Raw genomic sequence first — 56,770 nt, 5'->3', positions numbered from 1 at the left:
CCGTGCTACTGGCCGCAGCCACTGATCCCAACCAGACGGTGTTCAGCGGAGCCCTGCTGCTCGCGCTGCCGGTCGCCGTGCTCGGCGGCCTCGTCTCCTTCTTCTCCCCGTGCGTCCTGCCGCTCGTGCCCGGCTACCTGTCGTACGTGACCGGCGTCACCGGCACCGACCTGGCCGAGGCGCGGCGCGGGCGGATGGCCGTCGGCGCCTCGCTCTTCGTGCTCGGCTTCACGGTCGTGTTCGTCTCCGGCGGCGCGCTGTTCGGCTTCTTCGGGCAGACCCTCCAGGACTACAAGGGGACCCTGTCGAAGGTGCTGGGCGTGCTCATGATCCTCATGGGCGTCTTCTTCATGGGGCTGATGCCCTGGCTGACCCAGCGTGAGTTCCGCTTCCACCGGCGGCCGGCCGCGGGCCTGGTGGGCGCGCCCGTCCTCGGCGCCCTGTTCGGCGTCGGCTGGACCCCGTGCATCGGCCCGACCCTCGCCTCCGTGGTGGCGCTGTCCTCCAACGAGGCCAGCGCCGGGCGCGGCGCCCTGCTGACCGTCGCCTACTGCGCCGGGCTCGGCATACCGTTCGTGCTCACCGCCATCGCCTTCCGCAAGGCCCTCGGCGCGTTCGGCTGGGTCAAGCGCCACTACGTCTGGGTGCTGCGCCTCGGCGGAACGATGATGATCGTGACCGGCGTGCTGCTGCTCACCGGCGCCTGGGACCGGCTGGTGCAGGAGATGCAGACCTGGTCGACCGGCTTCACTGTGGGGATCTGATCCATGAGCAAGACGACACCCGGCACGAGCACGGACGCGAAGTCGGCCGCGCCGCCCTCCGGTGAGGACGCCCGCACCGCGCCGCCCTCCGACACCGACGACCGGACCGCTCGGCGCGCCGCCGAGGACGACCTGGGCGCGGCCGGGGCGCAGCTGTCCACGGCGCCCGCCGAGACGGCCGTCCCCGGCTCCTTCGGCGGCAGCCGCGCCCCCGGCCTGGCCGGCCGGCTCGCCTGGACCGGCCGGGAGGTCCTCGGCTGGGTCCGCTGGTTCTGGCGGCAGCTGACCTCCATGCGGGTCGCGCTGCTGCTGCTGTTCCTGCTCTCCCTGGGCGCCATCCCCGGCTCGCTGATCCCGCAGAACGGCAGCGACGCGACGAAGGTCGAGACCTTCCGGCAGACCCACACCACGCTCGCGCCCCTCTACGACAAGCTGGGCCTGTTCCACGTCTACAGCTCGGTGTGGTTCTCCGCCATCTACATCCTGCTGTTCGTCTCCCTCATCGGCTGCATCATCCCGCGCACCTGGCAGTTCACCGGCCAGCTGCGCAGCCGCCCGCCGGGCGCGCCCAAGCGGCTGACCCGGCTGCCCGCGTACGCCACCTGGCGCACGGCGGCCGTGCCCGAGGAGGTCCGCGAGGCCGCGCTCAGGACGCTTCGGCAGCACCGCTTCCGCGCCCACCTGGCCGGGGACGCGGTCGCCGCCGAGAAGGGCTACCTGCGCGAGGCCGGGAACCTGCTCTTCCACATCGCGCTGATCGTGATGCTGATCGCCTTCGGCTGGGGCCAGTTGTACAAGACCGAGGGCAACAAGCTGGTCGTCGAGGGCGACGGCTTCGCCAACACCCTCACCCAGTACGACGACTTCAAGTCCGGGAACCTCTTCGACGACGACAACCTGGTCCCGTTCAGCTTCACCCTGAAGAAGTTCACCGGCACCTACGAGACCACCGGCCCCAACAAGGGCACGCCGCGCACCTACGAGGCGGCCGTCGACTACAGCGTCGGCCCCGACGGCACGGAGCGGCACAAGGTCATCAAGGTCAACGAGCCGCTGGAGATCGACGACGCCAAGGTCTACCTGGTCGCCCACGGCTACGCCCCGACCGTCACCGTGCGCGACGGCAAGGGCGACGTGGTCTACCACCAGGCCGTGCCGCTGCTGCCGCTGGACTCCAACGTCACCTCGCAGGGCGCGATCAAGGTGATGGACGGCTACCGCGACGCGCAGGGCAAGAAGGAGCAGCTCGGCTTCGCGGCGGTCCTGGTGCCGACCTTCGCCGGGGCGGGCAAGGGCACGATGTTCTCCCAGTTCCCCGCGCTTGACTTCCCCGTCCTGTCGGTGGGCGCCTACCACGGCGACCTGGGCGTGGACGCGGGCACCCCGCAGAACGTCTACCAGCTGGACACGAAGAACCCGAACCTGAAGCCGTTCAAGGACGCCCAGGGCAACATCCTGAAGAAGATGCTGCTGCCCGGGGAGAGCCTGACCCTGCCGAACGGAGCCGGCTCCATCACGTTCGACAAGGACATCAAGCAGTGGGCGAGCTTCCAGATCGTCCAGCAGCCCGGCACCGGCTGGGCGCTGACCGGTGCCGTCGCCGCGATCTTCGGACTGGCCGGTTCGCTGTTCATCCAGCGCCGCCGGGTCTGGGTGCGCGCGGTACGGGGCGCCGACGGGACGACGGTCGTCGAGGTGGCCGGTCTGGGCCGCAGCGAGTCGGCGAAGCTCCCCGAGGAGATCGGCGCGCTGGCCGCCCAGGTCCACGACAAGGCACCCACCCAAGCCGACACCGACTCCGACCCGGAGCCGGGCGCCGTCACCCCCGTACCCGCCGAAGGGGCTGAGAAGAAGTGACTCCCGCCGCCACCGAGCTGGCCACCGCCACCAACGAACATCTCGCACACATCAGCAACGCGCTGATCTACTCCTCGATGGCCGTCTACACGCTGGCCTTCTTCGCCTACATCGCGGAGTGGCTCTTCGGCAGCCGCAGCAAGGTGGCCCGCACGGCCGCCGCGCTGACCGCGAAGGAGGAGACGGTCCGCGCCGCGGCCCCGGCCGTGGCGGTGAAGTCCGCCGGCGGCACCGCCGTCCTGGAGCGGCCCGCGGTCGTCGTGCGCTCCGCCTCCGGCTCGCGCGACGTGCCCGACGGGCCCGGCGCGCACGGCGGTGACGAGCAGGGCGACCTGTACGGCAGGATCGCCGTCTCGCTCACCGTGCTCGCCTTCCTGGTGGAGCTGGGCGGCGTCGTCGCCCGCGCGGCCTCCGTCCAGCGGGCGCCGTGGGGCAACATGTACGAGTTCAACATCACCTTCTCCACGGTCGCGGTCGGCGTGTACCTCGCGCTGCTCGCCCTGAAGAAGAACGTCCGCTGGATGGGTCTCTTCCTGACCACCACGGTCCTGCTCGACCTGGGCCTCGCGGTCACCGTCCTGTACACCGCGAGCGACCAGCTGGTCCCGGCGCTGCACTCGTACTGGCTGTACATCCACGTCTCCACCGCGATCCTGTGCGGCGCGATCTTCTACGTCGGCGCGGTCGGCACCCTGCTGTACCTCTTCAAGGACTCCTACGAGAACAAGCTCGTGAACGGTGGCAAGCCCGGCACCTTCGCGAAGTCCGTGCTGGAGCGCCTGCCCTCCGCCGCCTCGCTGGACAAGTTCGCCTACCGGATCAACGCGGCCGTCTTCCCGCTGTGGACGTTCACGATCATCGCGGGCGCCATCTGGGCCGAGTCGGCCTGGGGCCGCTACTGGGGCTGGGACCCCAAGGAGACCTGGGCCTTCATCACCTGGGTCGCCTACGCCTGCTACCTGCACGCCCGCTCCACCGCCGGCTGGAAGGGCCGCAAGGCGGCGTACATCGCGCTGATCGCGTTCGCCTGCTTCCTGTTCAACTACTACGGCGTCAACATCTTCGTCAGCGGCAAGCACTCCTACGCGGGCGTCTGAGGGGCCGCTCGGGGACACTGGTGGCATGACCGGTTCCATCGAACAGGGCAGCAGCCAGACCCACGGCAACACGCACATCCTCGGCTTCCTGGTCCGGCTTCCCCGGCCCATGGGGGCGGTCTGGCCGGCGCTGTCCACCCCGGAGGGGCTCGCGCTCTGGTTCACCGCGGCCGACGAGCTGGAACCCCGGCTCGGCGGCGCGGTCAGCCTGCGCGGCCTCGGCAGCGGACACGTCACCGCCTGGGACGTCGACCGGGTCGCCGAGTACACCGTCGACGGCGGCGGCCGCATCCGCTTCCACCTGGAACGGGACGGGGAGGACGGCTCCGTGCTCCGCCTCACCCACGAGTTCCAGGGCGAGGGGGAGTCGGAGCGGGCCTGGCGGAACAGGTTCGAACGCCTCATCGAAACGCTGGGCGCGGGGGAGCAGGCGGCCGGCCCCGGGTGACGGCCCCCGGGCCCACTACTCGCCGATGTCCTCCCGCCACAGCGCCGGGCGTTCGCGCACGAAGCCGCTCATCAGACGCACGCACTCCGCGTCGTCGAGCAGCACGATCTCCACACCGTGCTCCGCCAGCCAGTCGTGGCCGCCGTGGAAGGTGGCCGCCTCCCCGACGACGACCCGGGAGATCCCGAACTGGCGGACCAGGCCGGAGCAGTACCAGCACGGCGAGAGCGTCGTCACCATCGTCGTCCCGCGGTAGGACCGCTGCCGCCCCGCCGCGCGGAACGCGGCCGTCTCCGCGTGCAGCGACGGGTCGCCGTCCTGCACCCGACGGTTGCGGCCCCGGCCCAGCAGCGTCCCGTCGGCCGCGTAGAGCGCCGCGCCGATCGGGACGCCGCCCTCGGCGAGCCCCGTGCGCGCCTCCGCGAGGGCGGTGGCGAGCCATGTGCGTGCCTGTGCCGGGTCCATACGCCCACTGTGCGGGCACCGGGGCCGTGCGGCAACGCCCCGCGCGGGCTCTCAGGGGGCCGGCGAGCGGCAGATGCGCTCCGGCAGCAGGCGGGCCGCCTCGGCCAGGACGACGTCCTCCACGCCGGACAGCCGGCGCCGCACCCCGCACGACTCCGCGCCGCGCTCCCGCCCGGGGCGGTCGCGGGGTCCGCGGCCCTCTCGGCGATACTGGACCCCATGGCTTACGACGATCTTCGCTCCCTGCTCAGGGCGCTGGAGCGCGAGGGCGACCTCAAGCGCATCAAGGCCGAGGTCGACCCGTACCTGGAGGTCGGTGAGATCGTCGACCGGGTGCAGAAGTCCGGCGGCCCCGCACTGCTCTTCGAGAACGTGAAGGGCTCGGCGATGCCGCTCGCCATGAACGTCTTCGGCACCGACCGCCGGCTGCTCAAGGCGCTCGGCCTGAAGTCGTACGCCGAGATCGGCGAGCGCATCGGCGGGCTGCTGCGGCCCGAGCTGCCGCACGGGTTCGTGGGCGTGCGCGAGGCGTTCGGCAAGCTCGGCGCGATGGCGCACGTACCGCCGCGCAAGGTCAAGGAGGCCCCGGTCCAGGAGGTCGTGCTGCGCGGCGACGACGTCGACCTCGACGCGCTGCCCGCCCTGTTCACCTGGCCGAAGGACGGCGGCTCCTTCTTCAACCTGGGGCTCACCCACACCAAGGACCCGGAGACGGGCGTCCGCAACCTGGGCCTGTACCGCCTGCAGCGCCACGACCGGCGCACCATCGGCATGCACTGGCAGATCCACAAGGACAGCCGCAACCACTACCAGGTGGCGGCCCGGCGGGGCGAGCGGCTGCCGGTGGCGATCGCCTTCGGCTGCCCGCCCGCCGTCACGTACGCCTCCACCGCGCCGCTGCCCGGCGACATCGACGAGTACCTGTTCGCCGGGTTCCTCGCGGGCAGGCGGATCGAGATGGTGGACTGCAAGACCGTCCCGCTCCAGGTCCCGGCGCAGGCCGAGGTCGTCCTGGAGGGCTGGCTGGAGCCCGGGAAGATGCTGCCCGAGGGCCCCTTCGGCGACCACACCGGCTTCTACACCCCGCAGGAGCCCTTCCCGGCGCTCACCATCGACTGCGTGACCATGCGCAGGCGTCCGCTGCTGCAGTCGATCGTCGTCGGACGGCCGCCGACGGAGGACGGCCCGCTCGGCCGCGCCACGGAGCGCTTCTTCCTGCCGCTGCTGAAGATCATCGTCCCGGACATCGTGGACTACCACCTGCCGGAGGCGGGCGGCTTCCACAACTGCGCGATCGTCTCCATCGACAAGAAGTACCCCAAGCACGCCCAGAAGGTGATGCACGCCGTGTGGGGAGCGCACATGATGTCGCTGACCAAGCTGATCGTGGTCGTCGACGCCGACTGCGACGTGCACGACCTGCACGAGGTCGCCTGGCGGGCCCTCGGCAACACGGACTACGCTCGTGATCTTACGGTCGTCGACGGCCCGGTCGACCACCTCGACCACGCCTCCTACCAGCAGTTCTGGGGCGGCAAGGCGGGCATCGACGCCACCAGGAAACTGCCGGAGGAGGGCTACACCCGCGACGGCGGCTGGCCGGAGATGGTGGTCTCCGACCCGGAGACGGCGGCGAGGGTGGACCGCCGCTGGAAGGAGTACGGGCTGTGAGTACCGCGTCCGCGGCGATCCCCGGGCCGGGTCGTACCAAGGCGTTCCTGCGCCTGGTGATGATCGAGCACTCGGTCTTCGCGCTGCCCTTCGCCTACATCGCCTCGCTCACCGCGATGTACGAGTGGGACGAGAACATCCACTGGGGGCGGCTGCTCCTGGTGACCGTCTGCATGGTGGGGCTGCGGACCTTCGCCATGGCGGTGAACCGGATCATCGACCGGGAGATCGACGCCCGCAACCCCCGTACCGCCCACCGCGAGCTGGTCACCGGCGCGATGTCCGTGCGGCACGCCTGGACCGGCGCCCTGATCGCCGTCGTCGTCTTCCTGGGCGCGGCCGCCCTGCTCAACCCGCTCTGCCTGGCCCTCGCCCCCATCGCGGTGATCCCGATGGTGGTCTACCCCTACGGCAAGCGGTTCACGAACTTCCCCCAGGCCATCCTGGGCCTGGCCCAGGCGATGGGCCCGATCGGCGGCTGGCTCGCCATCAGCGGCGAGTGGTCCTGGAAGGCGGTGATCCTGGGTCTGGCCGTGGGCATCTGGATCGGCGGCTTCGACCTGATCTACGCCTGCCAGGACGTCGAGACCGACCGGAAGATCGGCGTCAGGTCGGTCCCGGCCCGCTTCGGCATCCCGGCCGCGATCTGGGGCGCCCGCGCCTGCCACACGGTCACCACCGCCCTGTTCGTCTGGTTCGCCCTGGCCACCGGCGCCGGAGTCTTCTTCTGGCTGGGCCTGGTCGTCGTCGCCGGCGCCTTCGTCTACGAGCACACCATCGTCCGCCCGCACGACCTGTCCCGGCTGAACCGGGCGTTCTTCTCGACGAACGGTTTCATCGGCATCAGCCTCTTCGTCTGCGCGCTGCTCGACCTCCTGGTCCGCGGCCTGCGGCCGTGAACCCGTTCCGGCGGCGCCCGTGACACCGGCCTGTCGTCCGGCCGCCTCACGTCCCGGCCGGGCGGCCGGATAGGCTCGATATGTGAACGCAGGGAAAACGCGGCGCGAGCCTTGGATCGTGGGGGTTTCCGGCGCGTCCGGTACGCCGTACGCGGCTGCTGTGCTGCGCGGACTGCTCGATGCCGGGCAGAGCGTCGACCTGGTGGTCAGCCGGGCCTCGCGGCTCACCCTGCTCGACGAGACCGGCATCTCCTTCAGGGACGCCCACTGGCGCGACGACCTGCGGGAATGGCTCTGCATGGGCGCCGACGGCAAACCCGGCACGTTCGAGGCCGACACCTCGGACGTACGGCACTGGAGCGCCGGTGACCTGGCGGCCGGGCCGTCCTCGGGCTCGTACCCGGCCAAGGGCATGCTGATCGTGCCCGCCTCGACGGCGTGTGTGGCGGGCGTCGCGCTCGGGCTGTCCAAGGACCTGCTGCAGCGGGCGGCGAGCGTGACCCTCAAGGAGCGCAGGCCGCTGGTGGTGGCCGTTCGGGAGACCCCGCTGAACGGTCCGACGCTGCGGCAGCTGGTCGCACTGGACGACGCGGGCGCCACCGTGCTGCCCGCCTCGCCCGCCTTCTACGCCGGCGCGACGCACATCCAGCACCTGGTGGACTTCGTCGCCGGCCGCGTCCTCGACGCGGTGGGCGTGCCCCACCGGCTCTACCACCGCTGGGAGGGCGCACTGGGCGGCGGATCCCGCCCGGCCGGGGCGTCCGGCGGCACCGGCGCACCACAGGGGTGACCGGCGGAACCCGTCACCCGTACCCGTACGGGTGACGGCACCACTCGACAACTTCAGGAACTTCTTTCCAGCGGAAGGCTTCGATCGCATGGACGCGGTGGACAGGCAGCTCATCCAGGCCCTGAGAGAGAACGGCCGGGCCTCCTACGCCGAGCTGGGGCGCCTCGTCGGCCTGTCGGGACCGAGTGTCACCGACCGCATCAACCGGCTGGAGGCCGCCGGGGTCATCACCGGCTACCGGGCCACCGTGGACTCCGCCTCGCTCGGTCTCGGCGTGACCGCCCTCATCGGCATCTCGCTCTCCGACGCCGCCGACCACGAGGATGTCGCGCAGCGCCTGAAGGACCTGCCCGAGATCGAGGACTGCTGGTTCATCGCGGGTGACGACTCCTTCATGCTCAAGGTGCGCGCCACGGACGTCGACGGACTGGAGAGGATCATCCGGCGGCTGTCGGGCACCAAGGGCGTCTCCCGGACCCGGACCACGATCGTGCTGTCCACGAAGTGGGAGAACCGGGTGGGTGAGCTGCCCGAAGAGGTGTGAGGGTCCAGGCGTACGGTTTACGGAGTCTGTCGGAGAAAGAGGTAGGGGTATGGACGCCGGGCTCAAGCGCGAGCTGGAGGAGAAGGTGAGGGCGGGTGTCCGTCTGACCCGCGAGGACGGCATCGCGCTGTACGAGTCGGACGACCTGGCCTGGCTGGGCGGTCTCGCGCACGAGGTGCGGACGCGGAAGAACGGCGACGCCGTCCACTTCAACGTCAACCGCCACCTCAACATGACGAACGTGTGCACCGCGTCGTGCGCGTACTGCTCCTTCCAGCGCAAGCCGGGGGAGAAGGACGCGTACACGATGCGCATCGAGGAGGCCGTGAAGCTGGCCAAGGCGATGGAGGGGGAGAACCTCACCGAGCTGCACATCGTCAACGGCCTGCACCCGAACCTGCCCTGGCGCTACTACCCGCGCTCGCTCAGGGAGCTGAAGGCCGCCCTCCCGGACGTGTCGCTGAAGGCGTTCACCGCCACCGAGATCCACCACTTCGAGACGATCTCCGGGCTGAGCGCCTCCGAGATCCTCGACGAGCTGATCGACGCCGGTCTGGAGTCGCTGACCGGCGGCGGCGCGGAGATCTTCGACTGGGAGGTCCGGCAGCACATCGTGGACCACCGCACCCACTGGGAGGACTGGTCCCGCATCCACCGCCTGGCGCACGAGAAGGGCCTGAAGACCCCGTGCACCATGCTCTACGGGCACATCGAGGAGCCGCGCCACCGCGTGGACCACGTGCTCAGGCTGCGGGAACTGCAGGACGAGACCGGCGGTTTCCAGGTCTTCATCCCGCTGCGCTACCAGCACGACTTCGTCGACGTGAAGGACGGCAAGGTCCGCAACCGCCTCCAGGCCCGGACCACCATGGCGACCGGCGCGGAGGCGCTGCGGACCTTCGCCGTCTCGCGGCTGCTGTTCGACAACGTCCCGCACGTGAAGGTGTTCTGGGTGATGCACGGTGTGCGGACCGCCCAGCTCGCGCTCCAGCACGGTGCGGACGACATGGACGGCTCGGTCGTCGAGTACAAGATCACGCACGACGCGGACGACTTCGGCACGCCGGCCAAGCTGACCCGCGACGACCTGCTGGAGCTGATCCGCGACGCGGGCTTCCGCCCGGTCGAGCGCAACACGCGCTACGAGATCATCCGCGAGTACGACGGCCCGGACGCCGGCCGCCGCGAGTCGCCGCAGCCCATGCGGGTCTGAGCACCCGCGGGCCGGACCGGTCCGGCCCCCGCCGTGAGGCCGGGTCCGGGCCAGCCCCCCGTGAGGCCGCGGGCCGGACGGGTACCCGTCCGGCATGGCCACCACCAAGGCGAAGGCGTCCGGGGCGGCGCCGGAGGACGCCTACACCGCCGAGCCGTTCGTCCCCGCCGGCGCCGATCTCGGGGCGCTGCGCCGCGCGGCCGCCCACTGCCGCGGCTGCCCCCTGCACCGGGACGCCACGCAGACCGTGTTCGGCGAGGGCGCCGCCCGGGCCCGGGTGATGCTCGTCGGCGAGCAGCCCGGCGACCAGGAGGACCGGCAGGGCAGGCCGTTCGTGGGTCCGGCAGGCAAGCTCCTCGACCGGGCGCTGGCCGACGCCGGCATCGACCCGGGCGAGGCCTACGTGACCAACGCGGTCAAACACTTCAAGTTCACCCGGTCCGAGCCCCGCAAGCGCCGCATCCACAAGGCGCCCACCCTGCGGGAGATGACGGCGTGCGGCCCCTGGCTGGCGGCCGAACTGGCCCTCGTCGAACCCGAGCTGATCGTCGTCCTGGGGGCGACCGCGGGCAAGGCCCTGCTCGGCTCGTCGTTCCGGGTGACCGAGGTGCGCGGGACGGTGCTGGAGCGGGAGATCCACGGGCGCCCGGAGCGGCTGGTGCCGACGGTGCACCCGTCGTCCGTGCTGCGCGCCGACGACCGCGAGGCCGCGTACCGGGGGCTGGTGTCCGACCTGAAAGTGGCTGCGGGCGTCCTGGCGTAATGGCTACCATGCCTCCATGCCTCTTACTTTCACGCTGGACCCGTCCGTCGACCGTGCCCTGCGCGACGGCATCCTCGACCTGTGGGCCGACGTGACGGACGCGGGCGGGGCGGTCGGTTTCGTGGCGCCCGCCTCGCGCGAGGCGATACGCCCGGAGCTGGTGAAGCAGTTCGTGGCGATGGCCGAGGGACGCTCCCGGCTGCTGGCCGGCCACGACGAGGAGGGCAGGGTCGCCGCCACGGCCTTCCTCACCCTCAACCGGGACGCCCTGTCGGCCCACTGGCTGTGGCTGTACACGGTGATGGTGCACCCGCGCCACCAGGGCAAGGGGTACGGGCGCGACCTGCTCGCGGCGGCGGCGGACGCGGCCCGCGGCCTCGGCGGCATCGAGGCGATCCGGCTCAGCTGCCGCGGCGGACAGGGCCTGGAGCGGTTCTACGCCTCCTGCGGGTACAAGGAGGTCGGCCGGATCCCCGGCGCGACCCGGGTGGGCCCCGGCGACGACCGGGACGAAGTGATCATGCTGATGCCGCTGACCTGACCTGAGCCTTCGTGCGCCCGCGCGACCCGCGTGCGGCGGGGGGCCCCGTCCGTGCTTCACTGGACGGTGCCCTTTGGCCTTGTTCGGAACGGAAGAGTGGTTTGAGATGCTCCGCTACACGCTGATGCGCCTCGGGATCTTCGTGGGCTGCCTCGTGGTCGTCTGGGGTCTCGTCTACGCCGGAATCGTGCCGAGCGGCCGCAACGGCTCCAACAGCCTGTGGATCCCTCTCCTCGCCCTGGTGATCTCCGCCCCGATCAGCTTCGTCGTCCTGCGCAAGGAGCGCGACCGGGCGTCCGTCCAGGTCGCCGCGCGCGTGGACCGCATGAAGGCGAACATGCAGGCCGCCGGTCTGGCGGAGGAACTGGCCGGGGAAGAGGCGCGCACCGGTTCCAAGGCCTCGGCCAAGGCCTCGCCCTCCCCGTCCCCCTCCCCCTCGGCCTCCTCGTCCTCTTCCTGACGCCGACGGGATCCGGTTCCTGACGGCGGGCGGGATCCGGGCACGGCGCCGGGCGTCGCCGCGCCGGGTGCCCGGCGGCCCGCGCCGCGAACCGTAGGCTTGCGCCCATGGGTGCCGTGAAGACCAAGCGGATGCCGCGGGCGGTTCGCGAACAGCAGATGCTCGACGCCGCCGTGCAGATCTTCGGCCGACGCGGCTACCGGGCCGCCTCCATGGACGAGATCGCCGAACTGGCGGGTGTCTCCAAGCCGTTGGTCTACCTCTACCTGAACTCCAAGGACGACCTCTTCAGCGCCTGCATCCGCCGCGAGGGCGCCGCGCTGACCGCGGCCGTCCGGGCCGGGGCCCGCACGGACCTGCCCGCCGACCGGCAGCTGTGGGAAGGGCTGCGGGCCTTCTTCACGCACACCGCGCGCTGTCCGGACGGCTGGTCGGTCCTGCATCTCCAGGCCCGTACCCACGGCGAGCCGTTCGCGGCCGAGACCGCCGCCCTGCGCACCGAGATCGTCACCTTCGTACGGCAGTTGATCACCGCGGCGGCCCGGGACGCCCGCCGCGCGGGGGACGCCCGCTGCGCCCACGACCTGTCCGAGCAGGAGGCCGCCGGGCTCGCCGAGGCCCTGGTGGGCGCCGCCGAGTCCCTCGCCGCCTGGGCCAACGCCACCCCGGGCGTCACCGCCCGCCAGGCCGCCCTCACGCTGATGAACGTCGCCTGGGCGGGCCTGGGCAACCTCATGGAGGGCCGCCCCTGGAACCCGCCCGCGCCCGGGGACTGACCGGCACCGGGTCCCAGCGACCGCACCGGGTCCCAGCGGCCGCACGGGGTCTCGGCGAGCGGCGCCGGGTTCCGTGACGGGTACCGGGTCTCAGGGACCGGCGCCGCCTCGCGGGCGCGGGCTCTCGGCAACGGCTCTCAGGGGCGCAGCGGCTCCACCTCGCCCACGAGATGGAGCCGCGCCGTCGCGTCCGCCGAGCGCAGCTCGAAGCGCCCGCGTCCGTCGGCGGCGTAGGTGAGCGCGCCCGGCAGCGGCACGGGAGCCCGGAAGGCGGCCCGCACCCGGGCGGCGTCGGGGGTGCCGTGGGCGGCGAGGCAGCGGGCCACGGTCCACATGCCGTGGGCGATGGCCCGGGGGAAGCCGAACAGGCGGGCGGTGAGCGGGTGCAGGTGGATCGGGTTGCGGTCGCCGGAGGCGGCGCCGTAGCGCCGGCCCAGGTCGCCCGCGAGCCGCCACTGCCCGACGGCGGGCAGCGGCGCGCGCCCGTCCCGGAGGGGGTCCGCGCGCCCGTCCCGGAGGGGGTCCGCGCGCCCGTCCCGGAGGGCGGCCGGGCGACTGTCCCCGGCAAGATCCCCGCGCCCGTCCCGGGCGGGATCCGGCCGTCCGTCACCGGCTGCACGCCTGTGGCCGTCCCGGGCGGGATCCGGCCGCCCGTCCCCGACGAGATCCGCGCGCCCGCCCCCGGGATCCCCGTGCCCGTCCCCGGTGGGATCGCCGTACCCGTTCCCCGTGGGACCGGAGCCGCCGGTGGCCGGGGTGTGCGGGCGGTGGCGGGCCAGATAGGTGCTCGCCGACTCCCACACGAGGTCACCGCCCGCGCGCAGCTCGGTGACGACGGTCGCCTGCGTGCCGCGCCGGTGCGCCGCCAGCCCGTCGACGCGCACCGCGAGGTCGTACGCCCCCGCCGCGGGCAGCGCGGTGTGCCGGGTGACGGTGATCGACGTGTGGACGAGGCCGAGCAGCGGCAGCGGGAAGCCGCCGCCGCTCATCAGGCGCATGGCGAGCGGGAAGCCCAGCACGTGCGGATAGGTGACGGGCAGCGTGTCCTCGCCGGTCGCGAAGCCGCACACCCGCTCGTAGGCGGCCAGCCGCGCGAGGTCGGGGCGGACGGACGGCAGCACGAGGCGGGCGCGGGGGAAGGGCGCGTCGGGGCGGGGGCGCCTGAAGGGGGAGCGCAGGGCGCCGCGCGCGAGGAGCGGGGCGAGGGCGGGGGGCCGGGTGAGGACGACGGCGGGGCGGTCGCCCGGGTCGGCGGCGGTCATGGTCACGCCCCCAGCAGGCTCTGGCCGCACACGCGGACGACCTGGCCGTTGACCGCGCCGGAATCCGGGTGGGCGAGCCAGGCCGTCGTCTCGGCGACGTCCACGGGGAGCCCGCCCTGCGCGAGGGAGTTCATCCGGCGGCCCGCCTCCCGGATGAACAGCGGGACGGCGGCGGTCATCCTGGTCTCGATGAACCCGGGCGCCACGGCGTTCACCGTCACCCGGTGCCCGGCGAGCGCGCGGGGCGCGAGGGCGCGGACCAGTCCGGCGACACCCGCCTTGCTCGCGCCGTAGTTGGTCTGGCCCGCGTTCCCCGCCAGGCCCGCGATGGAGGCGGTGGCCACGATCCGGCCGCCCGGGCGCAGGGCACCGGCCGCGAGCAGCGCGTCGGTGGTGCGCAGCACGCTCGCCAGGTTGACGTCCAGAACCTGGCTCCAGCGTTCGGCGGGCATGTTCACCAGCCGGCGGTCACGGGTGATGCCCGCGTTGTGGACCAGCACGTCCAGGCCGTCCGGCAGTGCGGCGGCGATCCGCTCGCCCGCGTCGGCGGCGGTGATGTCCAGGGCCAGGGCGGTGCCGCCCAGGCGTGCGGCGACCGCGCGGGCGTCCGCCTCGGCCGCCGGGACGTCCAGGACGACGACGTGGGCGCCGTCCCGGGCGAGGATCCCGGCGACCGCCTCGCCGATGCCGCGCGCGCCGCCGGTGACGAGGGCGGTGCGGCCGGCCAGCGGACGGCCGGGGTCCGCCGCGTCCGGGGAGGCGGACGGGTCCGGCGCCGGGGAGCCGACGTGGATCACCTGCCCGCTGACGTAGGCCGACTTCGGGGAGAGCAGGAAGCGGAGGGTGGATCCGGCGGCGTCCGCGTCGGTGAGCCGGACGAGGTTGACGGTCCTGCCCCGGCCGATCTCCTTGCCGAGCGAGCGGGTGAAGCCCTCCAGGGCCTGCTGGGCGGCGGTCTGGTGGTGGTCGTCCGCGTCGAGGGGCGCGCCCAGCAGCACCACGCGTCCGCTCGCCGCGACCGACCGCAGGACGGGGTGCAGTGCCGCGTGCACCGCGGCGAGGGTGGCGACGTCCCGGACCCCGGTGGCGTCCAGGACCACGGCCGCGGGGTCCCGTTCGCCCAGCGGCAGTCCGGTGCGGGCCAGGACCGGGGCGGCGTCCAGGCGGCTCTCACCCGCCGTCAGGTGCAGCAGGGGGCCGTCGAGCAGTGGCCGCTGTGGTGACCAGCGGCGCAGGGCCGCCGGCTGCGGGAGCCCCAGGCGACGGGTCAGGAAGCGGCCGGGTGCGGTGCGGGTGAAGCTCAGATAGCGGTCGGCCATGTGCGTCTCCCACGGGTCGCCAGTGCTTACTGTGGAGTAAGGTTACCGGGGGTAAGCCTATGTCACGGGTGAGGAGCAGGTCGAGATGAGTCCCCTACAGCCCGAACCGCAGGCGGTCCGCAAGGTGGCGGTGCTCGGCGGCGCCCGCATCCCCTTCGCCCGCTCCGACGGCCCGTACGCCACCGCCTCCGTCCAGGAGATGCTCACCGCCGCCCTCGACGCCCTGGTCGAGCGCCACGGCCTCCAGGAACCGGGCGCCGTGGGCGAGTTCGTCGCCGGTGCCGTCCTCAAGCACAGCCGTGACTTCAACCTCGCCCGCGAGACCGTCCTCGGCTCCCGGCTGGACGCGCGCACCCCGGCCTACGACATCCAGCAGGCCTGCGGCACCGGCCTGCAGGCGGTGATCGCCGCCGCCAACAAGATCGCCCTCGGCCAGACCGGGTCCGCTGTCGCGGGGGGCGCGGACACCACGAGCGACGCCCCGCTGGGCGTCAACGACGAACTGCGCCGCATCCTGCTCGCCGCCCGGCGCGCCAAGTCCGCCGGAGCCCGGCTGAAGGCCCTCGCGCGCGTGCGGCCCCGGCACCTCGTCCCCGACATCCCGCGCAACGCCGAACCCCGCACCGGCCTGTCCATGGGCGAGCACGCCGCCGTGACCGCCCGCGCCTGGGGCATCACCCGCCAGGCGCAGGACGAACTGGCCGCCACCAGCCACCGGCGGCTCGCCGCCGCCTACGACCGCGGCTTCTTCCAGGACCTGGTGGTCCCCTTCCGCGGCCTGGAGCGCGACCAGAACCTCCGGCCCGGCTCCACGGTGGAGAAACTCGCCGCGCTCGAGCCGGTGTTCGGCCTGGACGGCCCCGGCCCGACCATGACCGCGGGGAACTCGACACCGCTGACGGACGGCGCGGCGACCGTGCTGCTCGCGTCCGAGGAGTGGGCGCGCGCCCGCGGCCTGGCACCGCTGGCCTACCTGACGGCGTACGAGACGGCGGCCGTCGACTTCGTGCGCGGCGATGTCGCCGACGGCGAGGACGGCCTGCTCATGGCCCCCGCGTACGCCGTCCCGCGGATGCTGGAGCGGGCCGGGCTCGGCATCGAGGACTTCGACCTGATCGAGATCCACGAGGCGTTCGCCTCCCAGGTGCTGGCGACCCTGGCGGCCTGGGAGAAGAGGGGCCTGGCGCCGGTCGACCGCGCCCGCCTGAACGTGGCCGGATCCTCCCTCGCCACCGGGCACCCCTTCGCCGCGACCGGCGCCCGTATCGTGGCGACGCTGGCCCGGCTGCTCGCCGAGCGCGAGGGCCCGGCCCGCGGGCTGATCTCCGTCTGCGCGGCCGGCGGCCAGGGCGTGACGGCGATCCTGGAACGCGCCTGAACACCTGAGAGCCCGAAACACCGGACCACCTGAAACGCCCGAACGTCCGAACACCGGACACGGGAACACCTGGAACACCGGGGACGCCCACACGCCTGAGCCCGGTACCCCGCGGTGCCGGGACCGGCGCCGCATCCCCGGATCCCGAGCCCGACGTGCTCGCGCACACATGTGAAGCGCGGCCGGGAAAGGCGCCAGGTGGCGCCAGGTGCACAACCCCGTCCCCGGACCATCGCCCGACCCGCCGGTAACCCGCACGGACTCCCCATGAGCGCGCCGTACGATCCCGTGTGCAACCGGCGGTAACACCGAAGGCCCCGCACAGCCGCGCACGCACCACCGGTGAACGACCCGGTCCGCCCCGCGCGTACCCCATGCGGTGCAGCAGGACGAAGCCGCAGGCCCCAGGAGCTGCCATGCCCATCTCGTACTCGTCGTCCCCGTGGCCGTCCGGTGCTCCCGTGCCGCCGTCCGCCGCCGCCCACCCCGGCCACGCCCCCGGCGCCCGGGACGCCGCCGGCCGCGGCCGGGACCACGGCGACGAACACGGCTTCGACCTCGATCTGGACCTCGACCAGGACCCCCAGGGCGGCCCGGCGCCGATCGCGCCGCGGATCCGCCGGCTGGACGGCGTGGTGCGCGAGGCGTACGTGCCGCCGCTGGTGGCACGGGTGACCCACGGCTCGCTCGCCGACCTGCCCTTCGAGAACGCCGCCGCCGACCCCGGGCGACGCGTCCTCAGCCGCCGCGGCGCGGACGGCGGCTGGAGCGACGTGACGGCACGGCAGTTCGCCGCCGAGGTGCGGGCCCTGGCGAAGGGCCTGATCGCGGAGGGCCTGGCGCCTGGCGACCGGATCGCCGTGATGGCGCGCACCCGCTACGAGTGGACGCTGCTCGACTTCGCCGCCTGGGCCGCCGGTCTGGTCACCGTGCCGGTCTACCCGACCTCCTCCCTCTTCCAGACCCGCTGGAGCCTGCACGACTCGGGCGCGGTGGCCCTGGTGACCGAGACGTCCGGCCAGGCGGCGGCGCTCGGCCCCGGCCGCGACCGCCTGCCCGGCCTGCGTCACCTGTGGGTCGTCGACCACGGCCACCTGGACCGGCTGGCGGAGCTGGGCGAGGCGACCGTGCCGGACCAGGAGACCGACGTACGCCGGGGCGTCCTCGGTCCCGACACGCCGGCCACCATCGTCTACACCTCGGGCACGACCGGCCGTCCGAAGGGCTGCGCCCTGACCCACGGCAACTTCCTCGCGGAGGTCGACAACGCCATCGAACTCCTCCACCCGGTCTTCGGCGCGACGGCCGGCCGGACGACGGAGGGCAGGACGACGGAGGGCAGGGTGAACGAGGTCAGGGCGAAGGGGCAGGAGGAGCCCTCGACCCTCCTCTTCCTGCCCCTCTCGCACGTCTTCGGCCGCATGGTCGCGGTCGCCTGCGTCCGCGCCGGGGTCCGCTTCGGCCACGCGCCGAGCCTCGCGGCGCCGGACCTGCTGGCCGACCTGGCGAGCTTCCGGCCGACGTTCCTGCTCGCCATCCCGTACATGCTGGAGAAGATCTACAACAACGCCCGGGCCGGCGCCGAGCGCGGCGGCAAGGCGTCCTCCTTCGACCGCGCCGCCGGGGTGGCCCGCCGCTACGGCGAGGCCGTGGAGGCCCGCCGGAACGGCTCCGGCCCGGGCCCGGCCCGCTCCCTGCGCACCGCCCGTGCCTTCTACGACCCGCTGGTCTACCGCCGCATCCGCAACGCCCTCGGCGGCCGTCTGCGGCACGTCATCTGCGGCGGGTCCCCGCTCGGCCGCCGCCTGGCCGCCTTCTACGCGGGCGCCGGCATCGAGGTCTACGAGGGCTACGGCCTGACGGAGTCGACGGGTGCGGCGACGGTCACGCCCCCGCACCGGCCCCGCCTGGGCACGGTGGGGTGGCCGCTGCCCGGCACCCGGGTCCGGATCGCCGCGGACGGCGAGGTGCTGCTGAGCGGCCGTCAGGTCTTCCGCGGGTACTGGGACCCGAACGCGGGCGGGGTCGTCCCGGCGACCCGGGACGGCTGGTTCGCGACCGGGGACATCGGCCGCCTGGACGACGAGGGACACCTGACGATCACCGGCCGCAAGAAGGAGATCCTGATCACCGCGGGCGGCAAGAACGTGGCCCCCGCCCCGCTGGAGGACTGGCTGCGCGCGCACCCCCTGATCTCCCAGTGCATGGTCGTGGGCGACGGCCGCCCCTACGTCGGCGCGCTGATCACCCTGGATCCCGAGGGCATCACCCACTGGCGCCGGATGAACGGCAGGCACCCCGTGCCCGCCGAACTCCTCACCGACGACCCCGACCTGGCGGCCGTCCTGCAACGGGCCGTGGACGAGGCGAACAAACTGGTCTCCCGCCCCGAGTCGATCCGCCGCTTCGCCGTCCTGCCGGTGGACTTCACCGAACAGGCGGGCCACCTGACCCCGTCGATGAAGCTCCGCAGGGACGTGATCATGCGTGACTTCGCCCGGGAGGTGGAGGGTCTGTACGGGGGCTGAGGGTTCCGGCCGCCCGTTCCGGCGCGGCGGCGAGGCCGCGGCAGCAGTCCACCACCGTCTCCGCGAACGCGCGGGCCAGCGGGGCGAGCGCGTCCCAGCGGCGGACCGCCCAGCCGACGGACAGGGGGCGCAGGGCCGGCACGGGCACCAGGCGCAGCGGGCCGTCCGGCGCGGTGTGGCCGGGCAGGGCGGGCACCAGCGCGCGCCCCACCCCCAGCTCGGCCAGCAGGAACGCCGTGTCCCAGTCGGCGACACTCGTGTCGGAGCCGAACCGGACGCCCAGCTCCGCGCAGGCCGCGTCCAGATGCGCGGCCGACGTCGAGTTCGGCGGCAGCCGGATCGGACGCAGCTCGCGCAGCTCGGCCGCGTCCACCCGGGCCCGGCCGGCCAGCGGGTCCTCGGCCCGCACCGCCAGCACCCACGGCAGCTCCAGCACGCCGCGCTGCTCGACGCCCCGCACCGGTGCGCCCAGCGTGACCCAGGCCAGGTCCAGTTCGCCGCCGCCGAGCGCGTCGAAGCAGCCCCGGCTCGAACTCTCCGTGAAGAACTCCAGGCTGACCTTGGGGTAGCGCCGGCGGAAGGCGACCACCGCGTCCGCCATGAAGTGCCGTACGGTCGTCGCGCCGGTCGCGATCCGTATCGAGCCGGTCTCGCCGTCGGCCAGGTCGCGCAGCCGCCGCAGGGCGCCGTCCAGGCCGGCGAGGCCGTCGGCGGCGGCCGCCCGCAGGATGGCGCCCGCGGGGGTGGGGACGACCCCGCGCGGCCTGCGTTCCAGCAGGCTCACGCCGGTCTCCCGCTCCAGCCGCTTCACGTGCTGGCTCACCGCGGACTGGGTGCGGCCCAGGTCCCGGGCGACCGCGCTGAGGTTGCCCGCCCGGCACACGGCGACGAACACCCGGAGATCATCGAGAGTCACCCGGTCAGGCTAGGCCCTCCCGTCCGGATCGGGCCGGACTGGCGGGCTCTCGCGCTGACCCAAGGTTTTCCTTGGGTGCGGCCACAAATCCCCAGGATTGACTGGACCTTGGGGCTGTACGACGATCTTCGCAGGGCCCGGGCGGCAACCCGCTCCAGCCCCTGCCGGGATCCGGACCGCGGGCGGGGGAGGGAGCGGGTGCCGACCCAAACGGAGACGAGCACCCCCGGAAAAGGGCAGGAGCCCCGTCGCCGGAAGGCGTGGGGCTCCTTGGGTACTGCAATCAGATCGGATACTGCGCGCGGGACGCTCAGACCGGGGTGACGTTCTCCGCCTGCGGGCCCTTCGGGCCCTGGGTCACGTCGAAGGACACCTGCTGGTTCTCTTCGAGAGAGCGGAAACCGCTGGCGTTGATCGCGGAGTAGTGAACGAAGACGTCGGGGCCGCCGCCTTCCTGGGCAATGAAGCCAAAGCCCTTTTCGGCGTTGAACCACTTCACGGTTCCGGTAGCCATAAGCCCTCCTTGGGCTCAAAGGGTCGCCCTGCTCCAGAACCTGCAAATGTGAAAACGAGATCGCCGCACAACTGCATACGTCTGAAAACGACCAGAGCCCGCGGTTACATGCTCCGCAGGCTCTGTACTGCAAGGGAAACCAAAACTGCAACTTGCTGGCGAGCCTAGCATGCGGGCACCGGAACGCAATAGGGATCAAGATCACGTCACCCGGATGTTTGAAGGCTCTGGGGAGAGGTTGACGCGGAGGATCCGGTGGAAGTCCGGCACCGGGAGGGCCGACCGGGTGAGCGAGGGCGCCGCCGCGGCCGCCGCCCCGGCGGCCGAGGGGGCGGCGGCGGGAGGCACCGGGACAGGGTCTAGTCTCGCGATGTGGACAATTCTCGCATCCGGCCGCGCGTCGGCCACATCCAGTTCCTCAACTGCCTGCCCCTCTACTGGGGGCTCGCGAGAACGGGCACGCTCCTCGACTTCGAGCTGACCAAGGACACCCCCGAGAAGCTCAGCGAGCAGCTCGTGCGGGGAGACCTCGACATCGGTCCCGTCACCCTCGTCGAGTTCCTCAAGAACGCGGACGACCTGGTGGCCTTCCCCGACATCGCCGTCGGCTGCGACGGTCCGGTGATGTCCTGCGTGATCGTCTCGCAGGTCCCGCTGGACCGGCTCGACGGGGCCCGGGTCGCCCTCGGGTCGACCTCCCGCACCTCCGTCCGCCTCGCCCAGCTGCTGCTCGCCGAGCGCTACGGCGTGACGCCGGAGTACTACACCTGCCCGCCCGACCTCAGCCTGATGATGCAGGAGGCGGACGCGGCCGTCCTCATCGGCGACGCGGCCCTGCGCGCGAACCTGCACGACGGTCCGCGCTACGGCCTGGACGTGCACGACCTCGGGCAGCTGTGGAAGGAGTGGACGGGCCTGCCGTTCGTCTTCGCCGTCTGGGCGGCGCGCCGCGACTACCTGGAGCAGCAGCCCTTCATCACCCGCAAGGTGCACGAGGCCTTCCTGTCCTCGCGCGACCTCTCCCTGGAGGAGGTCGGCAAGGTCGCCGAGCAGGCCGCCCGCTGGGAGGCCTTCGACGAGAAGGTGCTGGAGAAGTACTTCACCACTCTCGACTTCAGCTTCGGCACCCCGCAGCTGGAGGCGGTCGCCGAGTTCGCCCGGCGGGTCGGCCCGACGACGGGCTTCCCGGCGGACGTGAAGGTGGACCTGCTGCGGCCCTGAGCCCCCGCGACCGCCTCCCTGCCGGGGCGCGGCCCGCCGCACTACCCTGCGGGGAAGGCCGGTGACCGGCGTACGGGGGAGGGGTGATCGGCATGCAGCCGCTCGCGCACGGCGAGCCCACCGCCGTGGGGCCCTACCGGCTGCTGGGCCGGCTGGGCTCCGGCGGCATGGGCCGCGTCTACCTGGGCCGCAGTCCCGGCGGCCGCACGGTCGCGGTGAAGATCGTGCACCCGCACCACGCCCTCGACGAGGAGTTCCGCGCCCGGTTCCGCCGTGAGGTGTCCGCCGCCCGCCGGGTGGGCGGCGCCTGGACGGCACCCGTGCTGGACGCCGATCCCGGCGCGCCCGTGCCCTGGGTGGCCACCGCCTACGCGGCCGGCCCCTCCCTCACCGCCGCGGTCGCGGACACCGGCCCGCTGCCCGCGCACTCCGTACGGACCCTGACGGCGGGCCTGGCCGAGGCGCTGGCGGCGGTGCACGCGCTGGGCCTGGTGCACCGGGACGTCAAGCCGTCCAACGTCCTGCTCACCCTCGACGGCCCGCTGCTGATCGACTTCGGCATCGCCCGCGCCACGGACGGCACGGCGTCCCTGACCTCCACCGGCGTCTCCGTCGGCTCGCCCGGTTACATGGCGCCCGAGCAGATCCTCGGCAAGGGCGTCACCGGTGCGGCGGACGTCTTCTCCCTGGGCGCCGTCCTGGCGTACGCGGCGATGGGTGTCTCCCCGTTCAGCGGCGACTCCTCCGCCGCCCTGCTCTACAAGGTGGTCCACGAGGAGCCCGAGCTCGAGCCGCTGGAGGACGGCGAGCTGCGGGAGCTGGCACGCGCCTGTCTCGCCAAGGACCCCGGCGACCGGCCCGGACCCGGCGAGATCGCCCGACGTCTCGCTCCCGGCGGCGCGGCCCGGCTCGTCGCCGGTGGCTGGCTGCCGGGCCCCCTGGTGGAACAGGTCAGCCGCAGCGCCGTGCGCCTGCTGAACCTGGAGGCGGAGACGGGCGCCGGTCCGGCGGCCAAGGCGTCGGGCCAGGTCGGCTCCAGCGGCACCGCGCTCTCCGCCACCGAGGCCGCAGACGGTCCGGGCCCCGGTCCCGGGGCGGGTCCCGGCCTGGGCTCGGGGCCCGGCGCCGGTTCCGTCGCACCGGTCTTCGCCGGCGTGTTCGGGCCCCCGCCGGTGATGCCGGCGGCACCGGACACGCGGCCACCTGAGCCGCGGGGCGTCCCTGAGCGGACGGGCGGCCCGGAGTGGTGGGCAGGCGGTTCCGATCGGGCGGGCGGTCCTGAGTGGACCGGTGACCCGGAGCGGGCGGGCGGTCCTGAGTGGTCTGGGGGCCCGGAGCGGCCGGGTGGCCCGGAGTGGACAGGGGACCGCGGGGAGACAGACGGCCGGGAGGAGACAGACGGCCCGCGGACGGCCGGCTGGGCGGAGCCGCACGGTGGTCCGGCTCCGCACGGTGGTCCCGCTCCGCACGGTGGTCCGGCTCCGCCGGGCAGGTTCTCCGTCACCGTGGCGGCCGGCACGGCCCCAGGCGCCGGGGGCCGGGGCCGCCGGATGAGCTGCAGCGTGGTGCTGGCGGTGGCCGGGGCCCTGGCCGTGGCCACCACCCTCGGGGCGGTGCTGCTGAACCAGTTCCAGGGCGCCGGCCGCGACGGCTCCGCCGCCGGCAGTACGCCTCCCGCCGACGCCGGTACCCGGCCGCCCGCCTCACGCGCGCCCTCGCCGTCGGCCTCATCCCCGTCCGGCGCGGTGCCCGACGTGTACCTGGGGACCTGGCGCGGCCCGGGCACGGTGACCGCCGCCGGGCAGGACATCCCCGGCGGCGAGTACAAGATCGTCATCCGCCGTCCCGGGCCCACCGGTGTCGTCGGTTCGGTCACCCGGACCGACGCGCTCGGCGGCACCTGCGTCGACATCCTCACCCTGAAGTCGGCCGGTGCGAGGGAACTCGTGGCGGTGGGGCGCGGCAAGGAGGGCAATCCGTCGCACTGCGTCCCGGACGAGCACGAGGTCCGGCTCCGCCCCGACGGCACCGACGCGCTCCGGTTCACCTCGGCCGATCCCAGGGCCGGCAACCCGAAAGCCCGTGTGGAGCGCGTGTCCTGACCCGGCGCCGCCCACCTGCCGTGGGCCCGCGACCAGCCCTGGCGTAGGCTGATTCGGTCCGTCCACAATCCCTACGAACCCTCTGCGAAAGGGACGCCGGTGACCGAGAAGGCCGACCTCCAGTCCGTCCTCGACCGTGCCGCCGCGGGCGGACGGATCACCTCCGAGGAGGCGCTCGACCTCTACCGGCACGCGCCGCTGCACGCGCTGGGCGCCGCCGCCGACGCCGTACGCCGCCGCAAGTACGCCGGTACCGAGCACATCGCGACGTACATCATCGAGCGCAACATCAACTACACGAACGTGTGTGTCACGGCGTGCAAGTTCTGCGCCTTCTACGCGGCCCCCAAGGACACCGCAAAGGGCTGGACCCGCGATCTGGACGACATCCTGCGCCGCTGCGCGGAGACCGTCGAACTCGGCGGCACCCAGATCATGTTCCAGGGCGGCCACCACCCGGACTACGGCGTGGAGTACTACGAGAAGCACTTCTCGGCCATCAAGAAGGAGTTCCCGCAGCTCGTCATCCACAGCCTGGGGGCGAGCGAGGTCGAGCACATGGCCCGCATCAGCGGGGTCTCGGTCGAGGAGGCCATCACCCGCATCCACGCGGCCGGTCTGGACTCCTTCGCGGGCGCCGGTGCCGAACTGCTGCCCGAGCGGCCCCGCAAGGCCATCGCCCCGCTGAAGGAGTCCGGCGAGCGCTGGCTGGAGATCATGGAGACCGCGCACCGGCTGGGCGTGGAGTCCACCTCCACCATGCTGATGGGCACCGGCGAGACCAACGCCGAGCGCATCGAGCACCTGCGGATGATCCGGGACGTCCAGGACCGCACGGGCGGCTTCCGCGCGTTCATCCCGTACACCTACCAGCCGGAGAACAACCACCTGAAGGGCCGCACCCAGGCCACGCTCTTCGAGTACCTGCGGATGATCGCCATCGCCCGCCTGTTCCTGGACAACGTCATGCACATCCAGGGCTCCTGGCTGACCACCGGCAAGGAGGTCGGCCAGCTCACCCTGCACTACGGCGCCGACGACCTCGGCTCGATCATGCTGGAGGAGAACGTCGTCTCCTCCGCCGGTGCCAAGCACCGCTCCAACCGCATGGAGATCATCGAGCTGATCCGCAGCGCGGGCCGCGTCCCGGCACAGCGCTCCACGACGTACGAGCACCTCGTCGTGCACGACGACCCGGCGAACGACCCCGTCGACGACCGCGTGATGTCCCACATCTCCTCCACGGCGCTCGACGGCGGCACCGCGCACCCGGAACTGAAGCTGCTCACCTCCAACTGAACCGACCGGACCCTCCGAACCGACCGGACCGCCGATCCCCATGCTGACGATCCACCGCCCGCTGGCGGACCCGGACCGCTCGGTCGCGGTCGAGGGCGACCGGATCGCGGGCCTCGGCCCGTACGCCGAGCTGCGCGCCGCGCACGGCGAGGGCGCCCGCGTCCGCGAGTGGGCCGGGACCCTCGTGCCCGGACGGCACGAGCCGGACGCCGTGCGCCTGCTGGAGACCCTGTACTGGCCCGACCCGCGCGAGGCCGGCGAGCTGGGCACACAGCCGCTGCCCGTCGGCCCGGACGGCATGTCCGACACCCGGTGGGGCGCGAGTGCCCGGCGTGGACTCCAGCGGATGCTGGCGCGCGGGGTGACGTCGGTGGCCGGACCGTTCACCCGCCCCCCGGTGCGGACCGCCGTGCAGCGGTCCGGCGTCCTGGTCGGCCCCGGCGCCCCGGCCCTCGCGGCGGGTGCCCGCGCGGACTTCGCCGTCCTCGCGGCGGACGGGAGCTGCCTGGCGACCGTGGTGGGCGGACGGCTCGTCCACCGGCGGGCATAAATACGATTTCGGCGGTTGACCGTACTCCTCCGCGACGGCGCACTTACTCTCGGCTACGGAGAGAGAGGAGTGGCAGCCGCATGGTGAACGTCAAACAACTCGACCCCAGCGCCTCGCCGTTGGACTACTACGGCGCCGAACTGCGCCGCCTGCGCGAGGCGGCGGGCCTGCGCCTGGCCGACCTCGGCGAGATCGTCTTCTGCACCGCGTCCCTGGTCGGCCAGATCGAGACGGCCCTCAAGGTCCCCACACGCGACTTCTCGGCACGGGTGGACGCCGCGCTGAACACGGACGGCATGTTCTCGCGCTTGGTAGGGCTGGTACTGCGTAACCAGTTGCCCACGTGGTTCCAGCCGTACGCAGAGATGGAAGCAAAGGCGACGTACATCTCCACCTATCAGGCACAGCTGGTGTACGGACTGTTGCAGACGCCGGAGTACGCCCGCGCGGTGCTGGAGACAGGTGACGCGGAGCGCGTCGAGGAACTGCTTGCCGCACGACTGGAGCGACAGCGGATCCTGGAGGTTGCGCGGCCGCCCTTGGCACTGGTCGTTCTGGACGAGGCGGTGCTGCATCGCCCCATCGGGGGCGTCGAGGTGATGTGCGCGCAATTGGCTCACCTGCTGAGGTGCGCTGAGCGCCCCTGGGTGCAGATCCAAGTACTGCCGAACTCCGTAGGCCAGCACGCGAGTCTGGCCGGTTCGTTCAACATGCTGCGGTTCGACAGCGACCACGAACTGGTCTACACCGAGGACCTCATCTCCGGGCACATGACCGCCGATACGGATACCGTTCGCGAAGGCGCCCGCCGTTACGCTAGCTTGCAGGCCGCTGCCCTCTCGCAGGAGGAGTCGGCCAAGCTGATCAAGCGCGTGATGGAGGAACGGTATGGCCCCCGCTCAGCAGTCGGCGAACATCCGGTGGCGTAAGTCCTCCCACAGCGGCGACACCGGCGGCAACTGCGTCGAATGCGCCCCCCTGGACGGTGCCGCCTGGCGCAAGTCGTCGTACAGCGGCAACACCGGGGGCGACTGCGTCGAGTACGCGGACCTCACCGCTCACATCGCCCTGCGCGACAGCAAGAACCCGGCCGGAGGCCACTTCGCCGTCGCGCCGGAGGCCTTCGCCCGGTTCGTGGGGGCGGCGGCGCGGGGCGAGCTGTAGGTCCCGCGGGGGCGGCTGCAACAATGACGGGGTGACCCGCGCATCCCTGGAGAAGCAGCCGCACGAAGTCGCCTCGATGTTCGACGACGTGGCGGAACGGTACGACCTGACCAACGACGTGCTGTCCCTGGGACAGGACCGGCGCTGGCGCAAGGAGGTCGCCAGAGCGGTCGACGCGCGCCCGGCGCAGAAGATCCTCGACCTCGCCGCCGGCACGGCCACCTCCTCGCTGCCCTTCACCCGCGCCGGGGCCTACGTCGTGCCGTGCGACTTCTCGCTCGGCATGCTCCAGGTGGGCAAGCAGCGGCACGGCTGGCTGCCGTTCACCGCGGGCGACGCGACCCGGCTGCCGTTCAAGGACGACACCTTCGACGCGGTCACGATCTCCTTCGGGCTGCGCAACGTGCAGGACTTCGACGCGGCGCTGCGCGAGATGCACCGGGTGACGCGGCCCGGCGGACGCGTCGTGATCTGCGAGTTCTCGCACCCCACGTGGGCGCCCTTCCGTACGGTCTACACGGAGTACCTGATGCGGGCCCTGCCGCCCGTGGCCCGAGCGGTGTCCTCCAGCCCGGACGCGTACGTCTACCTCGCCGAGTCCATCCGGGCCTGGCCCGACCAGCCCGCGCTGGCCGGACGGCTGCGCGAGGCCGGCTGGTCCAAGGTGGCCTGGCGCAACCTGACGGGCGGCATCGTCAGCCTGCACCGGGGCTTCAAGGTCTGAGGCCGCCCGGCCGGTCAGCGGGGGCCGACGACGGCGCAGGGCTCCCCGGGCTCCCCGCCCGGCTCGCCCGGCACGTCGAGTTCACGCCGCAGGCCGCCCGGGGGCGGTCCCGGCACACGCGGCTCGCGGACGCCCCCGCCGCCCTCGCCGGGACCGAAGTCGAACCAGACGTACACCCGGGAGTCCCGCGGCACCTCGGCGCCGGGCCGCGGGTACTGGCGTACGACGTGGTCGACCGCGGTGAGGTGGAAGTCGGGCCGGTCGGGCGCGGCGAGCAGCAGGCCCCGCGCCCGCGCGGTCTCCCGCGCGTCCACGGCCATCAGACCGACCAGGCGCGGCACGCGCACTTCGGGTGTCTCGGGCGTCGGGTACACGGACGTCACCCCCCAGCGGTACCGGGCAGGGTAACCGTCCGGCCATGCCGTCCGGAAGGTTCAGGTGTCTTTCCGTGACAATTGACTACTCTGCGTGACGGTTCCGCCCTCTGGTCCCAGGTCGAGCCGGTAGCAGTGGCCCGTCCGCCCCCCGACGGGGGTCACGAAGGTCTCCGCGTGGTACATGCCCAGGCGCCGCGTGACCGCTATGGACCGGGTGTTGCGGGCGTCGACCATCGCGACCACGCTCGGCAGGCCGGCCGCGCGCAGCCGCTCCAGGGTCATCCGGGCCGCCGCCGTGACGTATCCCCGCCCCCAGAACTCCCGCCCGAGCCGCCAGCCGATCTCCACCTCGCCGACCGGCCCCCACTCACCGGGCCACGGCTGGGCGCCGGTGAACCCGATGGGCCGGCCGGTCTCGTCGAGCATCGTCCAGAAGCAGAACCCGCGTTCGGCGTCGTGCCGGCGCTGGCGGGCGGTCAGCTCCTCGTAGACGGACAGCTCCGCGGAACGGCCGCCGTGGTACTCCATGACGTCCGGGTCGTCGAAGAGGCGGTGCCAGGCGACGGCGTCCTCGTCGGTGGGGACGCGCAGCCGTACGACGGGCGGAACTCGGTTCACAGGGCAGCCCTTCAGCCGGGTGATCAGTGCTGCTGAATAGACTGCCCATGTCCAGTGCCGGTCGGCACGCAGATTCCGAACTTGGGGAGATCCCGCCGTGACCGTCGTGACTGAGCCGCTCTCCGATCCCCTCGCCGGGAACACCGCCGATGTCATCGTCGTGGGTGCGGGGCCGGCCGGTTCCACCACCGCGTACCACCTCGCCCGGGCCGGTCTGGACGTACTCCTGCTGGAGAAGACCGAGTTCCCGCGCGAGAAGGTCTGCGGTGACGGTCTGACCCCGCGCGCCGTCAAGCAGCTCGTCGCCATGGGCATCGACATCTCCGAGGAGGCCGGCTGGCTGCGCAACAAGGGCCTGCGCATCATCGGCGGCGGCGTCCGGCTCCAGCTCGACTGGCCCGACCTGGCCTCCTTCCCCGACTACGGACTCGTCCGCAAGCGCGACGACTTCGACGAGCAGCTCGCCCGGCAGGCCCAGAAGGCGGGCGCCCGGCTGTACGAGCGCTGCAACGTGTCGGGGCCGATCGTGGACGACCGCACCGGCCGCATCACCGGTGTGAAGGCCAGGCTCGGCGAGGAGAAGCGCGAGGTCACCTTCCACGCGCCGCTCGTGGTGGCCGCCGACGGCAACTCCACCCGGCTCTCGCTGGCGATGGGCCTGCACCGCCGTGAGGACCGCCCGATGGGCGTCGCCGTGCGCACGTACTTCACCTCGCCGCGCCACGACGACGACTACCTGGAGTCCTGGCTGGAGCTGTGGGACCGGCGCGGCCCGCAGGACCGCCTGCTGCCCGGCTACGGCTGGGTCTTCGGCATGGGCGACGGCACCTCCAACGTGGGCCTGGGCGTGCTCAACACCTCCGCCGCCTTCAAGGAACTGGACTGGCGGGAGATCCTCAAGGCCTGGTGCGCCTCGATGCCCGAGGACTGGGGCTACACCCCGGAGAACATGACGGGCCCCATCCGCGGCGCCGCGCTGCCGATGGCGTTCAACCGCCAGCCCCACTACACGCGCGGGCTGCTGCTCGTCGGCGACGCCGGCGGCCTGGTGAACCCCTTCAACGGCGAGGGCATCGCCTACGCCATGGAATCCGGCGCCCTCGCCGCCGACGTCATCGTCCAGGCCCACTCCCGCGCCACGCCCGCCCAGCGCGAACTGGCCCTCCAGCGCTACCCGCGCGTCCTGAAGGACACCTACGGCGGCTACTACACGCTGGGCCGCGCCTTCGTGAAGCTCATCGGCAACCCGAAGGTCATGCAGATCGCCGCCCAGCGCGGCCTCACGCACCCGCTGCTGATGAAGTTCACCCTCAAGCTCCTGGCCAACCTCACCGACCCGACCGGCGGCGACGCGATGGACCGCATCATCAACGGCCTGAGCAAGGTGGCCCCGAAGGCCTGACGACCACGAGAACGACTCCGAGGCCGGCTCGTCCTGAGCCGGCCTCAGTCATGTCCCGGGGCGCGCCAGTCGCCTCAACAGGGGCGAATCGGGCGAACGGGTGACGACCGAAGGGCCGCTGCCCCCGAGCGGCTGCGGCCCTTCACCCTGTACGGCGCTGTGCGGGGCTCAGAGCACCCGGACGGCACCGGTGGGCGGGTCGTACGACAGAGGCCTCTCCACGACGCCCGTGGAGGAGTTCTGCGCGCCGACGAACATACCGTCACCGACGTACACAGCCACGTGGTACGCGCTGCCACGGCCACCCCAGTAGAGGATGTCGCCCGGCTGCAGGCTGGACAGGGACACCTGGGTGCCGACGGTCGACTGGTCCTGGGAGACCCGCGGCAGGCTGACACCCACCTGCTTGAAGGCGGTCTGCACCAGGCCCGAGCAGTCGTAGGCGGACGGACCGGTGGCGCCGGGGATGTAGGCCTTGCCGACCTGCGCCTTGACGAACGAGATGACGGAGGCGACCGAACCGGTCGCCGTCGACGTGCTGGTGGACACGTCGGCACCGGTGCCCGCGGCGTCGCTGCCGGAGCCGCTGCCCGCCTGGGTGGTGAGCGTGGTGCGCACGGCGCTGCGCGAGGCCTGCTCGGCGGCGGCCTTGCGTGCGGCGGCCTCCTCGGCGGCCTTCTTCTTGGCCGCCTCGGCCTTCTTCTTCGCCTCGGCGAGGTCCGACTTGGCCTGCTTCGCGGCCTTCGCGGCGGCCGCGTCGCGCTCGGCCTGCAGCTGGTAGTTCGCGGCGGTCTGCTGCGTGGCGTCCGCGGACTGGGCGACCTGGTCGGCCAGGTCGGCGGTGAGCATGGGCAGTTCGAGGGTCTGGGTGACCGGCTCGGCGGCGCTCGCCGTGGAGGCGGACGCACCGGCTACTGCCAGGGTGCCGAGGACGCCACCGGCAACTCCGGCCCGCATCGCGATGGTCGACGCGCTACGGCGGGGCTTCCGGTGGCTGCGTATGTGAGCGGTGTGGGACATGGGAACAACCGGTATCAGGGGCTCCTTCATATCTTCAAGAAACGTGGTCTGCGCCACATTTGCCCGGCGGGGGCTGCGAACACCGGGCGTGTCGCCCTTTATTGACGCCGTAACGGACATTGCGGGCACAGATGATCATGCCTGTGATCATGGTCTTTCGCTGTTACGTCCGAATTGCCCCGCGCCTACCATCGGTTGGGACCGTTGGCCAAGCCCGGTTCTCATGGGCCTCTCATCGATGTGGTGGAGGTCACGGAACGGTCACCGTGCTCTCGTGCGTCCGCGTGTCGGCCGCGGCGGCCGGCGGAGCCGCGCGGAGTGGCGCCGCGCGGGCGACTTGTCCGTTCGGCGGACGGAAGTCCCTCTTGTCACACCGGTCACATGGGTCTCGCAGCCCTCAGAAGCCACAGGCGCCGCTTGTGAACGGGTGAACACGTCCACTTCCCGTTCCGCGGTCCCTCTGATGTGTGAAAACCAGCCCTATATCAAGGTCTTGACTCACTACGCCACTTTGCGCCGGTCGCCGGTCATCTGATAATGCAGACCCCCTCCGACCTGCAAATACGAGGTAAAATGTAACCACTGGTGATCACTCAAGCGCTTCGCGTGCGAAGATCACCGCTCATCCGGCTTGATGATCCTTCGTCAGGTGGTGGAGATCACAAAGCTGGTGCAATACCCCGTGTCGCAGATCACAGAGAGTCGGGCATAGGATGCCCTGCAGTTGGGCTTGTGACCTGCTTCACATGTTCCCGATCTTCGCCGGGACGGGCGGGGTTCGTGGGACGGACGAGGCAGTTGTGAACCCAGCGACCGCCAGCAGTCAGTGCCGACTGAGAGGAGCGAGGAGCGGTGAACGCGTATGCGCCCATCCTCGTACTGGGAGCCCTCGGGGCAGGCTTTGCGATCTTCTCCGTGGTCATGGCCACGCTGATCGGGCCGAAGCGGTACAACCGCGCCAAGCTCGAGGCGTACGAGTGCGGCATCGAGCCCACTCCCACGCCGGCCGGCGGCGGGCGCTTCCCCATCAAGTACTACCTGACGGCGATGCTCTTCATCGTCTTCGACATCGAGATCGTCTTCCTCTACCCCTGGGCCGTCACCTTCGACGCCCTGGGTGTTTTCGGGCTCGTGGAGATGCTGCTCTTCGTGCTCACCGTCTTCGTCGCCTACGCGTACGTATGGCGGCGCGGCGGCCTGGAATGGGACTGAGGGGCCATATAAGACATGGGACTCGAAGAAAAGCTGCCGAGCGGCTTCCTGCTGACCACCGTGGAGCAGGCCGCGGGCTGGGTGCGCAAGGCGTCCGTCTTCCCGGCCACCTTCGGCCTCGCCTGCTGCGCGATCGAGATGATGACCACCGGCGCCGGCCGCTACGACCTGGCCCGCTTCGGCATGGAGGTGTTCCGCGGTTCGCCCCGTCAGGCGGACCTGATGATCGTGGCCGGCCGGGTCAGCCAGAAGATGGCGCCGGTGCTGAGGCAGGTCTACGACCAGATGCCCAACCCCAAGTGGGTGATCTCCATGGGTGTCTGCGCCTCCTCGGGCGGCATGTTCAACAACTACGCGATCGTCCAGGGCGTCGACCACATCGTCCCCGTCGACATCTACCTGCCCGGCTGCCCGCCCCGCCCCGAGATGCTGATGGACGCGATCCTCAAGCTCCACCAGAAGATCCAGTCCACCAAGCTCGGCGTCAACGCCGAGGAAGCGGCCCGGGAGGCGGAGGAGGCGGCGCTCAAGGCGCTGCCCACCATCGAGATGAAGGGGCTGCTGCGGTGAGCGACGCGAACGGCACCCACGGCGCGGGCGGGGTGAACGGCTCGGCGAACGGCGTCAACCCCGAGAAGGACCTCGCCGCCGACAACCTCCCCGGTCAGCGCGGCCAGGGCGGTGAGGAGATCCGCGTCCAGCGCGGCATGTTCGGCGCGAACAACGGCGGCGACACCTCCGGCTACGGCGGACTCGTCCGCTCGGTGCGGCTCCCGGGCCCGGCGAGCCGGCCCTACGGCGGCTGGTTCGACGAGGTCGCCGACGAACTGGAGGGGGCCCTGGAGGAACAGGGACTGCTCCCCGCCAACGCCATCGAGAAGACGGTCGTCGACCGCGGCGAGCTGACCTTCCACATCGAGCGCGAGCACCTGCTCCGGGTCGCCCGCACCCTGCGCGACGACCCCGCGCTGCGCTTCGAACTGTGCACCGGCGTCAGCGGTGTCCACTACCCGCACGACAAGGGCCGCGAGCTGCACGCCGTCTACCACCTGCGCTCGATCACCCACAACCGGCTGGTCCGCCTGGAGGTCAGCACCCCCGACAGCGACCGGCACATCCCGTCGCTGGTCACCGTCTACCCGACGAACGACTGGCACGAGCGCGAGACCTACGACTTCTTCGGCATCGTCTTCGACGGCCACCCCGCCCTGACGCGGATCATGATGCCCGACGACTGGCAGGGCCACCCGCAGCGCAAGGACTACCCCCTCGGCGGCATCCCCGTCGAGTACAAGGGCGCCCAGATCCCGGCTCCGGACCAGCGGAGGTCGTACTCATGAGCACGCACACCCCCTCGTCCGCGACCGGCCGCGAGACCACCGAGGGCACCGTCTACACGGTCACCGGAGGCGACTGGGACGAGGTCGTCCGGTCCGCGGCCCGCGCCGACGACGAGCGCATCGTCGTCAACATGGGCCCCCAGCACCCCTCCACCCACGGAGTGCTGCGCCTCATCCTGGAGATCGAGGGCGAGACGGTCACCGAGGCCCGCTGCGGCATCGGCTACCTGCACACCGGCATCGAGAAGAACCTCGAGTTCCGCACGTGGACGCAGGGCACCACCTTCGTCACGCGCATGGACTACCTGACGTCCTTCTTCAACGAGACCGCCTACTGCCTCGGCGTGGAGAAGCTCCTCGGCATCGAGGACCAGATCACCGAGCGGGCCAAGATCATCCGGGTGCTCCTGATGGAGCTGAACCGGCTCTCCTCCCACCTGGTGTGCATCGCCACCGGCGGCATGGAGCTGGGCGCCACCACGATCATGATCTACGGCTTCCGCGACCGGGAGATGATCCTCGACATCTACGAGCTGGTCACCGGCCTGCGGATGAACCACGCGTACATCCGGCCCGGCGGACTCGCCCAGGACCTGCCGCCCGGCGCGGTCGACCAGATCCGCGAGTTCGTGAAGAAGATGAAGAAGAACCTCCCGGAGTACGACAAGCTCGCCACCGGGAACCCCATCTTCAAGGCCCGCATGCAGGACGTCGGCTACCTCGACCTGGCCGGCTGCATGGCCCTCGGCGCCACCGGCCCCATCCTGCGCTCCACCGGCCTGCCGCACGACCTGCGCAAGACCCAGCCCTACTGCGACTACGAGACGTACGACTTCGACGTCCCGACCGCCGACACCTGCGACGCCTACGGCCGCTTCCTGATCCGCCTGGAGGAGATGCGCCAGTCGCTCAGGATCGTCGAGCAGTGCCTGGACCGGCTCCAGCCCGGCCCGGTCATGGTCGCCGACAAGAAGATCGCCTGGCCCGCCCAGCTCGCCCTCGGCCCGGACGGTCTCGGCAACTCCCTCGACCACATCAAGAAGATCATGGGCACCTCCATGGAGGCCCTGATCCACCACTTCAAGCTGGTCACCGAGGGCTTCCGGGTCCCGCCCGGGCAGGCGTACACGGCGGTCGAGTCCCCCAAGGGCGAACTCGGCGTGCACGTCGTCTCCGACGGCGGCACCCGCCCCTACCGGGTCCACTTCCGCGACCCGTCCTTCACCAACCTGCAGGCGATGGCGGCGATGTGCGAGGGCGGCCAGGTCGCCGACGTCATCGTCGCCGTCGCGTCCATCGACCCCGTGATGGGAGGCGTCGACCGGTGACCACCTCTTCTTCGGAGCGGGGCGTCAGCCTGGGCATGCCCGAACTGCCCGCTCCCGGCTACCCGGACGACGTCCGCGCCCGGCTGGAGGCCGACGCGCGCGAGATCATCGCCCGCTACCCCGATTCCCGGTCCGCGCTGCTGCCGCTGCTGCACCTCGTGCAGTCGCAGGAGGGCCATGTCACGCGTACCGGCATGGCGTTCTGCGCGGACGTGCTCGGCCTGACCACGGCCGAGGTCACCGCGGTCGCCACCTTCTACACCATGTACCGGCGCAAGCCGTCCGGCGACTACCAGGTGGGGGTGTGCACCAACACCCTGTGCGCCGTGATGGGCGGCGACGCGATCTTCGAGACGCTCCAGGAACACCTGGGCGTCGGCAACGGCGAGACCACCGACGACGGCAAGGTCACCCTGGAGCACATCGAGTGCAACGCGGCCTGTGACTTCGCCCCGGTCGTGATGGTCAACTGGGAGTTCTTCGACAACCAGACCCCCGCGAGCGTGCGCCGCCTGGTCGACGACCTGCGCGCGGGACGGCCGGTGACGCCCACGCGCGGCGCACCGATGTGCACCTTCAAGGAGACGGCCCGCATCCTGGCGGGCTTCCCCGACGAGCGGGAGGGTGCCGCCGACGCCGGCGGCAGCGCGGGACCCGCTTCGCTGGTGGGCCTCCGCCTGGCCAGGGGAGAGGCCGCACCCGCACGCGTGGTCCATCCCCGCGAGGGCGCCCCGCACGACAGTGCGCGGGACACCTCCGTGCACCAGCCGTCGCCGACGGAGCACCTCAGCTCCCACGACGCGCCGCAGGAGACATCGGCCTCCGACCCGTCGCACCCCGCGGGACCTGCCGCAGAGGAGGGGGAGTGATGACCGTGGCAACCGAACTCAACGAGTCCAGTCCCGAGAAGCTGCTCGCACCCGTGCTGTCGGCCTTCTGGGACGAGGACCGGTCCTGGACCCTGGACGTCTACCGGAGGCACGAGGGGTACGAGGGACTCCGCAAGGCACTCGCCATGTCGCCGGACGACCTGATCGCGTACGTCAAGGACTCCGGTCTGCGCGGGCGCGGCGGCGCGGGATTCCCGACGGGGATGAAGTGGCAGTTCATCCCCCAGGGCGATGGGAAACCCCACTATCTGGTTGTCAACGCCGACGAATCGGAGCCGGGGACCTGCAAGGACATCCCGCTCCTCTTCGCGAACCCGCACAGCCTCATCGAGGGCATCGTGATCGCGTGCTACGCCATCAGGTCGTCGCATGCCTTCATCTATCTGCGTGGTGAAGTCGTCCCGGTGCTGCGGCGGTTGCACTCGGCCGTGCGCGAGGCCTACGCGGCGGGCTACCTGGGTACGAACATCCTGGGCAGCGGACTCGACCTCGACATCACCGTGCACGCGGGCGCCGGCGCGTACATCTGCGGTGAGGAGACCGCGCTGCTGGACTCGCTCGAAGGCCGCCGCGGCCAACCGCGGCTCCGTCCCCCCTTCCCTGCCGTCGCGGGCCTCTACGCGTGCCCGACTGTGGTGAACAACGTCGAGTCGATCGCGTCGGTTCCCGCCATCCTGAAGAACGGCAAGGAATGGTTCAGGTCGATGGGCAGCGAGAAGTCCCCGGGCTTCACGCTCTACTCGCTCAGCGGCCACGTCGCCAGCCCCGGCCAGTACGAGGCCCCGCTCGGCATCACCCTGCGCCAGCTCCTCGACATGAGCGGCGGCATGCGCCCCGGGCACCGGCTGAAGTTCTGGACCCCGGGCGGCTCCTCCACCCCGATGTTCACCGAGGAACACCTCGACGTCCCCCTCGACTACGAGGGCGTGGGCGCCGCCGGATCCATGCTCGGCACCAAGGCCCTGCAGTGCTTCGACGAGACGACCTGCGTGGTGCGGGCCGTCACCCGGTGGACCGAGTTCTACGCCCACGAGTCCTGCGGCAAGTGCACGCCCTGCCGCGAGGGGACCTACTGGCTCGTGCAGTTGCTGCGCGACATCGAGGCCGGCAAGGGCGCCATGGCCGACCTGGACAAGCTGAACGACATCGCCGACAACATCAACGGCAAGTCCTTCTGCGCCCTCGGCGACGGTGCGGCCTCGCCGATCTTCTCCTCCCTGAAGTACTTCCGCGAGGAGTACGAGGAGCACATCACGGGCCGCGGCTGCCCCTTCGACCCGGCCAGGTCGACGGCCTGGGCGGACCAGCACACGGAGGTGCACGCATGACCGTGACCACCAACGCCCCTTCCTCGGGCGGCGCGGCGGCACCCCCGCCGGAAGACCTCGTGACGCTGACGATCGACGGCATCGAGATCAGCGTGCCCAAGGGCACCCTGGTCATCCGGGCCGCCGAGCAGCTCGGCATCGAGATCCCGCGGTTCTGCGACCACCCGCTGCTCGCCCCGGCCGGCGCCTGCCGCCAGTGCATCGTCGAGGTCGAGGGCCAGCGCAAACCGATGGCGTCCTGCACCATCACCTGCACCGACGGCATGGTGGTGAAGACCCAGCTGACCTCGCCGGTCGCCGAGAAGGCCCAGCACGGCGTGATGGAGCTGCTGCTCATCAACCACCCGCTGGACTGCCCGGTCTGCGACAAGGGCGGCGAGTGCCCGCTGCAGAACCAGGCCATGTCGCACGGCAACGCCGAGTCCCGCTTCGAGGGCAGGAAGCGGACCTACGAGAAGCCGGTGCCGATCTCCGCGCAGGTGCTGCTGGACCGCGAGCGGTGCGTGCTGTGCGCCCGCTGCACCCGCTTCTCCAACCAGATCGCCGGCGACCCGATGATCGAGCTGATCGAGCGGGGCGCGCTGCAGCAGGTCGGCACCGGCGAGGGCGACCCCTTCGAGTCGTACTTCTCCGGCAACACCATCCAGATCTGCCCGGTCGGCGCGCTCACCTCGGCGGCCTACCGGTTCCGCTCCCGCCCCTTCGACCTCGTCTCCTCCCCTTCGGTCTGCGAGCACTGCGCGGGCGGCTGCGCCACGCGCACCGACCACCGGCGCGGCAAGGTCATGCGGCGGCTCGCCGCCCACGACCCCGAGGTCAACGAGGAGTGGATCTGCGACAAGGGGCGCTTCGGGTTCCGTTACGCGCAGCTGAAGGACCGGCTGACGACCCCCTTGGTGCGCAACCCGGAGGGCGACCTGGTCCCGGCGTCGTGGCCGGAGGCGCTGGAGATCGCGGCCCAGGGCCTGCTCGCCTCACGCGGCCGGACCGGTGTCCTCACCGGTGGCCGGCTCACCGTCGAGGACGCCTACGCCTACAGCAAGTTCGCGCGCGTGGCGCTCGACACCAACGACATCGACTTCCGCGCGCGCGTGCACAGCGGTGAGGAGGCCGACTTCCTGGCCGCCCACGTCGGCGGACGCGGCCGGGACGTCGACGGCACGGGCGTCACGTACACCGCCCTGGAGAAGGCGCCCGCCGTCCTGCTCGCCGGGTTCGAGTCCGAGGAGGAGGCGCCCGGCGTCTTCCTGCGGCTGCGCAAGGCGTGGCGGGGGCACGGCCAGCAGGTGTTCGCGCTGGCCACGCACGCCACGCGGGGCCTTCAGAAGGCGGGCGGCACGCTGCTGCCGGCTGCGCCCGGCACCGAGACCGAGTGGCTGGACGCGCTGGCGAGCGGGGCCGGACTGGAGGACAACGGCAGCCGTGCCGCCGAGGCGCTGCGCGCCGAGGGCGCGCTGATCGTGGTCGGTGAGCGGCTCGCCTCGGTGGCGGGCGGTCTGACCGCCGCCGTACGGGCGGCGCACGCGACCGGTGCCGGCCTGGTGTGGATCCCGCGCCGGGCCGGGGAGCGCGGCGCGGTCGAGGCGGGCGCGCTGCCGTCGCTGCTGCCGGGCGGACGCCCGGCGACCGACCCGCGCGCGCGGGAGGAGGTCGCCGCCGTGTGGGGCGTCGCCGGCCTCCCGCACCGCTACGGCCGGGACACCGACCAGATCGTCGAGGCGGCCGCGGACGGAGAACTCCAGGCCCTGCTGGTCGCCGGGGTGGAGGTCGCCGACCTGCCAGACCCGGCACGCGCGCGTGCCGCCCTGGCCGAGGTCGGCTTCCTGGTGTCGCTGGAGCTGCGGCCCAGCGAGGTCACCGAGCACGCCGACGTGGTCCTGCCCGTCGCCGCCGTCGCCGAGAAGGCCGGCAGCTTCCTCAACTGGGAGGGCAGGGTGCGCTTCTTCGAGGCCGCGCTCAAGCCCGAGCAGATGACCCGCCGTCTGGCACCGACCGACCTGCGGGTGCTGCAGATGCTGGCCGACGCCATGGACGTCCACCTGGGCCTGCCGGACCTGCGGACCGCGCACGCCGAACTGGACCGGCTCGGCGCCTGGACGGGCCCGCGCGCCGGCGAACCGGTGGAGAGCGGGGGCGTGCTGCCCCGGCCCGCCGCCGGGGAGGCCGTGCTCGCCGGGCACCGGCTGCTGCTCGACCGGGGTCTGCTACAGGAGGGCGACGAGGCGCTGGCCGGCACCCGGCACGCCGCCCGCGCGCGCGTGTCGGCCGCCACGGCCGCCGAGGCGGGCGTCGCCGACGGCGACCTGCTCGCCGTGACCGGACCGGCCGGGACGGTCGAACTCGCTCTGGAGGTCACCGAGATGCCCGACCGGGTGGTGTGGCTGCCGCTGAACTCCGTGGGCGCCGGAGTCGCCTCCGACACCGGGGCGCAGCCCGGCTCCCTCGTCCGTATCGGCCCGGCGACCCGCGCGACCGAGGCCCCCGAGGAGGTGGAGGCATGAGCCCGTCCCTCGCCGCAGAGAACCTCTCGATGTTCGGCACCGACCCGTGGTGGCTGGTCGTCGTCAAGGCGGTGTTCTGCTTCGCCTTCCTGATGGTGACCGTGCTGTTCTCCATCGTGTGGGAACGCAAGGTCGTCGCCTGGATGCAGCTGCGCATCGGCCCCAACCGGCACGGCCCCTGGGGCATGCTCCAGTCGCTCGCCGACGGCGTGAAGCTGATGCTCAAGGAGGACCTCGTCGTCAAGCGCGCCGACAAGGTCGTCTACGTCCTGGCGCCCGTCGTCGCGGCCATCCCGGCGTTCATGGCGATCGCCGTGATCCCCTTCGGCCCGGCCGGCAACGAGATCTCGATCTTCGGCCACCGCACCGCGATGCAGCTGACCGACCTGCCGATCGCCATGCTGTACATCCTGGCGGTCGCCTCGGTCGGCATCTACGGCATCGTGCTCGCGGGCTGGAGCTCCGGCTCGACGTACCCGCTGCTGGGCGGTCTGCGCTCGTGCGCGCAGATGATCTCCTACGAGATCGCCATGGGCGCCGCGTTCGCCTCGGTCTTCCTGTACTCGGGATCGATGTCGACGTCGACCATCGTCGAACAGCAGCACGACCGCTGGTACATCCTGCTGCTGCCGGTGTCGTTCATCCTCTACATCGTCACCATGGTCGGCGAGACGAACCGCGCCCCGTTCGACATGCCCGAGTCCGAGGGCGACCTGGTGGGCGGCTTCAACACCGAGTACTCGTCGATCAAGTTCGCGATGTTCATGCTCGCCGAGTACGTGAACATGGTGACGGTCTCGGCCGTGTCGACCACGCTCTTCCTGGGCGGATGGCGGGCACCCTGGCCGATCAGCACCTTCTGGGAGGGCGCCAACCACGGCTGGTGGCCGCTGCTCTGGTTCGTGATCAAGGTGCAGCTGCTGCTGTTCTTCTTCATCTGGCTGCGCGGCACGCTCCCGCGGGTGCGCTACGACCAGCTGATGAAGCTCGGCTGGAAGGTCCTCATCCCGGTCTCCGTGGTCTGGCTGATGCTCGTCGCGACCGTGCGGACGCTCAGGAACGAGAACTACGACTTCGCCGACATCGCCCTCTACGTCGGCGGTGGCGTCCTGGCGCTGCTGATCCTGTCCTTCGTCGCCGACATGTTCCGCGAGAAGGGCAGGGCGGCCGAGGCCGGGGAGCCCGCCGCGCAGCCGGCCGGCTTCGACCCGATGGCCGGCGGATTCCCCGTGCCCCCGCTGCCGGGCCAGGAGCTGCCGCCGGTGCCGCGACGCCGTCCGCACCGCGAGCGGGAACTGATTGTCAGTGGTGGGGCGGACACTGTCAGTGACGGATCTCTGGATGGAAAGGAGGCGTCCGATGGCTGAGGAACCCAAGGAGACCAAGCCCGGTTTCCAGAACCCCGTGGCCGGCTTCGGCGTGACCTTCAAGGCCATGTTCAAGAAGCGGCTCACCGAGCAGTACCCGGAGCAGAAGAAGACCACCGCTCCGCGTTTCCACGGACGGCACCAGCTCAACCGCCATCCGGACGGCCTGGAGAAGTGCGTCGGCTGCGAGCTGTGCGCCTGGGCCTGCCCCGCCGACGCCATCTACGTGGAGGGCGCCGACAACACCGACGAGGAGCGCTACTCCCCGGGCGAGCGCTACGGCCGCGTCTACCAGATCAACTACGCCCGCTGCATCCTGTGCGGGCTGTGCATCGAGGCGTGCCCCACGCGCGCGCTGACGATGACCAACGAGTTCGAACTCGCCGACTCCAGCCGCGCGAACCTCATCTACACCAAGGAGCAGCTGCTCGCCGGCCTCGAAGAGGGCATGGTCGACACGCCGCACGCCATCTACCCCGGTACGGACGAACAGGACTACTACCGGGGCCTGGTGACCGAGGCCGCACCGGACACGGTGCGCCAGGTGGCCGTCTCCAAGGGGGAGCAGGCCGCGGACGAGGGGGTGGGCGCATGAGCGAGCAGCTCGCCGCCTACACCACCTCCACCGGGGAGGCCTTCCAGTTCTGGGTGCTCGGCACCGTCGCGGTGATCGGTGCGCTGTGCACCGTCTTCATGAAGAAGGCCGTGCACAGTGCGCTGTGCCTGGCCGGCACCATGATCGTCCTGGCGGTGTTCTACCTCGCCAACGGCGCCTACTTCCTGGGGATCGTGCAGATCGTCGTCTACACCGGCGCGATCATGATGCTGTTCCTGTTCGTGGTGATGCTGGTCGGCGTGACCGCCGCGGACTCCCTGAAGGAGACCATCAAGGGCCAGCGCTGGCTGGCCCTTCTGTGCGGCCTCGGCTTCGGCGTCCTGCTCTTCGCGGGGATCGCCAACGCCTCCCTGAAGGACTTCGCCGGCGCCGGCAAGGCCAACGCGGGCGGCAACGTGGAGGGTCTGGCGTCCCTCATCTTCACCCGGTACGTGTACGCCTTCGAACTCACCGGTGCCCTGCTCATCACGGCCACCATCGGCGCCATGGTGCTCACCCACCGGGAGCGCACCGAGCGGGCCAGGACCCAGCGCGAGCTGTCCGAACAGCGCGTGCGCGAGGGCAAGCACGTACCGCCGCTGCCCGCCCCCGGCGTCTACGCCCGGCACAACGCCGTGGACATCGCCGGTCTGCTGCCCGACGGCACCCCCTCCGAGCTGACCGTCAGCAAGACGCTGCGCGAGCGCGGCCAGGTCCGCGACGTCTCGGCCGAGGCGCTGAACGACCTCAAGGCCCTTGAGCAGCGTGCCGAGGAGCGGCTGGAGCGCACCGAGATCGACCCGGCGAGCCTCAAGCGGCCCGAGGAGGCGTCGAAGTGAACCCCGTCAACTACCTGTACCTCGCCGCCCTGTTGTTCACGATCGGCGCCACCGGGGTCCTCATCCGGCGCAACGCCATCGTGGTCTTCATGTGCGTCGAGCTGATGCTGAACGCCTGCAACCTCGCGTTCGTCACCTTCTCCCGGATGCACGGCAACCTCGACGGCCAGATCATCGCCTTCTTCACGATGGTCGTCGCCGCGGCGGAGGTCGTCGTCGGACTCGCGATCATCGTGTCGCTGTTCCGTTCCCGCCACTCGGCCTCGGTCGACGACGCCAGCCTGATGAAGCTGTAAGGGGTCGGAAGAATCGTGGAGAACCTGATTGCGCTGCTGATCGCGGCGCCCCTGCTCGGAGCGGCCGTCCTCCTGGCCGGCGGCCGGCGCCTGGACGCCGTCGGCCACTGGATCGGCACCCTGCTCGCCGGCGCCTCCTTCGTGATCGGCCTGGTCCTCTTCGCCGACCTGCTCGGCAAGGGCGCCGACCACCGCACGGTGATCCAGCACCTGTTCAGCTGGGTCCCGGTGGCCGGCTTCCAGGCGGACGTCACCTTCCGGCTCGACCAGCTGTCGATGACGTTCGTGCTGCTGATCACGGGTGTCGGCTCGCTCATCCACCTGTACTCGATCGGGTACATGGAGCACGACGAGCGGCGCCGCCGCTTCTTCGGCTACCTCAACCTGTTCCTCGCGGCGATGCTGCTGCTCGTCCTCGCCGACAACTACCTCCTGCTGTACGTCGGCTGGGAGGGCGTCGGTCTCGCCTCCTACCTGCTGATCGGCTTCTGGCAGCACAAGCCCAGCGCGGCCACCGCCGCCAAGAAGGCCTTCCTGGTCAACCGGGTCGGCGACATGGGCCTGTCGATCGCGATCATGCTGATGTTCACGACCTTCGGGACCTTCGCCTTCGGCCCGGTCCTCAGCCATGCGGGGGACACCGGCGAGGGCAAGCTCACCGCGATCGGCCTGATGCTGCTGCTCGCCGCCTGCGGCAAGTCCGCCCAGGTGCCGCTGCAGTCCTGGCTCGGTGACGCGATGGAGGGCCCGACCCCGGTCTCCGCCCTCATCCACGCCGCCACCATGGTGACGGCGGGCGTCTACCTGATCGTCCGCTCGGGCGCGATCTTCAACGCCGCGCCCGACGCGCAGCTCGCCGTCACCGTCGTCGGCGCGGTCACCCTGCTGTTCGGTGCGATCGTCGGTTGCGCGAAGGACGACATCAAGAAGGCGCTGGCCGGCTCGACCATGTCGCAGATCGGCTACATGGTGCTCGCCGCGGGGCTCGGCCCCATCGGCTACGTCTTCGCGATCATGCACCTGGTGACGCACGGCTTCTTCAAGGCCGGGCTGTTCCTCGGCGCCGGCTCCGTCATGCACGGCATGAACGACGAGGTCGACATGCGCAAGTACGGCGGGCTCAGGAAGTACATGCCCGTCACCTTCATCACCTTCGGTCTGGGCTACCTCGCGATCATCGGCTTCCCCGGCCTGTCCGGCTTCTTCTCCAAGGACAAGATCATCGAGGCGGCCTTCGCCAAGGGCGGCACCGAGGGCTGGATCCTCGGCGGCGCGGCCCTGCTGGGCGCGGCCATCACGGCGTACTACATGACGCGCGTGATGCTGATGACGTTCTTCGGTGAGGAGCGCTGGCGCGACCGGCCCACCGCCTCGCCCGCCGAACCCAGCGCGGAACCGGCGGCCGAGGAGCGCGGCGCCCACGCCGAACCGCACCCGCACGAGTCGCCCGGGACCATGACCGTCCCCATGATCGTGCTGGCCGTCGGGTCGGTGTTCGGCGGCGCGTTCTTCAGCATCGGCGACCGCTTCCTGCACTGGCTGGAGCCGGTCACCGGGCACAGCGAGGGCGACTCGCCGGTCAGCGCCGCGGTGGTCACCGGCGCCACCATGGTCTGCCTGGTCGTCGGCGTCGCCATCGCCTGGGCCCAGTACGGCCGCAGGCCGGTCCCGGCCGTCGCCCCGCGCGGGTCGCTGCTCACCCGGGCCGCCCGGCGGGACCTGCTTCAGGACGACTTCAACCACGTCGTCCTCGTCCGCGGCGGCGAGCACCTCACCCGGTCCCTGGTGTACGTCGACCACACCCTGGTCGACGGTGTCGTCAACGGCACGGCGGCGTCCATGGGCGGCCTGTCCGGCCGGCTGCGCCGGCTGCAGAACGGCTTCGCGCGCTCGTACGCGGTCTCGATGTTCGGCGGTGCGGCACTCCTGGTCGCCGCGACCCTGCTGATGAGGGCGGTCTGATACCGATGTCCTTTCCTCTGCTGACAGCGACGGCGGCGCTCCCGGCCGTCGGGGCCGTCGCCACGGCCGCCGTACCGGCCTCCCGGCGCGCCGCCGCCAAGTGGCTGGCCCTCCTGGTCTCCCTCGGCACGCTCGCGCTGGCGGTCACCACCCTGGTCCGCTTCGACCCGGACGGCGCCCGCTACCAGCTCACCGAGTCCCACTCCTGGATCGCGGCCTTCGGGGTCCGCTACGAACTGGGCGTGGACGGCATCGGCGTCGCGCTGGTCGCGCTGACCGCCCTGCTGATCCCGTTCGTGGTCCTGGCGGGCTGGCACGACGCCGACCCCCTGGAGACCGGCAGCCGCCGCTGGCGGCCCACCCAGGGCTTCTTCGCCCTGATCCTGGCCGTCGAGGCGATGGTGATCATCTCCTTCGAGGCCACCGACGTCTTCCTCTTCTACATCTTCTTCGAAGCCATGCTGATCCCGATGTACTTCCTCATCGGCGGCTTCGGGGACCGTGCCCACGAGCACGGGGAGGAGACGGCCGCGACGCAGCGGTCGTACGCGGCGGTGAAGTTCCTCCTGTACAACCTGGTCGGCGGCCTGATCATGCTGGCCGCGGTGATCGGCCTGTACGTCGTCGCCGGGAACTTCTCCCTCGCCGAGATCGCCGAGGCCCGCGCCAACGGCTCGCTGCACATGGCCACCAGCACCGAACGCTGGCTGTTCCTCGGTTTCTTCTTCGCCTTCGCGGTGAAGGCGCCGCTGTGGCCGCTGCACACCTGGCTGCCCAACGCCATGCAGGAGTCCACCGCCCCCGTCGCCGTCCTCATCACTGCGGTGGTCGACAAGGTGGGCACCTTCGCGATGCTCCGCTTCTGCCTCCAGCTGTTCCCCGGGGCGAGCAAGTGGGCCACGCCCGTGATCCTCGTCCTCGCCGTGATCAGCATCATCTACGGCGCGCTGCTGGCGGTCGGCCAGCGCGACATCAAGCGCCTGATCGCGTACGCGTCGATCTCGCACTTCGGCTTCATCATCATGGGCATCTTCGCGATGACCAGCCAGGGCCAGTCCGGCGCGACGCTCTACATGGTCAACCACGGCCTGTCGACGGCCGCGCTGCTGCTGGTCGCCGGATTCCTGATCTCCCGGCGCGGCTCGCGGCTCATCGCCGACTACGGCGGTGTGCAGAAGGTCGCGCCCGTGCTCGCCGGCACCTTCCTGATCGGCGGCCTGGCGACCCTCTCGCTGCCGGGGCTCGCCCCCTTCGTCAGCGAGTTCCTGGTCCTGGTCGGCACCTTCACGCGGTACCCGGCCATCGGCATCGTCGCCACCTTCGGCATCGTGCTCGCCGCGCTGTACACCCTCGTCCTCTACCAGCGGACGATGACCGGCCCGGTGAAACGGGAGGTCTCCGCGATGCCGGACCTCAGAGTGCGGGAGCTGGTGGTCGTCGCCCCGCTGATCGTGCTGCTGATCTTCCTGGGCGTCTATCCGAAGCCCGTGACGAACATCGTCGACCCGGCGGTCAGGCAGACCATGTCCGACGTACACAAGACCGACCCCAAGCCCGACGTGGAGGCGGCCAAGTGAGCGCAGCAGCCGTCCACAGCCTGTGGACAACCGCAGCCGACCCGATCGCCAAGATCGGCGCGCCGAAGATCGAGTACGGGCAGCTGTCGCCCACCCTCATCGTCGTGGGCGCGGCGATCGTGGGGGTGCTGGTCGAGGCCTTCGTCCCGCGCAGGTCCCGCTACCACGCCCAGGTGTTCGTGTCCGTCGTAGCCCTGTGCGCCGCCTTCGCCGCGGTCGTCGCGCTCGCGGCGGACGGCTACGGCACCACGAAGGCGCACATCGCGGCGATGGGCGCCATCGCCGTCGACGGGCCGTCCCTCTTCCTCCAGGGCACGATCGTGCTGTCCGCCCTGGTCGGCCTGTTCACCTTCGCCGAGCGGCGCCTGGACCCCGAGGCGCACGGCAACCGCGTCGACTCCTTCGCCGCGCAGGCCTCGGCCGTACCGGGCAGCGACAGCGAGAAGGCCGCCGTGAAGGCCGGGTTCACCACCACCGAGGTCTTCCCGCTGCTCCTGTTCGCCGTCGCCGGCATGCTCGTCTTCCCCTCGGCGAACGACCTGCTGACCCTGTTCGTGGCCCTGGAGGTCTTCTCCCTCCCGCTGTACCTGCTGTGCGCCCTGGCCCGCCGCAAGCGGCTCATGTCGCAGGAGGCCGCGGTCAAGTACTTCCTGCTCGGCGCGTTCGCCTCCGCGTTCACCCTGTTCGGCATCGCCCTGCTGTACGGGTACGCCGGCTCGGTGTCGTACACGACGATCGCGCAGGTCGTCGAGGGCAACGTGGCCGGCGTCGACCCGGCGCTGGCCAACACCATGGGCAACGACGCGCTGCTGCTCATCGGCGCCGCGATGGTGGTGATGGGGCTGCTGTTCAAGGTGGGCGCCGTCCCGTTCCACATGTGGACGCCGGACGTCTACCAGGGCGCGCCGACCCCGGTCACCGGATTCATGGCGGCGGCGACCAAGGTGGCCGCGTTCGGCGCGCTGCTGCGGCTGCTGTACGTCGTGCTGCCCGGGATGCGCTGGGACTGGCGGCCGGTCATGTGGGGCGTCGCGATCATCACCATGCTCGGCGGTGCGATCGTCGCGATCACCCAGACCGACATCAAACGCCTGCTGGCGTACTCGTCCATCGCCCACGCCGGGTTCATCCTCGCGGGTGTCATCGCCACCTCGAAGGACGGCGTCTCCTCCGTCCTCTTCTACCTGGCCGCGTACTCCTTCGTGACGATCGGCGCGTTCGCCGTGGTCACGCTGGTGCGCGACGCGGGCGGCGAGGCGACGCACCTGTCCAAGTGGGCCGGGCTCGGCCGGCGCTCCCCGCTGGTGGCGGCCGTGTTCGCCGTCTTCCTGCTGGCCTTCGCGGGCATCCCGCTGACCAGCGGCTTCGCCGGGAAGTTCGCCGTGTTCAAGGCGGCGGCGGAGGGCGGCGCGGCACCGCTGGTCGTCATCGGTGTGATCTCGTCGGCGGTCGCGGCCTTCTTCTACATCCGCGTGATCGTCCTGATGTTCTTCAGCGAGCCGCGTCCGGAGGGCCCGACGGTGGCGGTGCCCTCACCGCTGACCATGACCGCGATCGGCGTGGGCGTGGCCGTCACGGTGGTGCTGGGCGTGGCCCCGCAGTACTTCCTGGACCTGGCGGACCAGGCGGGGGTGTTCGTGCGCTGAACCCCGCCGCGCAGCACGACGGAGCGGCCCGGCCCCTCGTGTGGGGCCGGGCCGCTCGGCTGTGCGGGGGAGGGTTACCGGTTTCCTCCGTGGCGCGTTCTGATCCCGGTCAGGTCGAGGTCCACGGAGAACGGGGCGTCCACCTTCATCCGCTCCCGGAAGATGCCGACGCTGGTGTAGGAGCCGGTCGTGGGCTCCAGCTCGAAAGCGTGCACGACGGCGCGGCCGTTTTCGTTCTCGACCCTCCAGTAGTGAGGGATCTTGGCCCGGGAGTATTTGAGGGGCTTGGTCTCGCGGTCCCGGGAGACGGAGTCCTCGGAGACGACCTCGACGGCCAGAAGGACGGCCTCCGCGGGGAACCGGGTCTGCTCCGGCTCCTCCTCCACCACGTCTCCCCGTACGACGACCACATCGGGCTCAGGCCTGTTCTGGCGGTCGATGTCGATGGTGAATTCGCGGAAGACTTCGAAGTCAGCCGGCGCCAGAGATTGCAACTGCCACTTGAAGAAGTCGACAGCGCGCTCATGAAAAGCGGTTTGCGGACTCACGAAGACCAGGCTCCCGTCGATCAGTTCCGTATGCGGAGGCAGATTCGGGAGGCGCTCCAGGTCGTCGGCGGTCCAGCCGCCTTCCGGCGGAGTCGGCCAGGTGGGCTTGGACGCCTTCGGTGCGACGCTCATCAGTGCTCCCATGGGACGGAGTCTCGCCGGTGCATTCAGACTATCGGCCGGAAACGGGCAGGTCTCCTGCGTACGTGTGAACGAGTCTGGTGTCGTTGACCTGGCGCCGCGGCGTCCGGCCTGTGGATAACTCCAGCGCTGTCGGCGGCGCCCCCTATCGTGGAGGAAGTGGTCGAGGGACGACGTACGGGGGACGAGACGATGGGCGGGACAGGCGGTGTCACCGAGATGGCAGTGACGGACAGCGAGGCGCTTGCCACGCTGCGCCGGGTCTTCGGATACGAGGCCTTCCGGGGCGAGCAGGAAGCGGTCATCGAGCATGTGGTGACGGGCGGCGACGCCGTCGTGCTCATGCCCACCGGCGGCGGCAAGTCCCTGTGCTACCAGATCCCGGCCCTGGTCAGACCCGGTACGGGCATCGTGGTGTCGCCGCTGATCGCCCTCATGCAGGACCAGGTGGACGCCCTGCGCGCGCTCGGGGTGCGGGCCGGCTTCATCAACTCCACGCAGGACTTCGACGAGCGGCGCGTGGTCGAGGCGGAGTTCCTCGCCGGGGAACTGGACCTGCTCTACCTCGCGCCGGAGCGGCTGCGCGTGGACGCCACGCTCGACCTGCTCTCCCGCGGCAAGATCTCCGTCTTCGCCATCGACGAGGCGCACTGCGTCTCCCAGTGGGGCCACGACTTCCGCCCCGACTACCTGACGCTGTCCCTGCTGGGCGAGCGCTGGCCCGACGTGCCCCGCATCGCGCTCACCGCGACCGCCACCCACGCCACGCACCAGGAGATCACCCAGCGGCTGAACATGCCGCAGGCCCGGCACTTCGTGGCCAGCTTCGACCGGCCCAACATCCAGTACCGGATCGTGCCCAAGGCCGACCCGAAGAAGCAGCTGCTGGCCTTCCTGCGCGCGGAGCACGCGGGCGACGCCGGCATCGTGTACTGCCTGTCGCGCAACTCGGTGGAGAAGACCGCCGAGTTCCTGTCGGCCAACGGCATCCGGGCGGTGCCGTACCACGCGGGCCTGGACGCGGGCACGCGCGCCGCGCACCAGTCCCGCTTCCTGCGCGAGGACGGCCTGGTCGTGGTCGCCACCATCGCCTTCGGCATGGGCATCGACAAGCCGGACGTCCGCTTCGTCGCCCACCTCGACCTGCCGAAGTCCGTCGAGGGCTACTACCAGGAGACCGGCCGCGCGGGCCGCGACGGCCTGCCGTCGACGGCCTGGATGGCCTACGGCCTCAACGACGTCATCCAGCAGCGCAAGCTGATCCAGACCGGTGAGGGGGACGAGTCCTTCCGCCGCCGCGCCGCCGCCCACCTGGACTCGATGCTCGCCCTGTGCGAGACGGCCGCCTGCCGCCGCGGCCAGCTCCTCGCCTACTTCGGCCAGGAACCGCAGGAGTCCGGCTGCGGCAACTGCGACACCTGCCTGACCCCGCCGGAGACGTGGGACGGCACGGTCGCCGCCCAGAAGGTGCTCTCGACGGTGGTCCGGCTCCAGCGCGAGCGCGGGCAGAAGTTCGGCGCCGTGCAGATCATCGACATCCTGCTGGGCAAGCGCACCGGCAAGGTGATCCAGTTCGACCACGACCAGCTCTCCGTCTTCGGCATCGGCACCGAGCTGTCCGAGGGGGAGTGGCGCGGGGTCGTGCGCCAGTTGCTGGCCCAGGGCCTGCTCGCGGTGGAGGGCGAGTACGGCACGCTGGTGCTGACCGACGCCAGCGGCGCGGTGCTGCGCGCGGAGCGCGAGGTACCGCTGCGCAAGGAACCGAAGCGGCCGGCCGCGTCGCGGTCGTCCTCGTCCGCCTCCGGGCGGAGCAAGGGCAAGGCCGCCGTGGCCGAACTGCCCGAGCACCTGCTCCCCGCCTTCGAGGCCCTGCGCGCCTGGCGCGCCGAGCAGGCCCGCGAGCAGGGCGTTCCCGCGTACGTCATCTTCCACGACGCCACGCTCCGCGAGATCGTCACGGCCTGGCCGACGTCGGTGGACCGGCTCGGCACGGTCGGCGGCGTCGGCGAGAAGAAGCTCGCGACGTACGGCGAGGGCGTGATCCGGGTTCTGGACTCGCTGGCGGCACCGGCCGAGGGGGCCGACGACCGGTTCGGCGCCGGTGCGGGCCCTGACCCTGGCCCGGAGCCCGAGCCGGAACCGGACGACGACTGGATATGAGCGGCGGGGCGGGCCCCATGGTGCGCGCGCCCGCCCGGCGCCGCCACTCCAGCTCTGCCCCGCCTGGGCCCGTCACTCCAGCGCCGTCCGCCCGGCGCCGTCACCCCAGCGCCGTCAGTCCGGGGGCGAACGTGATCAGCAGGGGAAGCAGCGGTACCAGGGCCGCCACCGTCGTCGTCAGGGCCCGGCGCCTGCGGTCCAGCCGGGGCGGGGGCTCCAGGAGGCGGTCCACCCGTTCACCGAGCAGACGGTGGCTGGAGGCGCAGGAGAGGACGCCGCGGTGCTGGTTGAGTTCGATCAGGGCGAGGGCCGTGGTGAGGTGGCCGTGACGGCGGGAGGCGGTGTCGTCGGCGGCCAGCTCGACCAGGCGGTGGGTCTGGTCGCAGAAGTGCGCGAAGAGCGGGATGCGCGGGAAGCCGGTCGCGAGCGCGGTCGACAGGTGCAGCAGCCAGTCGTGGTGGGCGCGGGCGTGGCCGCGCTCGTGGGCGAGGACCGCGTCGAGCTGGTGGCCCGTCAGGCGTTGCAGCGCTCCCGTCGTGACGATGAGCTGGGGCGGATGGCCGGGCATCCACCACGCGTCGGGGTACTCGTCCTCCAGCACCAGCATCGGCCCCCGCGCCACGGGCAGGCCCGCGGGCAGGTCGGGGGCGCGTTCGCGCAGGTGGGCGCGGGCCAGGCCGCGGCGACGGCGGGCCTCGGCGAGTTCACGGCCGAGCATCGCGGTGGTCCAGGCGGCGCCGCACGCCAGGAGCAGGGTGAGGGCGGCTGCCCAGGCCGGCGCGACCGACAGGTCGTAGGCGGCGGTCACGGCGTCCGGCGCGGGGGCGAACACCCGGTCGCGCACGGTGTGGAAGACCGCCGCCGCGCCCAGGACCAGGGCGGCCAGACAGCACAGCAGGACGGTGGCCACCAGGCACTGCCACACCCACAGCGCGACCACGGGTTCCCGCTCGGGCCACCGCGCCCGGGTCAGCGCGCGGGGAACCGGCACGGCGGCCGCCAGAGCGACGGCGCTCAGCAGGAGCAGGCAGACGGTCATGCCACGGTCTCCGGATCCTGATCGGAGGTGGGCGGGTGTCGGGTCGTGCGGTGGAACGGGCTGTGCTTTGGTGCTGTGCTGCGCGTGGTGCGGTGGGTCTGGGGACGGCCGGTGGAGCGGGGCGTGCGGTGCGGTGGTGCCGGCGGCCGTCCCCGCAGTGGTACGGGCGTGCGGTGCGCGGTGGGGCCGACGGGTGTTCGCGGTGGTGTCGCGCGGACCGTGCGGGCACGGTGCGCGTGCCGGTGCGGTGCGCGCCACCCGGTCCGCCGCCAGTATGACGGGGACGGGCGCCCCCAGTCATGGTCCGGCGGCGACCGGCCGGCAGGATCTCCGTCACGGCGGCTGAGAGGGGCGCCCCGTGTCGTGGTCCGGCGGTGCCCGGTCCCGCGCGGTCTCCGCTCCGACGGCTGGGGTGTCACCCCGCCGTGATCCGCCCCGTGACCTCTCCCAGCCCCACCCGGACCCCGCCCGCGCCCGGCGCCCACGCCGACAGCGTCACCACGTCCCCGTCCTCCAGGAACGTCCGCTTGCCGTCCGGGAGTTCGATCGGTTCGCGGCCGTTCCAGCTGAGTTCCAGGAGCGAGCCGCGCTGGGCGGGCTCCGGTCCGCTGACCGTGCCCGACCCGTACAGGTCACCGGTGCGCAGCGAGGCGCCGTTGACCGTCATGTGGGCCAACTGCTGGGCGGCCGTCCAGTACATCGTGGAGAACGGCGGCCGAGAGACGACGTGTCCGTTGATCGCGACGGAGATCCGCAGGTCGTAGCCGCCGGGCTCCTCTTCGGAGTCGTCCAGGTACGGCAGCAGCGGGTGCGTGCGCTGCGGCGGGGCCAGCCGTGCGTCCTCCAGCGCGTCCAGCGGAGTGATCCACGCCGACACCGACGTGGCGAACGACTTGCCGAGGAAGGGGCCGAGGGGGACGTACTCCCAGGCCTGGATGTCCCGCGCCGACCAGTCGTTGAGCAGGCACAGTCCGAAGACGTGCTCGCGGAAGTCCGCGAGGGCCACCGGCTGCCCGAGCCGCGAGGGCACGCCCACCACGAAGCCGACCTCGGCCTCGATGTCCAGCCGGATGGAAGGGCCGAAGACGGGGGCGGGGTCGGTGGGGGCCTTCCGCTGCCCCGAAGGGCGTACGACGTCCGTGCCCGACACGACCACCGTGCCGGAGCGGCCGTGGTAACCGATCGGCAGGTGCTTCCAGTTGGGCGTCAGCGAGTCCTCGGCGTCCGGGCGGAAGATCCGGCCCACGTTGCGGGCGTGGTTCTCGGACGCGTAGAAGTCGACGTAGTCCGCGACCTCGAAGGGCAGGTGGAGGGTCACCGAGGACAGCGGGTGCAGGAACGGCGCCACGGTCTCCTGGTGGGCGGGCACGGTCACCCACGCCGTCAGCGCGCGCCGCACGTCCGACCAGGCGGTGCGGCCCGCGGCGAGCAGCGGGTTCAGGGTCGGCCGTGCCAGCAGGGCGGCGTAGGGGGAGCCGAGCGCCACGGCCGCCGCGCCCGCGTCCAGGACGTGGTCGCCGAGCCGGACGCCGACGGTCCGCTCCTGCGATCCGGCGCGGGAGAAGACACCGTAGGGAAGGTTGTGCGGACCGAAGGGGTCGCCCTCGGGGACCTCGAAGGGGGGCATCGGGTTCTGCCTCTCTTTCGTGTGCCGTGCGTTCCATGGGGGCGGCACCTGGGCGCGCCTGGGCCACCGGGCCACACGTTCATGTGGTCGCGCCACACGTTACGGGGGAGGTGCCGTCTTGGGCAGTGTCGAAAGAGTTCGCGATGTCCGAATCCGGGTGCCGGGGCGGGCGATTCGGGAGCGGTGTCTCCGGGGACGCGGACGGGGCGGATCCGCTCTGCGGGGACCGCGCGTTCGTCCGGTCGGCCGAGGGGACGGCACAGGCGGACCGCATGGTGGAGGACCCGCCCCGCACCGGCCGCACCGTCCTGTTCCCGTACGTCACCCGCGTGGCGGATCCGTATTCTCTGATCATGCCCGCTCCCCACGCCCCCGCCCTCATCGCCACCGACCTGGACGGAACGCTGCTGCGCGGCGACGACACCCTGTCCGAGCGGTCCCTCGCGGCACTCGCGCGGGCGACGGCGGCAGGCGCCCGGCACCTCGTCGTGACCGGCCGGCCCGCGCCGAGGGTACGTTCGCTGCTGAAGGACCTGGGCAGTACGGGGCTCGCGGTGTGCGGCCAGGGCGCACAGCTCTACGACGCCGGTTCGGACCGCCTGCTGTGGTCGCGGACGCTCGACCGGGAGACGGCCGAGACGGCGCTCGGCAAGATCGAGGCGGAGGTGGGGGAGGTGTACGCCGCGGTCGACCAGGACGGGGTGGACGGGCTCACGCTCATCGAGCCGGAGTACCGCATGCCGCACCCCACGCTCCCCGCCCAGCGGGTGGCGCGGCGCGACGACCTGTGGCGCGCGCCCATCAGCAAGGTGCTGCTGCGCCATCCCGTCCTGTCCGACGACGAGCTGGCGGCGGCGGCCCGGGGCGTGGCCGGTTCCCTCGTCACGGTCACCATGTCGGGCCCGGGGACCGTGGAGCTGCAGCCCCGCGGCATCACCAAGGCGACCGGTCTGGCCCTGGCCGCCGGGCGGCTGGGGCTGGGGCCCGAGGACACCCTCGCCTTCGGTGACATGCCGAACGACATCCCCATGTTCCGGTGGGCCGCCCGGGGAGTGGCCATGGCCGACGCCCACCCGGAGCTGAAGGCGGTCGCCGACGAGGTCACCACGTCGAACGAGGACGACGGCGTGGCCGTCGTCCTCGAGCGACTGTTCGTCTGAGAGCCGGATCCGTCAGTACGCGCTGAAGACGTTGTCGATGGAGCCGTAGCGCGCGGCCGCGTAGTTGCAGGCGGCCGTGATGTTCGCGACCGGGTCGTAGATGTCGAACGACGTGCCGGCCACGTGGTAGGCGTTGAAGGTCGGCTGGATGACCTGGAGCAGGCCCTTGGACGGGATGCCCTTGGCGGCGTTGGAGTCCCAGTTGTTGATGGCCAGCGGGTTGCCGGAGGACTCGCGTATCACGTTGCGGTAGATGCCGTTGTACGTGCCGGGGATGCCCTTCTGGCCCATGATCGCGAGCGACTCGCGGATCCAGCCGTCCAGGGTGTTGGGGTAGGCGACCGTGCTCACCGTCTTGGCGGTGGCCGTGGTCGTCGCCGCCGGGGCGGCGGAGGCGCTGGTGGCGCCGATCAGCGGGAGGGCGAGGACGGCGGCACCCGTACCGGAGACGGCGAGGGTGCGGACGAGGCGGGCGGTGCGGGAACGGCGCTGACCGTTTGCAGGCATGGGGGATTCCTCTCCGTCGCCTGCGAGGTGAGCTGTCGGGTTCGGGCGGGGAGGTGCCCGGCCGTGCCCTCGGGTGGCACGGCTTCACCCCGAGCCGTTCCGGCACGGCGTACGACGTAGGACGACGTACGGCGCTCCGGCCCGGCGACTTACCTGGGTCCCCCGCTCCTGCCATGAAGTGGTTCGGTCGATGGATGTCGGGCGGTGGCAGGATTCGGCGTCCACCCGACTGGCCGGGAACGTATGCGAGAGCACATGTCCCGAACAAGTACCTGATTCATACATCGCCCTAGTTGACCTTGATCCGGGGCGTTTTGGGCGCTTGATCCTTTGCTTCTGCCAACGGTCAACTCGTATGCGGGGCAAGGGAAGCGGGGGTGTGCGGGGCAGTGGCGGGGCGGCGGGCCGCGCGTGACCCAACTCACGGAATAATCCGGCCAGGAGCATTTACGGCCAACGGGAATTGAAATGCTAATAAGGGTAAATCGGACTCCTTCGGCGCGGTGGGGCGGGGAAGAGGCGGGGAGTGGTCGTGTCGGGGCGGGGCAGGGGAGAGGTGGTGGGGGCTGTCACGTTCGGTGAGGCTGTGGCTCCGTTCACGCGGACAAGGGTTCGTCGCGCTCCGTGGCCGTCCGTCGCCGCGGCCCCTCGCGGGCCGTCCCGGTCTGTCGTGCTCGGTGTGAGGCCCGGGAGGGGGCAGGGTAGGGAGGAGTGAGTCGATAAATATCTGTTCATACGTGGTGATCGAAAACATATCGGTCGTGATCCGATACCACCTGGCCTGTATCGGTGGGCGCTATCGGTGATCGAAACGTGACCGGATACGCTGACTTGAGTGATGGCAGCGACCTATCGACAAACCGTGTAGCGCCAGCAGACACCAGCAGACAGGAGACCCCTCGTGACCGTCGTCGGGCCGTTCGGGCTGAGCGTGCGGGACCAGGCTCTCGAAGCCGATGTCCAGGCCGGGTTGGCGGCTGTCGAGGAAGGGCTGCTCGAAGCCACCAAGAGCGAGGTCCCGTTCATCACGGAGGCCGCCCAGCACCTCGTCAAGGCGGGCGGGAAGCGGTTCCGCCCGCTGCTCGTGATGCTCGCGGCCCAGTTCGGCGACCGGTACGCGCCGGGCATCGTGCCGTCGGCCGTGGTGGTGGAGCTGACCCACCTGGCGACGCTGTACCACGACGACGTGATGGACGAGGCCGCCGTGCGACGCGGCGTGGCCAGCGCGAACACCCGCTGGGGCAACTCGGTGGCGGTCCTGACCGGCGACTTCCTCTTCGCCCGCGCCTCACAGATCCTCGCCGACCTCGGCCCGGAGGCCGTCCGGGTGCAGGCGCTGGCGTTCGAACGGCTGGTCACCGGCCAGATCCTGGAGACGGCGGGGCCGCAGGACGGCAGGGACCCCGTCGAGCACTACCTGGACGTGCTGGGCGGCAAGACGGGATCGCTGGTGGCCGTGTCGTGCCGGTTCGGCGCGATGATGTCCGGGGCCGACGAGACGGTCGTGGACGTGCTGACGCAGTACGGGGAGCGGCTCGGCGTGGCCTTCCAGCTGGCCGACGACGTCCTGGACATCGCCTCCGACTCGCACGAGTCCGGCAAGACGCCCGGCACCGACCTGCGCGAGGGCATCGCGACGCTCCCGGTGCTGCGGCTGCGCGAGCGCGCCGCCCGGCTGGGGCTCGCCGAGGACGTCGCCCTGTGCGAACTGCTGGACTCCGACCTGAGCGACGACGCGCGGCACGCCGAGGCGCTGGCGGCGCTGCGCGCGCACCCCGCCCTGGAACAGGCGCGCCGCGACACCGTGCGGTACGCGGAGGAGGCGCGGTCCGCGCTCGCCCCGCTGCGCGAGTGCGATGCCAAGACCGCGCTGCTCCAGCTGTGCGACGCGGTGGTGCACCGGGCCGGCTAGCCCGTCCCTCCCCCGCCGGCTAAGAGCTGCGAACAAAAGGGGAGTCCGATCAGCTCGCGGCGTCCGGTGCGTGCGATCGCAAGGCGCCGGAAGGTCCTTGTAGCGGAGCTACC

52 protein-coding genes and 1 riboswitch are annotated in these 56,770 nt (G+C 71.7%); of the genes, 40 read left to right on the top strand and 12 right to left on the bottom strand.

Translation table 11 applies throughout. From position 1 onward, the window contains the following. The first annotated feature begins 2 nt into the window (after positions 1-2). The 4 genes from ABZ719_RS29725 to ABZ719_RS29710 are packed head-to-tail and all read left to right on the top strand — an operon-like array spanning position 3 to position 4,166. Positions 3-764, top strand: a complete 762-nt coding sequence (locus ABZ719_RS29725) for a cytochrome c biogenesis protein CcdA (RefSeq protein WP_366728246.1) — start codon at positions 3-5, stop codon at positions 762-764. A gap of 3 nt (positions 765-767) precedes the next feature. Then, entirely contained in the window at positions 768-2,621 is a 1,854-nt protein-coding gene (locus ABZ719_RS29720) for a cytochrome c biogenesis protein ResB (RefSeq protein WP_366728245.1), read from the top strand. Beyond that, the gene (gene ccsB / locus ABZ719_RS29715; RefSeq protein ID WP_366728244.1) at positions 2,618-3,718 is read left to right on the top strand and encodes a c-type cytochrome biogenesis protein CcsB; all 1,101 of its coding nucleotides are present in this window, start codon (positions 2,618-2,620) and stop codon (positions 3,716-3,718) included. The genes ABZ719_RS29720 and ccsB overlap by 4 nt, the downstream gene beginning before the upstream one ends. A gap of 25 nt (positions 3,719-3,743) precedes the next feature. After that, positions 3,744-4,166: an SRPBCC domain-containing protein gene (locus ABZ719_RS29710; protein ID WP_366728243.1), complete on the top strand. Its 423-nt coding sequence runs from the start codon at positions 3,744-3,746 to the stop codon at positions 4,164-4,166. Between the two features lie 15 nt (positions 4,167-4,181). Here ABZ719_RS29710 and ABZ719_RS29705 read toward each other — a convergent pair whose 3' ends face one another. Beyond that, entirely contained in the window at positions 4,182-4,631 is a 450-nt protein-coding gene (locus ABZ719_RS29705; RefSeq protein ID WP_366728242.1) for a nucleoside deaminase, read from the bottom strand. Between the two features lie 219 nt (positions 4,632-4,850). Here ABZ719_RS29705 and ABZ719_RS29700 point away from each other — a divergent pair, with 219 nt between their 5' ends. The 9 genes from ABZ719_RS29700 to ABZ719_RS29660 all read left to right on the top strand — a co-directional run bounded on the left by ABZ719_RS29700 (position 4,851) and on the right by ABZ719_RS29660 (position 12,288). Next, positions 4,851-6,302, top strand: a complete 1,452-nt coding sequence (locus tag ABZ719_RS29700; protein ID WP_366728241.1) for a menaquinone biosynthesis decarboxylase — start codon at positions 4,851-4,853, stop codon at positions 6,300-6,302. Then, positions 6,299-7,201: a menaquinone biosynthesis prenyltransferase MqnP gene (gene mqnP, locus ABZ719_RS29695; RefSeq protein ID WP_366728240.1), complete on the top strand. Its 903-nt coding sequence runs from the start codon at positions 6,299-6,301 to the stop codon at positions 7,199-7,201. Before ABZ719_RS29700 ends, mqnP begins: the two co-directional genes overlap by 4 nt. An 82-nt stretch (positions 7,202-7,283) precedes the next feature. Then, positions 7,284-7,991 (top strand): UbiX family flavin prenyltransferase, encoded by a 708-nt coding sequence (locus tag ABZ719_RS29690; protein ID WP_366728239.1) that lies wholly within the window; start codon positions 7,284-7,286, stop codon positions 7,989-7,991. An 88-nt stretch (positions 7,992-8,079) separates the two neighbouring features. After that, positions 8,080-8,535 carry an Lrp/AsnC family transcriptional regulator gene (locus ABZ719_RS29685; protein ID WP_037861223.1) on the top strand — a complete coding sequence of 152 codons (456 nt, stop codon included), beginning with the start codon at positions 8,080-8,082 and terminating at the stop codon, positions 8,533-8,535. 49 nt (positions 8,536-8,584) lie between these two features. Next, positions 8,585-9,748, top strand: coding sequence for an aminofutalosine synthase MqnE (gene mqnE, locus ABZ719_RS29680; protein WP_366728238.1), 1,164 nt, complete (start codon positions 8,585-8,587; stop codon positions 9,746-9,748). Positions 9,749-9,842: 94 nt separating this feature from the next. After that, positions 9,843-10,511 (top strand): UdgX family uracil-DNA binding protein, encoded by a 669-nt coding sequence (locus ABZ719_RS29675; protein ID WP_366728237.1) that lies wholly within the window; start codon positions 9,843-9,845, stop codon positions 10,509-10,511. A 16-nt stretch (positions 10,512-10,527) separates the two neighbouring features. Continuing rightward, complete coding sequence (locus tag ABZ719_RS29670; protein WP_366728236.1) at positions 10,528-11,052, top strand: GNAT family N-acetyltransferase; 525 nt, start codon at positions 10,528-10,530, stop codon at positions 11,050-11,052. 106 nt (positions 11,053-11,158) lie between these two features. Next, the gene (locus tag ABZ719_RS29665) at positions 11,159-11,512 is read left to right on the top strand and encodes a DUF4229 domain-containing protein (RefSeq protein ID WP_366728235.1); all 354 of its coding nucleotides are present in this window, start codon (positions 11,159-11,161) and stop codon (positions 11,510-11,512) included. A gap of 107 nt (positions 11,513-11,619) precedes the next feature. Then, positions 11,620-12,288 (top strand): TetR/AcrR family transcriptional regulator, encoded by a 669-nt coding sequence (locus ABZ719_RS29660; protein ID WP_366728234.1) that lies wholly within the window; start codon positions 11,620-11,622, stop codon positions 12,286-12,288. Positions 12,289-12,425: 137 nt separating this feature from the next. Here the strand turns inward: ABZ719_RS29660 and ABZ719_RS29655 are convergent, their stop codons facing one another. Together ABZ719_RS29655 and ABZ719_RS29650 are read right to left on the bottom strand one after the other, a co-directional pair. Beyond that, entirely contained in the window at positions 12,426-13,550 is a 1,125-nt protein-coding gene (locus ABZ719_RS29655; protein WP_366728255.1) for a MaoC/PaaZ C-terminal domain-containing protein, read from the bottom strand. Between the two features lie 2 nt (positions 13,551-13,552). Next, positions 13,553-14,869, bottom strand: coding sequence for a 3-oxoacyl-ACP reductase (locus tag ABZ719_RS29650; RefSeq protein WP_366728233.1), 1,317 nt, complete (start codon positions 14,867-14,869; stop codon positions 13,553-13,555). Between the two features lie 85 nt (positions 14,870-14,954). Here ABZ719_RS29650 and ABZ719_RS29645 point away from each other — a divergent pair, with 85 nt between their 5' ends. Next, positions 14,955-16,247, top strand: coding sequence for an acetyl-CoA C-acetyltransferase (locus ABZ719_RS29645; RefSeq protein WP_366728232.1), 1,293 nt, complete (start codon positions 14,955-14,957; stop codon positions 16,245-16,247). A 416-nt stretch (positions 16,248-16,663) separates the two neighbouring features. Continuing rightward, positions 16,664-18,775 carry an AMP-dependent synthetase/ligase gene (locus ABZ719_RS29640; RefSeq protein WP_366728231.1) on the top strand — a complete coding sequence of 704 codons (2,112 nt, stop codon included), beginning with the start codon at positions 16,664-16,666 and terminating at the stop codon, positions 18,773-18,775. Here the strand turns inward: ABZ719_RS29640 and ABZ719_RS29635 are convergent. Continuing rightward, on the bottom strand, positions 18,729-19,691 hold the full coding sequence (locus ABZ719_RS29635) for a LysR family transcriptional regulator (protein WP_366728230.1): 963 nt from the start codon (positions 19,689-19,691) through the stop codon (positions 18,729-18,731). The two genes, ABZ719_RS29640 and ABZ719_RS29635, sit on opposite strands and share 47 nt — an antisense overlap. 310 nt (positions 19,692-20,001) lie before the next feature. Then, the gene (locus ABZ719_RS29630; RefSeq protein ID WP_003992177.1) at positions 20,002-20,205 is read right to left on the bottom strand and encodes a cold-shock protein; all 204 of its coding nucleotides are present in this window, start codon (positions 20,203-20,205) and stop codon (positions 20,002-20,004) included. Between the two features lie 372 nt (positions 20,206-20,577). Here ABZ719_RS29630 and ABZ719_RS29625 point away from each other — a divergent pair, with 372 nt between their 5' ends. The 7 genes from ABZ719_RS29625 (at position 20,578) to ABZ719_RS29595 (ending at position 27,265) form a co-directional block, all read left to right on the top strand. Then, on the top strand, positions 20,578-21,426 hold the full coding sequence (locus ABZ719_RS29625) for a menaquinone biosynthesis protein (protein WP_366728229.1): 849 nt from the start codon (positions 20,578-20,580) through the stop codon (positions 21,424-21,426). A gap of 92 nt (positions 21,427-21,518) precedes the next feature. After that, entirely contained in the window at positions 21,519-23,528 is a 2,010-nt protein-coding gene (locus ABZ719_RS29620) for a serine/threonine-protein kinase (protein ID WP_366728228.1), read from the top strand. Positions 23,529-23,627: 99 nt separating this feature from the next. Beyond that, complete coding sequence (gene mqnC, locus ABZ719_RS29615) at positions 23,628-24,827, top strand: cyclic dehypoxanthinyl futalosine synthase (RefSeq protein WP_366728227.1); 1,200 nt, start codon at positions 23,628-23,630, stop codon at positions 24,825-24,827. A gap of 40 nt (positions 24,828-24,867) precedes the next feature. Then, positions 24,868-25,377, top strand: a complete 510-nt coding sequence (locus ABZ719_RS29610; protein ID WP_366728226.1) for a hypothetical protein — start codon at positions 24,868-24,870, stop codon at positions 25,375-25,377. 80 nt (positions 25,378-25,457) lie between these two features. Next, positions 25,458-26,306 (top strand): helix-turn-helix transcriptional regulator, encoded by an 849-nt coding sequence (locus tag ABZ719_RS29605; protein WP_037861249.1) that lies wholly within the window; start codon positions 25,458-25,460, stop codon positions 26,304-26,306. Further along, entirely contained in the window at positions 26,266-26,541 is a 276-nt protein-coding gene (locus ABZ719_RS29600; protein WP_366728225.1) for a DUF397 domain-containing protein, read from the top strand. Before ABZ719_RS29605 ends, ABZ719_RS29600 begins: the two co-directional genes overlap by 41 nt. 31 nt (positions 26,542-26,572) lie before the next feature. Then, entirely contained in the window at positions 26,573-27,265 is a 693-nt protein-coding gene (locus ABZ719_RS29595; protein ID WP_366728224.1) for a demethylmenaquinone methyltransferase, read from the top strand. A 14-nt stretch (positions 27,266-27,279) separates the two neighbouring features. Here the strand turns inward: ABZ719_RS29595 and ABZ719_RS29590 are convergent, their stop codons facing one another. Then, positions 27,280-27,639, bottom strand: a complete 360-nt coding sequence (locus ABZ719_RS29590; protein WP_366728254.1) for a PASTA domain-containing protein — start codon at positions 27,637-27,639, stop codon at positions 27,280-27,282. A gap of 60 nt (positions 27,640-27,699) precedes the next feature. Continuing rightward, positions 27,700-28,260 (bottom strand): GNAT family N-acetyltransferase, encoded by a 561-nt coding sequence (locus ABZ719_RS29585; protein ID WP_366728223.1) that lies wholly within the window; start codon positions 28,258-28,260, stop codon positions 27,700-27,702. A gap of 97 nt (positions 28,261-28,357) precedes the next feature. On the opposite strand from ABZ719_RS29585, the gene ABZ719_RS29580 reads away from it, so the two are divergent. Then, complete coding sequence (locus ABZ719_RS29580; protein WP_366728222.1) at positions 28,358-29,662, top strand: geranylgeranyl reductase family protein; 1,305 nt, start codon at positions 28,358-28,360, stop codon at positions 29,660-29,662. 168 nt (positions 29,663-29,830) lie between these two features. Here ABZ719_RS29580 and ABZ719_RS29575 read toward each other — a convergent pair whose 3' ends face one another. Next, entirely contained in the window at positions 29,831-30,682 is an 852-nt protein-coding gene (locus tag ABZ719_RS29575) for a C40 family peptidase (protein ID WP_366728221.1), read from the bottom strand. A gap of 852 nt (positions 30,683-31,534) precedes the next feature. Between ABZ719_RS29575 and ABZ719_RS29570 the strand changes: the two genes are divergently transcribed. Genes ABZ719_RS29570 through nuoN form a run of 14 tightly spaced genes read left to right on the top strand, consistent with a single transcriptional unit; the run spans position 31,535 to position 47,563 of the window. Beyond that, the gene (locus ABZ719_RS29570; RefSeq protein WP_007383963.1) at positions 31,535-31,894 is read left to right on the top strand and encodes an NADH-quinone oxidoreductase subunit A; all 360 of its coding nucleotides are present in this window, start codon (positions 31,535-31,537) and stop codon (positions 31,892-31,894) included. Positions 31,895-31,909: 15 nt separating this feature from the next. Beyond that, the gene (locus ABZ719_RS29565) at positions 31,910-32,464 is read left to right on the top strand and encodes an NADH-quinone oxidoreductase subunit B family protein (RefSeq protein ID WP_009190037.1); all 555 of its coding nucleotides are present in this window, start codon (positions 31,910-31,912) and stop codon (positions 32,462-32,464) included. Continuing rightward, the gene (locus tag ABZ719_RS29560) at positions 32,461-33,234 is read left to right on the top strand and encodes an NADH-quinone oxidoreductase subunit C (protein ID WP_366728220.1); all 774 of its coding nucleotides are present in this window, start codon (positions 32,461-32,463) and stop codon (positions 33,232-33,234) included. Before ABZ719_RS29565 ends, ABZ719_RS29560 begins: the two co-directional genes overlap by 4 nt. Further along, a complete protein-coding gene (locus ABZ719_RS29555) occupies positions 33,231-34,562 on the top strand; it encodes an NADH-quinone oxidoreductase subunit D (protein ID WP_366728219.1) in 1,332 nt (443 codons plus the stop codon). Before ABZ719_RS29560 ends, ABZ719_RS29555 begins: the two co-directional genes overlap by 4 nt. Further along, positions 34,559-35,431 (top strand): NADH-quinone oxidoreductase subunit NuoE, encoded by an 873-nt coding sequence (gene nuoE, locus ABZ719_RS29550; RefSeq protein ID WP_366728218.1) that lies wholly within the window; start codon positions 34,559-34,561, stop codon positions 35,429-35,431. The genes ABZ719_RS29555 and nuoE overlap by 4 nt, the downstream gene beginning before the upstream one ends. Continuing rightward, on the top strand, positions 35,428-36,780 hold the full coding sequence (gene nuoF, locus ABZ719_RS29545; protein ID WP_107474375.1) for an NADH-quinone oxidoreductase subunit NuoF: 1,353 nt from the start codon (positions 35,428-35,430) through the stop codon (positions 36,778-36,780). Before nuoE ends, nuoF begins: the two co-directional genes overlap by 4 nt. After that, positions 36,777-39,281 carry an NADH-quinone oxidoreductase subunit G gene (locus ABZ719_RS29540; protein ID WP_366728217.1) on the top strand — a complete coding sequence of 835 codons (2,505 nt, stop codon included), beginning with the start codon at positions 36,777-36,779 and terminating at the stop codon, positions 39,279-39,281. Before nuoF ends, ABZ719_RS29540 begins: the two co-directional genes overlap by 4 nt. After that, positions 39,278-40,648: an NADH-quinone oxidoreductase subunit NuoH gene (gene nuoH / locus ABZ719_RS29535; protein WP_366728216.1), complete on the top strand. Its 1,371-nt coding sequence runs from the start codon at positions 39,278-39,280 to the stop codon at positions 40,646-40,648. Before ABZ719_RS29540 ends, nuoH begins: the two co-directional genes overlap by 4 nt. Beyond that, positions 40,641-41,243: an NADH-quinone oxidoreductase subunit NuoI gene (gene nuoI / locus ABZ719_RS29530; protein ID WP_366728215.1), complete on the top strand. Its 603-nt coding sequence runs from the start codon at positions 40,641-40,643 to the stop codon at positions 41,241-41,243. Before nuoH ends, nuoI begins: the two co-directional genes overlap by 8 nt. Further along, positions 41,240-42,082 (top strand): NADH-quinone oxidoreductase subunit J, encoded by an 843-nt coding sequence (locus tag ABZ719_RS29525; protein WP_366728214.1) that lies wholly within the window; start codon positions 41,240-41,242, stop codon positions 42,080-42,082. The genes nuoI and ABZ719_RS29525 overlap by 4 nt, the downstream gene beginning before the upstream one ends. Continuing rightward, positions 42,079-42,378 (top strand): NADH-quinone oxidoreductase subunit NuoK, encoded by a 300-nt coding sequence (gene nuoK, locus ABZ719_RS29520; protein ID WP_093829093.1) that lies wholly within the window; start codon positions 42,079-42,081, stop codon positions 42,376-42,378. Before ABZ719_RS29525 ends, nuoK begins: the two co-directional genes overlap by 4 nt. Before the next feature lie 15 nt (positions 42,379-42,393). Beyond that, positions 42,394-44,340 carry an NADH-quinone oxidoreductase subunit L gene (nuoL, locus tag ABZ719_RS29515; RefSeq protein ID WP_366728213.1) on the top strand — a complete coding sequence of 649 codons (1,947 nt, stop codon included), beginning with the start codon at positions 42,394-42,396 and terminating at the stop codon, positions 44,338-44,340. A gap of 5 nt (positions 44,341-44,345) precedes the next feature. Next, positions 44,346-45,917, top strand: coding sequence for an NADH-quinone oxidoreductase subunit M (locus ABZ719_RS29510; RefSeq protein WP_366728212.1), 1,572 nt, complete (start codon positions 44,346-44,348; stop codon positions 45,915-45,917). Beyond that, complete coding sequence (gene nuoN / locus ABZ719_RS29505) at positions 45,914-47,563, top strand: NADH-quinone oxidoreductase subunit NuoN (RefSeq protein ID WP_366728211.1); 1,650 nt, start codon at positions 45,914-45,916, stop codon at positions 47,561-47,563. Before ABZ719_RS29510 ends, nuoN begins: the two co-directional genes overlap by 4 nt. 74 nt (positions 47,564-47,637) lie before the next feature. Here nuoN and ABZ719_RS29500 read toward each other — a convergent pair whose 3' ends face one another. After that, entirely contained in the window at positions 47,638-48,243 is a 606-nt protein-coding gene (locus tag ABZ719_RS29500) for a Uma2 family endonuclease (protein WP_366728253.1), read from the bottom strand. A 201-nt stretch (positions 48,244-48,444) separates the two neighbouring features. Here ABZ719_RS29500 and recQ point away from each other — a divergent pair, with 201 nt between their 5' ends. Continuing rightward, positions 48,445-50,412 (top strand): DNA helicase RecQ, encoded by a 1,968-nt coding sequence (recQ, locus tag ABZ719_RS29495; protein ID WP_366728252.1) that lies wholly within the window; start codon positions 48,445-48,447, stop codon positions 50,410-50,412. Positions 50,413-50,512: 100 nt separating this feature from the next. Here the strand turns inward: recQ and ABZ719_RS29490 are convergent, their stop codons facing one another. Together ABZ719_RS29490 and fahA are read right to left on the bottom strand one after the other, a co-directional pair. Beyond that, positions 50,513-51,451, bottom strand: coding sequence for a M56 family metallopeptidase (locus ABZ719_RS29490; RefSeq protein WP_366728210.1), 939 nt, complete (start codon positions 51,449-51,451; stop codon positions 50,513-50,515). Between the two features lie 415 nt (positions 51,452-51,866). Continuing rightward, positions 51,867-53,078 carry a fumarylacetoacetase gene (gene fahA, locus ABZ719_RS29485; protein WP_366728209.1) on the bottom strand — a complete coding sequence of 404 codons (1,212 nt, stop codon included), beginning with the start codon at positions 53,076-53,078 and terminating at the stop codon, positions 51,867-51,869. 353 nt (positions 53,079-53,431) lie between these two features. On the opposite strand from fahA, the gene ABZ719_RS29480 reads away from it, so the two are divergent. Then, the gene (locus tag ABZ719_RS29480; protein WP_366728251.1) at positions 53,432-54,238 is read left to right on the top strand and encodes an HAD family hydrolase; all 807 of its coding nucleotides are present in this window, start codon (positions 53,432-53,434) and stop codon (positions 54,236-54,238) included. A gap of 12 nt (positions 54,239-54,250) precedes the next feature. Here the strand turns inward: ABZ719_RS29480 and ABZ719_RS29475 are convergent, their stop codons facing one another. Beyond that, complete coding sequence (locus ABZ719_RS29475; RefSeq protein WP_366728208.1) at positions 54,251-54,745, bottom strand: transglycosylase SLT domain-containing protein; 495 nt, start codon at positions 54,743-54,745, stop codon at positions 54,251-54,253. A 4-nt stretch (positions 54,746-54,749) separates the two neighbouring features. Further along, positions 54,750-54,944: riboswitch (cyclic di-AMP (ydaO/yuaA leader) on the bottom strand. Positions 54,945-55,646: 702 nt separating this feature from the next. On the opposite strand from ABZ719_RS29475, the gene ABZ719_RS29470 reads away from it, so the two are divergent. After that, positions 55,647-56,657 (top strand): polyprenyl synthetase family protein, encoded by a 1,011-nt coding sequence (locus ABZ719_RS29470; RefSeq protein ID WP_366728207.1) that lies wholly within the window; start codon positions 55,647-55,649, stop codon positions 56,655-56,657. Positions 56,658-56,770: the final 113 nt, after the last annotated feature.

Source organism: Streptomyces sp. NPDC006743 (genome assembly GCF_040703815.1).
In the GTDB taxonomy this organism is placed as follows: Bacteria; Actinomycetota; Actinomycetes; order Streptomycetales; family Streptomycetaceae; genus Streptomyces.
The sequence above is the reverse complement of the archived record's forward strand: the minus strand, read 5'-3'. Positions and strand labels throughout refer to the sequence as shown.

Bases quoted from the DNA above. Each gene is read 5' to 3' on its own strand.
- recQ (WP_366728252.1), top strand. From the start codon at position 48,445: ATGGGCGGGACAGGCGGTGTCACCGAGATGGCAGTGACGGACAGCGAG.
- ABZ719_RS29630 (WP_003992177.1), bottom strand. From the start codon at position 20,205: ATGGCTACCGGAACCGTGAAGTGGTTCAACGCCGAAAAGGGCTTTGGC.
- ABZ719_RS29710 (WP_366728243.1), top strand. From the start codon at position 3,744: ATGACCGGTTCCATCGAACAGGGCAGCAGCCAGACCCACGGCAACACG.
- ABZ719_RS29655 (WP_366728255.1), bottom strand. From the start codon at position 13,550: ATGACCGCCGCCGACCCGGGCGACCGCCCCGCCGTCGTCCTCACCCGG.
- ABZ719_RS29475 (WP_366728208.1), bottom strand. From the start codon at position 54,745: ATGCCTGCAAACGGTCAGCGCCGTTCCCGCACCGCCCGCCTCGTCCGC.
- ABZ719_RS29670 (WP_366728236.1), top strand. From the start codon at position 10,528: ATGCCTCTTACTTTCACGCTGGACCCGTCCGTCGACCGTGCCCTGCGC.
- ABZ719_RS29525 (WP_366728214.1), top strand. From the start codon at position 41,240: ATGAGCGAGCAGCTCGCCGCCTACACCACCTCCACCGGGGAGGCCTTC.
- ABZ719_RS29510 (WP_366728212.1), top strand. From the start codon at position 44,346: ATGTCCTTTCCTCTGCTGACAGCGACGGCGGCGCTCCCGGCCGTCGGG.
- fahA (WP_366728209.1), bottom strand. From the start codon at position 53,078: ATGCCCCCCTTCGAGGTCCCCGAGGGCGACCCCTTCGGTCCGCACAAC.
- ABZ719_RS29705 (WP_366728242.1), bottom strand. From the start codon at position 4,631: ATGGACCCGGCACAGGCACGCACATGGCTCGCCACCGCCCTCGCGGAG.
- nuoI (WP_366728215.1), top strand. From the start codon at position 40,641: ATGGCTGAGGAACCCAAGGAGACCAAGCCCGGTTTCCAGAACCCCGTG.
- ABZ719_RS29610 (WP_366728226.1), top strand. From the start codon at position 24,868: ATGCTGACGATCCACCGCCCGCTGGCGGACCCGGACCGCTCGGTCGCG.
- ABZ719_RS29500 (WP_366728253.1), bottom strand. From the start codon at position 48,243: ATGAGCGTCGCACCGAAGGCGTCCAAGCCCACCTGGCCGACTCCGCCG.
- ABZ719_RS29700 (WP_366728241.1), top strand. From the start codon at position 4,851: ATGGCTTACGACGATCTTCGCTCCCTGCTCAGGGCGCTGGAGCGCGAG.
- ABZ719_RS29650 (WP_366728233.1), bottom strand. From the start codon at position 14,869: ATGGCCGACCGCTATCTGAGCTTCACCCGCACCGCACCCGGCCGCTTC.
- ABZ719_RS29490 (WP_366728210.1), bottom strand. From the start codon at position 51,451: ATGACCGTCTGCCTGCTCCTGCTGAGCGCCGTCGCTCTGGCGGCCGCC.
- ABZ719_RS29685 (WP_037861223.1), top strand. From the start codon at position 8,080: ATGGACGCGGTGGACAGGCAGCTCATCCAGGCCCTGAGAGAGAACGGC.
- ABZ719_RS29540 (WP_366728217.1), top strand. From the start codon at position 36,777: ATGACCGTGACCACCAACGCCCCTTCCTCGGGCGGCGCGGCGGCACCC.
- ABZ719_RS29600 (WP_366728225.1), top strand. From the start codon at position 26,266: ATGGCCCCCGCTCAGCAGTCGGCGAACATCCGGTGGCGTAAGTCCTCC.
- ABZ719_RS29605 (WP_037861249.1), top strand. From the start codon at position 25,458: ATGGTGAACGTCAAACAACTCGACCCCAGCGCCTCGCCGTTGGACTAC.
- ABZ719_RS29620 (WP_366728228.1), top strand. From the start codon at position 21,519: ATGCAGCCGCTCGCGCACGGCGAGCCCACCGCCGTGGGGCCCTACCGG.
- nuoH (WP_366728216.1), top strand. From the start codon at position 39,278: ATGAGCCCGTCCCTCGCCGCAGAGAACCTCTCGATGTTCGGCACCGAC.
- ABZ719_RS29645 (WP_366728232.1), top strand. From the start codon at position 14,955: ATGAGTCCCCTACAGCCCGAACCGCAGGCGGTCCGCAAGGTGGCGGTG.
- ABZ719_RS29575 (WP_366728221.1), bottom strand. From the start codon at position 30,682: ATGTCCCACACCGCTCACATACGCAGCCACCGGAAGCCCCGCCGTAGC.
- ABZ719_RS29675 (WP_366728237.1), top strand. From the start codon at position 9,843: ATGGCCACCACCAAGGCGAAGGCGTCCGGGGCGGCGCCGGAGGACGCC.
- ABZ719_RS29480 (WP_366728251.1), top strand. From the start codon at position 53,432: ATGCCCGCTCCCCACGCCCCCGCCCTCATCGCCACCGACCTGGACGGA.
- ABZ719_RS29660 (WP_366728234.1), top strand. From the start codon at position 11,620: ATGGGTGCCGTGAAGACCAAGCGGATGCCGCGGGCGGTTCGCGAACAG.
- ABZ719_RS29640 (WP_366728231.1), top strand. From the start codon at position 16,664: ATGCCCATCTCGTACTCGTCGTCCCCGTGGCCGTCCGGTGCTCCCGTG.
- ABZ719_RS29665 (WP_366728235.1), top strand. From the start codon at position 11,159: ATGCTCCGCTACACGCTGATGCGCCTCGGGATCTTCGTGGGCTGCCTC.
- ABZ719_RS29555 (WP_366728219.1), top strand. From the start codon at position 33,231: ATGAGCACGCACACCCCCTCGTCCGCGACCGGCCGCGAGACCACCGAG.
- ABZ719_RS29565 (WP_009190037.1), top strand. From the start codon at position 31,910: ATGGGACTCGAAGAAAAGCTGCCGAGCGGCTTCCTGCTGACCACCGTG.
- mqnE (WP_366728238.1), top strand. From the start codon at position 8,585: ATGGACGCCGGGCTCAAGCGCGAGCTGGAGGAGAAGGTGAGGGCGGGT.
- ABZ719_RS29720 (WP_366728245.1), top strand. From the start codon at position 768: ATGAGCAAGACGACACCCGGCACGAGCACGGACGCGAAGTCGGCCGCG.